Source organism: Hydrogenophaga sp. GW101-3F08 (assembly GCF_059424585.1).
Genome location: NZ_JBWKZP010000007.1, coordinates 168,642 through 226,184, shown reverse-complemented (window position 1 = coordinate 226,184; position 57,543 = coordinate 168,642). Strand labels below are relative to the sequence as shown.

The window sequence follows — 57,543 nt, the reverse complement described above, 5'->3', positions numbered from 1 at the left end:
CGCCTGGTCACCAGCCGGCGCGAGGGCAAGTTCATCCACTACCGCCTGAGCGGGCCGGACGTGGCGGGCCTGGGCGTGAAACTGCGCGAGGTGGCCGAAGAACACCTGCTGGAGCTGCGCATGGCACTGAACCAGATGGTGGCGCAGCCGGACCAGCTCGCCTCGGTGGACCGCCAGGCGCTGATGGCGCAGGCGCAGCGCGGCGAGGTGGTGGTGATCGACGTGCGGCCGCAGGACGAGTTCGATGCGGCCCACCTGCCGTATGCGCGCTCCATGCCGCTGGCCGAGATCGAAAAGCGGCTGGCCGCGCTGCCGCGCGACAAGGAGATCGTCGCCTACTGCCGCGGGCCGTTCTGCCTGCTGTCGGACGAAGCCGTGGCGCTGCTGCTCGCGCGCGGCTACCGCGCGCGCAAGGTGTCCGACGGCGTGAGCGAGTGGCAGGCCGCGGGTCTGCCACTGGTGCTGCCGTCGGCCGGGTGACCCCCTCTTCAGGAACCCTCCATGCGTTCGGTGCTTTTCATCCTCAACGACGCGCCCTATGGCAACGAGCGCGCCTACAACGGCCTGCGGCTGGCCGGTGCCATGACCGCCAAGGAAGGCGTGCAGGTGCGGGTGTTCCTCATGGCCGATGCCGTGGGCTGCGCCAAGGCGGGCCAGAAGGTGCCCGAGGGCTACTACAACCTGCAGCTCATGCTGGGCAAGGTCTTGCGCAAGGGCGAGGTGGCGCTGTGCGGCACCTGCATGGACGCGCGGGGCCTGGGCGCGGCGGAACTGGTGGAGGGCGCGCAGCGCTCCACCCTCGCGCAGCTCGCCGACTGGACCACCGAGGCCGACCAGGTCCTGGTCTTCTGAATCCCACGAAAGCCCACCATGTTTGCAGGTCGCCGCAACGTGCTTCTGCTGGCCAGCAGCCAGGCCCTGATGCTCTCGGCCATCGTGCTGTCGATGAGCCTGGCCGCCATCCTGGGCGCCCTGCTGGCGCCCGACAAAAGCCTCGCCACGCTGCCGGTGGCGGCGATGGTGGTCGGCACGGCCATCGCTTCGCTGCCCGCGGCCCTGCTGATGCGCCGCTGGGGCCGCCGCTCGGGTTTCCTGATCGGCGCCAGCCTGGGGGTGGTGGGCAGCGCACTGGCCGGGCTGGGCCTCTGGCAGGGCTCGTTCGGGCTATTCACCCTGGGGCACCTGCTGCTGGGCAGTTACCAGGGTTTTGCCAACTACTACCGCTTCGCCGCCGCGGAGGCGGTGGACACGGCGCACACCACCCGCGCGATTTCCTGGGTGGTGGCCGGCGGGGTGGTGGCCGCGTTTGTAGGGCCGCAACTGGGGCAATGGGGGCGCGACTGGTTCATCGCCGGGCCGTTCGTGGGCTCGTACCTGGCGCAGGCCGCGCTCAGCGTGGTGGCGCTGGGCCTGCTGTCGCAGGTGCGGCTCAAGCCGGTGGCGACGGCCGCCACGGGCACGGCCCGTTCCGTGCGGGAGCTCCTGTCCCAGCCCTTGCTGCTCACGTCGATCCTGGGCGCGGCGGTGGGCTACTCCGTGATGATCATGGTGATGACGGCCACGCCGCTGGCCATGCTGGGCTGCGGCCTGCCGGGGCAGAGCGTCACGCCGGTGATCCAGTGGCATGTGGTGGGCATGTTCGCGCCGTCGTTCTTCACCGGCCACCTCGTCAAGCGCTTTGGCGCGCCACGCATCATGCAGACCGGCTTCGTGCTGCTGCTGGCGCATGTGGCCGTGGCGCTCTCGGGGCTGGAGTTCCTGCATTTCGTCTCGGCGCTGGTCCTGCTCGGCGTGGGCTGGAATTTCGCCTTCGTGGGCGGCACCGCCCTGCTCACGCAGACCTACCGCCCGGCCGAACAGCTCAAGGTGCAGGCGATCAACGAGTTCCTGGTGTTCGGGCTCGTGGCCACCGCCAGCCTGTCCGCGGGCTGGCTGTACGACCGCGCCGGCTGGGCCGCGCTGAACCTGGCCGTGGTGCCGTTTCTGCTGCTGGCCTTGCTGGCGTCCGTCGGCACCGAGCTGAAAACCGCCCGGCTGCGGGAGGCCCTGTGAGCTTTGAGCAGTTCGTCATCGGCAACGAGCCCCTCATCCGGGTGGGCTTCTTCGTCGGCGCGTTCGCCCTGGTGGCCCTGTGGGAGCTGGCGTCGCCACGCCGGGTGCTCCAGTTGCCGCGCGCGCAACGCTGGGCCAGCAACCTCGGCATCGTGCTGCTCAACACCGTGATCGTGCGCCTGCTGTTCCCCACGGCGGCGGTGGGCATGGCGGCCCTAGGCGTCGAGAGGGGCTGGGGGCTGCTGAACCATTTCGCCGTGCCGTTCTGGCTCGCGGTGCCGCTGGCCGTGGTGGCGATGGACTTCGTGATCTGGCTGCAGCACGTGATGGTGCACGCCGTGCCCACGCTGTGGCGGCTGCACCGCGTGCACCACGCCGACCTGGACTACGACCTCACCACCGGAGCGCGCTTCCACCCGCTGGAGATCGTGCTCTCCATGGGCATCAAGTTCGCCACCATCGCGCTGCTGGGTGCGCCGGTGCTGGCGGTGGTGGTCTTTGAGGTGCTGCTGAGCGCCTGCGCGCTGTTCAACCACGGCAACATCCGCCTGCCCGACGGCGTGGACCGCGTGCTGCGCTGGTTCCTCGTCACGCCCGACATGCACCGCGTGCACCACTCGGTGGAAGACGACGAGAGCAATTCCAACTTCGGTTTCAACCTGACCTGGTGGGACCGCCTCTTCGGCACCTACCGCGAACAACCGCGCGGGGGCCAGCTCGGCATGGTCATCGGCATCCACGGCCACGCCGACCCGCACGAAGTGGCGCGCCTGCCGGGCATGCTGATGCTGCCTTTCAAGGGTCGGGGCACCGACGGTGCGATCAAGCGCCGCCCCTTCACCGAACACGACGCCGGAGCGAACCACTGAGCGTTTTTCCTGCGCGGGTGAGGGGAAACACCGGTCCGTACCACCCCGCCATTCTGAGAAAATATCAGTTAATGCTGATAAACAACTTGATTCAAAACCCTTTCACTGGAAACCCCATGAAACCACAACACCTGGCGCTCGCCGCCCTCACCGCCGCCAGCCTGTGGCTGGCCCCCGCCGCCCACGCCGACAACCAGGCCATCGCCGTGGACGAGATGGCGGCGTATCTCGAATTCGTGGACTACGGCGGCGGCGTGATCTTTGCCGAGCAGATCCCCAAGGACGAATGGCCGAAGATGGTCGTCATCGACGCGCGCGACGCCGGCCAGTTCGCCAAAGGCCACATCCCCGGCGCCATCAACATGGACTGGCGCCAGGTGCTGGCCCAGCGCAACACCATCCCCAAAGACAAACCCGTGCTGATCTACTGCAACAGCGGTTCGCTCTCGGCCCAGGCCGGTTTCGCCCTGCGCGTGGCGGGCTGGGACAACCTGCGCATCCTGCAGGGCGGCATGGAAGAATGGAAGGCCAAGGGCGGCTTCGACGCCGCGACCCGGGCCACCGCGCCGGCCAGACACTGACACCCCGGGCCACGCGCCTCAGGAGGCTCACATGACGACATCCACCCGCTCGCATCTGCGCCGGCTTGCGCGGCCATGGCTCGGGGGCCTGCTCGGCCTGTGTGCCGCCTGCGCCAGCACCTGGGCGCAGGCGCAGGCCGTGCCCGAGATGGCGCTGAAGCAGGTCGGCGCCCACACCTACTACGTGGAAGGCCTCGCGGCACTGGGCTCGCCGGCCAACCAGAACTTCATCAGCAACGCCGGCTTCGTGGTGGCGCGCGACGGCGTGGTGGTGATCGACACACTGGGCTCGCCCGCGCTGGCCCGGCGGCTCGTGAAGAAGATCGCCGCGGTCACACCCAAGCCCGTCACGCATGTGATCCTGACGCACTACCACGCCGACCACATCTACGGCCTGCAGGTGTTCAAGCAGTTGGGCGCCCAGATCATCGCCCATCAAAACGGGCGGGAGTACCTGCATTCCGAAACCGCCGAGCAGCGGCTGGTGGCCTCGCGCACCGACCTGGCACCCTGGGTGGACGGAAGCGTCCAGCTGGTGCCGGCCGACCGCTGGCTGGACGGATCGACCACGCTCGAACTGGCCGGCACCCGCTTCGTGGTGGAACAGGTGGGCCCTTCGCACACGCCCGAAGACCTGGCCATCTACGTGCCCAGCGAGCGCGTGCTGTTCGCGGGCGACCTCATCTTCAGCGGTCGGCTGCCTTTCGTGGGCAAGGCCAACAGCGACCAGTGGATCACCGCACTGAACCGCCTGCTGGGCTTTGATGCCCAGGTCGTGGTGCCCGGGCACGGTGGCGCGTCCACCGACCCGCGCAAGGACATCGGCTTCATCCGCGACTACCTGGGCCACCTGCGCAGGACCATGGGCCAGGCCAGCAGCGACATGCAGCCCTTCGACGAGGCCTACGCCCAGACCGACTGGAGCGCCTACGAGCACATGCCGATGTTCCCGTTCGCCAACCGCATGAACGCCTACAACACCTACTTGCTGATGGAGCAAGAAGGCATGCGAGGCAAGTAGCCCGCGCACCGCGGTGTCGGTGGCGAAAGAGCAGCCACCGGCATGACCGGCCAGCGCTTCATCCGACACCATCACGCCGGGCGCCGCCGCATCAGCCGGTACACCGCCGGGATCACCAGCATCGACAGCAGCGGCGCGCTGAGCATGCCGCCCACCATGGGCGCGGCGATGCGCTGCATCACCTCGCTGCCAGCGCCATCGCCCCAGAACAGGGGCAGCAAGCCGGCCACGATCACGGCCACCGTCATGGCCTTGGGCCGCACCCGCAACACCGCGCCCTCGCGGATCGCCTCCAGCAGATCGGCATCGGTTGCCTGCCCGGCGTCCAGCCGCGTGACCCAGGCCTGCTTCAGGTACAGCAGCATGATCACGCCGAACTCGGCCGCCACACCAGCCAGCGCGATGAAGCCCACCGCGCTGGCCACCGATAGGTTGTGCCCCAGCGCCCACAGCAGCCAGACGCCCCCCACCAGCGCGAACGGCAGCGTGCTCATGATCAGCAGTGCCTCGTCAAAGCGGCGGAAGGTCAGGTACAGCAGCACGAAGATGATCAGCAGCGTGAACGGCACCACCAGCTTGAGCTGGGCGCTGGCCCGTTCCAGAAACTCGAACTGACCGGACCACGACACCGAGTAGCCCGCCGGCAGCACCACCCGCTCGGCCACCACGCGCTGCATCTCCAGCACCGCGCCACGCAGGTCGCGCCCGCGGATGTCCACGTAGACGAAGCCCGCCAGGCGCGCGTTTTCGCTGCGCAGCATGGGCGGACCGTCGGCGACCGCGATGCGCGCCACGTCCGACAACACCAGGCGCTGGCCGCTCGGGCTGACGATGGGCAGCGCGCGCAGCGCCGCCAGCGAGTCCCGCAGCTCGCGCGGGTAGCGCAGGTTGATGGGGTAGCGCTGCAGGCCTTCGACGGTCTGTCCGATCTCCATGCCGCCCACCGCGCCGGCGACGACGTCCTGCACGTCGGCGATGTTCAGGCCATAGCGCGCCGCGTCGTCACGCCGGATGTCCACGTCGATGTAGCGCCCGCCGGTCAGGCGCTCGGCCAGCGCGCTGCTCACGCCGGGCACGGTCTTGACCGCGGCCTCGATCTGGCCCGTGAGACGGTCGATGGTGGCCAGGTCGGCCCCGGCCACCTTCACGCCCACCGGGCTTTTGATGCCGGTGGCCAGCATGTCGATGCGGTTGCGGATCGGTGGCACCCAGATGTTGGACAGGCCGGGCACGCGCACGGTGCGGTCCAGCTCTTCCACCAGCTTGTCCGGCGTCATGCCCGCACGCCACGCGCTGCGTGGCTTGAACTGGATCGTGGTCTCGAACATCTCCAGCGGGGCGGGGTCGGTGGCGCTGTCCGAACGACCGGCCTTGCCGTAGACACGGTGCACCTCGGGCACGGTCTTGATCAGGCGGTCGGTCTGCTGCAGCAGCTCGGCGGCCTTGCCGGCCGACAACCCGGGCAGCGCGGTCGGCATGTACAGCAGATCGCCCTCGTCCAGCCGCGGCATGAACTCGGCGCCGATGTGCCGCAGGGGCCACAGGCTCGCCAGCAGCAGCAGGGCCGCCACCACGAGCGTCAGCCTGGGCGCCCGCAGCACGGCGTCGAGGCAGGGGCGGTACCCTGCGATCAGCAGCCGGTTCAGGGGGTTGGCGGTCTCCTCGGGAATGCGCCCGCGGATCAGGTAACCCATCAGCACCGGAATCAGCGTCACGGCCAGCCCGGCCGCGGCCGCCATGGCATAGGTCTTGGTGTAGGCCAGGGGCGCGAACAACCGGCCTTCCTGCGCCTGCAACGTGAACACCGGGATGAAGCTCAGCGTGATGATGAGCAGCGAAAAGAACAGCGCGGGCCCCACCTCGGCGGCGGCCTCGCCGATGACGCGCCAGCGCGGCTCGCCGTCCAGCGTGTGACCGGGGTGTTCATGGGCCCAGCGTTCCAGGTGCTTGTGCGCGTTCTCGATCATCACCACCGCGGCGTCGACCATCGCACCGATGGCGATCGCGATCCCGCCCAGCGACATGATGTTGGCGTTCACGCCCTGCTGCTGCATCACGATGAACGCCGCCAGGATGCCCAGCGGCAGCGAGACGATGGCCACCAGGGCGCTGCGCAGGTGAAACAGAAACAGCGCGCACACCAGCGCCACCACCAGGAACTCCTCCAGCAGCTTGAAGCCAAGGTTGTCCACCGCGCGCTCGATCAGCCCCGAGCGGTCGTACACCGGCACGATCTCCACGCCTTCGGGCAGACCCCGCTGCAACTCGGCGAGCCTGGCCTTGACGGCGCGGATGGTCTGCAGCGCGTTCTTGCCCGAGCGCATCACGATCAGGCCGCCCGCGGCTTCGCCCTCGCCATCGAGTTCACCGATGCCCCGGCGCATCTCGGGACCGAGCTGGACCCGGGCCACGTCGCCCAGACGCACCGAAATGCCCGCGTCGGTGGTCGTCAGCGGGATGGCACGGAAATCGTCGAGGGTCTTCAGGTAACCGTTGGCGCGCACCGCGTATTCGGCCTCGCCGAGTTCGAGCACCGAACCGCCCGCCTCCTGGTTGGCGCGGCCCACCGCCTGGCTCACCATCGCCTGCGTGATGCGGTAGGCGGCCAGCTTGTCGGGGTCGAGCACGATCTGGTACTGGCGCACCATGCCACCGAGGCTGGCGACCTCGGCCACGTCGGGCACGGTCTTGAGCTCGAAGCGCAGAAACCAGTCCTGCAACGCGCGGAGCTGGTCCAGGCTCTGCCGGCCGCTGCGGTCCACCAGTGCGTACTGGTAGATCCAGCCCACGCCGGTGGCGTCGGGCCCCAGCGACGACCTGGCCGCGGACGGCAGCCGCGACTGCACCTGGTCCAGGTACTCCAGCACCCGCGAGCGCGCCCAGTAGAGGTCCACGCCGTCGTCGAACAGCACATAGACGAAGCTGTCGCCGAACATCGAATAGCCACGCACCGCCCTGGCGCCGGGCACCGACAGCATGGTGGTGGTCAGCGGGTAGGTGACCTGGTTCTCGACGATCTGCGGCGCCTGGCCGGGCCAGCTGGTGCGGATGATGACCTGGGTGTCCGACAGGTCGGGCAGCGCGTCCAGCGGCGTGCGCAGCATGGACACCACACCCCAGGCGGTGATCAACACGGCGGCCAGCAGCACCAGGAAGCGGTTGGCGATGCTCCAGTGGATGAGGCGCGCGATCATCGGGCCGCTCCCGCGGCCGCCGGCGCCACACGCTCGATCGCGGTGATCTGCGGTTCGGCGCCCTCCTGCATGCGAAATTCGATCCGCACCTTGTCGCCGCTGGCCAGCGCGCGTGGCCGCTGCCCGGGCGGCGGCAGGCGGAACGCCATCGTCATCCCGGGCCATTTCAACGCCGGGATCGCGGGGTGGGTGAGCCTGGCGGTGTCGCCCTCGATGGCATCGATCACCGCGTCGGTGCGGTGCAGGTCGGCCGCCGGCATCGGCATCGGCGTCTGGTTCAGCCGCGCCTCCAGCCCGCGCAGGCTGGCCTCGGAGTCGATCAGGAACTGGCCCGACAGCACCACCCGCTGGCCAGCCTGCAGGCCCTGCACGATCTCGGTCTGCGCTCCCGCTTCGCGGCCCACGCCGACCTCCACGGGCCGGAAGTGCCCGCCCTCCTCGGCCAGCATCACCACGCTGCGGCGCCCGGTGTGGATCACGGCGTCGCTCGGAACCAGCAGGACGGGCCGGCCCACCGGATCGGCAAAACGCATCTGCACGAACATGCCCGGCACCAGCCGGCCACCCGGATTGGCCAGCTCCAGCCGCGCCTTGAGCGTGCGCGTGGCGGGGTCCACTTGCGGCAGCACGGCCTGCACGCGCCCGTCAAAGCGCTGCCCCGGCACCGCCGGGCTGGTGGCGCTGACCCGGGCGCCGGGCTGGAGCTGCGCCACCTGGCTCTCGGGCACCTGGCCCTCGGCCCAGACCGTGTCCGTGCCCTGCAGGCGCAGCAGCGCCATGCCGGGCATCACGGTCGCGCCCTCGCGCACCATCAACTCAGTCATGGTCCCGCTGATCGGCGCCCGCAGGGTGAAGCGTGGCTGCAGCGTGCCGGTGCGCACCACGCGGTCGATCTGTGCCGCGTCCATGCCGGCCTGGCGCATGCGCTGGGACGCGGCTTCGCGCAACGGCCCCAGGTCGGAACCGGCCATGCGGGCCACCGCCAGGTACTCCTCTTGCGCGGCCACCCAGTCGGGCACGTAGATCTCGGCCAGGGGCGCGCCGGCCACCACCCGGTCGAGCGTGGCGCGCACATGCAGCCGCTCCACAAAACCCATGGACCGGGCGCTGACCACCACCTGGTCGCGTTCGTTCCAGGCCACGTTGCCCGCCACCGTGACGGCACCATCGAGCGGGCCTTCCACCACGGCCACGCTGCGCAGCCCCAGGTTTTGCTGGATGCGCGGGCTCACCGACACGCCGCCGGCGTCCACGCTGTCGCCACCGGCGTAGCGCGGCACCAGCATCATGTCCATGAAGGGCGATTTGCCCGGTGCGTCGAAGTTCTTGCCCGGCACCATGGGGTCGTGGTAGTTCAGGATCGCGCGGCCGGTGACCGGATCCACGTCGCCCGCACGGAGTCCGTCGCGGAGATGGCGGGCGGTGGCGTCCCCACCTTGCGCCACGGTCCAGGTGCCCGGGTCCTGGGGCGTGCCGGGCGCGCTCTGCACGGCCGCGCCACCGCCCATGTCCATGCCTGCGCGCATGCCGGCGATCCATGCGCCATAACCCACGGCGCCCAGGGCCACCGCGGCCACGATGCCGATCCCGATCGTTGTCTGGTATTTCATGGTGTCATTCCTGTTCCGGCCGCGCCGTGGCGGCCACTGTGTTTTCGGTCGGGATGAGATACGCCAGCCGGGCCCACAGACGGGCGGTGGACAACCGCAGGTCGATGCGCTCCATCCGCAGGTCCAGCGCCATGCGCCGCGCGGCCAGTACCTCCCGCAGCGGGGCCCGGCCACCCCGGTAGGCGGCCAGGGTGGCCTGTATGCGCTGCTCGGCCAGCGGCAGCCGGCCGGTGTCGATCAGGGCCAGCTGGGCGAGGCCGGCACGCCAGGCCACCAGCCAGCGCTCGGTCTCGGCCTGGTGTTCGCGCGCGCGCTCCTCGCGTTCGTCGCGCAACTCGTCGACCCGCGCCAGCCGGGCCGCGAGTTCCCGGTCCTGCCGCTGGGGACGGTCCCACTGCCAGGGCACCGAGACGGCCAGAGAGACCATGTTCGCGTAGCCCGGGCCGCGCAGACCGAACATCAGCTCGGTGCTCCAGTCGGGATCGCGCTCGCGGCGCGCCACCTCGGCTTCGGCCGCCGCCGCGGCCTCCCGCGCGGCGAGCTGCACGAGCTCGGGGTGGTGCGCCAGACGCCCGCTCACGCCCGTCGCCGCGGGCGGGAGTTCGGCGAGTTCGGGTGGCGCGGCCAGTGGTTGCTCGGGAGGCCCTCCGGCCCAGCGGGCCAGGGCATGGCGGGCGTTGGTGCGCTCGGCCTCGACGGCCAACAGGGTCTGCTGCAACTGCGCCACCGCGTCGCGCGCCGCGATCCAGTCGGCCAACGCCCCTCCACCACCGCGGGCCGCGGCTTCGGAGGCCTGCACCAGCAGGCGAGCCTCGTCGAGCTGCACCTGCAGCAGCGCCACCCGCTGCTCCAGCGCGTGGCGCTCCAGCCAGGCCATGGCGGTCTCGCGCTGGATGGCGGCGGACCGCACGCCACGCTCGGCCCGGGCCGCGTCGGCCTCGCGCTCGAAACGGGCCGTTCGCGCCCGGCGTTTTTCTTCGCTGGGGAACGTCTGCATCAGCGAGACCGCCTTCGAGGTCATGAAATCGCGTGTGGTGCTGAAACGCTCCGGCCCTTCGACGGGCAGGTTCTCCAGCGACAGACGCAGCACGGGGTCGGGGCGCTGGCCAGCGGCCACGGCCATCTCGCGCGCCGAGCGGGCGGCGGCATCCTGGGCGCTCAGGGTCGGCGAACGCGCCAGTGCCGCCTCAACGGCCTGGGGCAATGTCAGCGGTTCGGCGGCGCGCACCAGTGGCGCTGCCGCCAGGCCGATCAGGAGCGCGAGGCGCGCGGGGACGATCAAGGCGTGCCAGCGGCTGACGGCATGGCCACGGGGGCGAAGGCGCCCGCCGGACGCCGGGGAAAGGGGTTCCATATTTCTGCTCCGAAGGAATGCACACGGGCTGGGCGCGCACGGGGACGCGCGACAGCCGCTGCTGACCCAGGGCCGGCCTCAAAGGCCGTGCGCGGTCAGGGTGAAAGCTTCAGAGCAGGGAGGGGGGTCGCCAGATGCTGGCGGAAGCACCGCGCGGCGGCACCAGCGGCACGGGCGCGAGCAGATCGCTCAATGGCAGCGCCTGCGCCATGGCAATGGCCGGGGGCGCCACCCAGCCGGTGGGGGCCGGGCATTCCTGACCGGCCTTGCACAGCTGGCCGGTCAGCCGGGCGGTGTCCACATCGTTGCAGCAATCGCCCTGGGGCATGTCGCTGTCGATGCCGGCCAGGCCGTCAGGCAAGGCCATGGCGGCCTCCATGGGACAAGGCGTCTGCACGCTCGCGCCGGCGGCCCATCCCTGCATGGGGATCGCCAGGCACAGCAGCAGGGCAAGGAACAGACGCATGCGTGGATTTTAGGACAGGGTGGCCAGGTTCCGCGCTGGAATCCGCATCCCGCCTCGCCACTCAGGGCAGGAACGCAGCGCCCATGGTGCCGCGGTACCACGCGTGGAAATGCTGCATGCCATCCTCCAGCGGCGACTGGTAGGGCCCGGCGTCGGACGCGCCCCGCGCCAGCAGCGCGCGTCGGCCCGCGTCCATGCGCTCGCCGATCTCGTCGTCTTCCCTGGCCGTCTCCATGTAGGCGGCGCGGTGTGCCTCGATGAAGTCCCGCTCGAAGGCCACGATCTCCTCGGGGTAATAGAACTCCACCACGTTGACGGTGTCCTGCGGCCCCTTGGGGTAGAGCGTGGACAGGACCAGCACATGCGGGTACAGCTCGATCATGTGGGTGGGGAAATAGGTGACCCACACCGCGCCGAAGTCGGGCGGGGTGCCGGTGCGGTAGCTCAGCAGCCGATCGTGCCAGGTGCTGTAGACATCCGACCCCGGCGAGTTCAACGACGCATGCACGCCAACACGCTGCATGCTGTACCAGTCGGCGAGTTCCCAGCTCAGGTCGTCGCAGGTGACAAAGCTGCCCAGGCCGGGATGAAATGGGGCGACGTGGTAGTCCTCCAGATAGACCTCGATGAAGGTCTTCCAGTTGTAGTTGCACTGGTGGACCTCCACGTGGTCGAGCACGTAGTCCGAGAAATCGAACTCCGGCCGTCTGAACAGCGGCGCCATGTCCTGCGCCGGGTCGCGCGCGCCTTCGAACAGTTGGCCATGGCAGTTGCGCAGCGCAAACCGCTGCAGGTTTCTGCAAGGTTTGGATTCGAACTGCGGCGCGCCCAGCAACTCGCCGGCGCTGTTGTACGTCCACCGATGCAGCGGGCAGACGATGTGCCCGCCCGCCGTCGCCAGGTTGCCCCGGGTGTTGGTCGACCCGGCCACGTCGCCGGCCTCTCCGCCCAGCATCAGTGCCTGGCGATGCCGGCAGACATTGGAGATCAGCTCCACACCCTGCGGGTTGCGCACCAGGACGCGGCCGCCGTCCTCCTGCACGAGCCGGTGCCAGTCCCCCACCTGCGGGACGGCCTTTTCATGGCCCACATACCGGGCGGACCGGTTGAAGATCAACGCCTGCTCGCGGGCAAACAGGGCTTCGTCAAAGTAGGCACCGACAGGCAACTGCGGGAACGCCGGCAGGACATGCACCAGGCGGGCAATATCGTTCATGGAAATCTCCAGGGCGTGGCGAAGCACACCGGCCTGGACGGCACGGCGGCATCGCGGAATCAAGGGCCCCGACTACGCAGCGTCGGCCAGCAGGCGGGCGATGCGCTTGTCGAGCGGGAGCTTGGGGCAGGTGCTGCATGGCTCACCGTCGTGGCGGCGATAGTGGTGACAGCACACCTTGCGGTCCAGGGCGAGCGCGGGCGTCCCGTCGCGGGCCCGGTAGGCAAAAAACCCGCAACCGCCGGCAATGCCGAGCTGCGCCAGCCAGAGCTCCCCCCACGCGGCAACGTCGTCCGCGTCGCCCAGGTCAGGCCTGCTGCGCCGCACCAGCAGCAGCGCGCCCAACACACACTCCGCCTGCAATCGGTCGGCGGCGCGGGCGTGCAGGGCCACCAGCGGCATCAGCGCCGCGCGCATGGACTGGCACAGGGCCCCCAGCTCGTCCGCCGCCAGGCGGATGCGCGACGACAGCGCGGCGGCCTGCGCGGGGGCATGCACCGGCAACTGGAAGCCATTGGGAAACCCGTTCTCCACGGGCTGCGCCAGGCCGGCCAGCCTGGGCACATGCGTGTCGAGATGCGCGGCAATCACGCTGAGATAGACCGGTTGCCAGATCGCCAGCCCCCAGCAGCGCAGCGCCACATAGTGCGCGCCGGCTTCCGGGTACGACCGGGCCCAGTGGCGGCACAGCGCCGCCAGCGCGCCCGGCCCGGCCGACGCCTCATCGCCATGGCGCAACGCACCGGGCAGCGGTGCACCGCCCTGTTCGCCGCGCAGCGCCGGTGCGATGCGCCGGGCCAGCTGCAACACGCGGGCGAGGTCGGCGTCGGGCAACGAACCCCCGGCCCGCGCGCCCAGGTTCACTCGACGCTTTCCGCGACCGCTGGCACCGCGGCCCGGGCCGTGGCATGGCGGCGCAAGCCGGCGATCGGATTCACGAGGTGGCCGGCCATCTTCAGGCTGGAGGCCGGGTCGGCCAGGTTGACCATCTGCACGTTGTTGCCGAGCTGCAGGCGGTTCAGACAGGAGTGCAGGAACTCGGGCACGAACATGTCGTGGTGCGCGAACTTGGCGGCCAGCTCGGGGTGGGCGTCCTGGTAGTCGCACACGCAGTCGGCCACCGCGCGCCAGAAGTCGTCCTCGCGGCAGCAGCCGTTCTCCACCAGCACCTGGTTGATGTGGCGCAGCACGCCATCGAACACATCGATGAAGATGCCCAGCAGCTTGAAGTGGTCGGGCACGTCCACCGCCAGGCGCTGGACGCGTTCCGGCAGCCACGCCTTGGCCCCGATGTCGAGGATGGCGCATTCCTCGGCGATGTCCTTCATGATGGCGCGCACCGGCACGTGTTTGTCGAGCACCAGGATCAGGTTCTCGCCGTGCGGCATGAAGGTCAGGTCGTGCTTGTAGAAGCAATGCAGCAGCGGCGTCAGGTAAGACGCGAGATAGCGCTGCAGCCACGCCACCGTTCCCAGCCCGGACCGGCGGATCAGTTCGGGCAGCAGGGCGTGGCCGTCCTTGTCCACATGCAGCAGCGCGGCCATGGTCATCAGGCGCTCGCCCGGCCGCAGCAGCGGCAGCGGGCTTTCGCGCCACAGCGCGGAGAACATCTTCTTGTACGGTGTGTCGACCGGTATCGCGGCCTCGTAATAGTGGTTGCGAAACCCGATGGAGGCCACCTCCTGAAGGATGGTGAAACCGTTGGCGCGCAGGAAGGCGTCGCCGCTCACCAGTTCCTTGATGAACTCGTTGATGGCCGGCGTGCCCGACATGTAGTACGGCGACAGGCCACGCATGAAGCCCATGTTCAGGATGGACAGCGAGGTCTTGACGTAGCGCTTGCTGCGGTCGCTGGTGTTGAAGAAGGTGCGGATCGACTGCTGGGCGATGTAGTGGTCGCGACCGTAGGCCAGGCAGATGATCTTGCGCTGGGCCACATAACCGGCGAACGCAATCGACAGCTTGTTGAACCACTGCCAGGGGTGGGCCGGCATGAAGTGGTAGTCGGCCGGGTCCAGGCCGAGCGCGGCCACCTCGCGGCTGAAGCCGTCCACCGTGTCCTGCCCGAGCTCTTCGGCCAGCAACTGCTCGTAGCTCAGCGTGGAGATGCTGGAGAAAGCGGCGTGGTCCTTGTGCACGGCCAGCCAGATCACGCGGATGGCCGAGCCGGCTTCCGGCGCATAGGCGCGGTAGTCGGCCGCGGTGAAACCCAGCCGCCCGTTGTTGGCGACGAAACCCGGGTGGCCTTCGGTCATGGCGACTTCAATGGTCTGGAAGTCGGTGGCCTCGGCCAGCTGGGCGCTGCTGGGCGCGTCGGCCTTCATGCGCTTGTAGGCGCTGCCGAACAAGGTGCTGCTGATCTCGTCGAGGTAGATGGGCAGCAGGTCCTCGCGAATCCCCAGGCGCTGGCGGCACTCGATGATGAACTGCAGCGCGTCCAGCGGCTGCTCGGCGCCGTTGACCCGCTTGCGGATGGACTCGGGCTTGACGTGCCAATGGCGCAGCGCCAGGCATTGCGCCTCGAACCGGTAGCAGGCGGCGCCGTCGTCCGAGAACAGCTGGTACTGCGCAAAGCCGCCCTGCCCCGGGCCCAGCAGCTCGGGCTCGACGATGAGTTCGTGGGCGTATTCGGCGATGGCCTTGCGCAGCAGCAGGCGGTTGGCCTGGGCCCAGACCTCCGGCGTCAGGTGGTCGGCGAAATGGGCCGGGTCGTGCGCGAGCTGGTGGGCGATGGTGACGTTCATGAATGGGCTTCCTCTGGTGTGGTGGCCGTGGCCTGTTGAAAATCCCGCCGGGTGCAAAAGGCGAGGCTGGCGATCTTCTCGGGGAAGACCACATCACGGTCGTAGACAAAACCCGCCGAGCGGTTCAGGGCATGGACCTTGTGATTGGTGGCGTCGGGCTCCACGACGATGCGCCGCGCACCCAGGTGCGTGAACATGAAGCGCATCAAGGCATGGAACGCGGCGCGCGAGAAGCCGGCGATGCGCCGTTCGGGCGGCCCGATGAAGATATGCATGCCCAGGTCGCCGGGCTGCACCGGGTAGAAGGCCCGGATGCGGTCCTGCGCGGGGTCGTAGCACTCGGCCAGGAAGGCCGGCCGGCTCCCCTGCCACCCGATGTAGGCCGTGGCGGTGCCGGAATCCATCATGCGCTGGTAGGCCTCGCGCACCTGCGCCTCGGTCTTGTCCTGCATCAGCCAGAAGGCGGCGCGCGGCTGGGTGAACCAGTGGTGCAGCGTCGGGATGTCGTTCGGGATCCGCAGCGGGCGGAAAACGAAGCCGGTCTCATCGCGGTAGGGCCGGTGGTCGGCGTCGGCGCGGCGGTGCAGGGTGTCAGTTGGCATGGGCGGGCACCTCCAGGGGCGTGGGGTTGGCGGCGCCGTCGGCCCCGTCGACGTGGCCGGCGCTGGGCACTCTGAGGATCAGGCGGTCCAGCAGCGCGGTGAGCACAAAACCGCCGGCCGCCAGCAAAAAGGGCACATGCAGCCCGTGGTGCTTGACGATGGCGCCCGCGGCGAACGAGGACAGCAGCACCCCCATGTTCTGGAAGAAGTTGGTGATGCTGTAGTCCTGCGCGTAGCGCTGGGGCGTGGACAGGCGAAACAGGTTGACTTCGAGCTTGACGATGATCTGGAAGAAGGCCCAGCCATACAGCACGCGCCCCAGCACGACCAGCATCGGATCGGGCGCGGCATGCAGCAGCAGGCCGGCCGCGCCCAGCAGCAGGTTGCCCACCGTGTGGTCGGGCAGGTGGCCGCCACGCGCCCGTATCCAGGCATGCAGGCGCAGCGCGACGATGGCCACCACCCCCGGAATGGCGAAGGCCATGCCGGACACCAGCTCGCTGTCGTTGCCGGTCAACGTCTGCCAGTACAGGGCGAAGAAGGGGCGGATCAGGTAGGCGCTGAAGTCGAACATCAGCATCACCAGCGCCAGCTTCAGGACCGGCAGTCGGGCCAGCAGCCCGAGGCGGCGCGCCTCGGCGGCCTCGGCCCGGGCCTGCTCGCCGGTGTTGACGCGCACGATCTTTCCGCTGCGGATCAGATAGGCGCAGACCACCATCTGGAAGTAGTCACCCGCGGCCATGGCCAGGATGCTGGCGCGCGGCCCCCAGGTCTCGAGCACGAAGCCGCCCACCACCGCCCCGAAGATGGCGCCGAAGTGCACCACCACCGACAGAATCCCGATGGTGGCCGCGTGCTGCTCCTTGGGCGTCAGGCGCATCAGGTACGGGTACATCAGCAGGTAGCTGCTTTTGCACATGAACATCAGCATCGACAGCACCCAGTAGCTCTGCACGGTGGGCGCCCAGTCGCTCAGCAGGCTGAAGGTGCCGGCGGCAAACTGCGTGTAGACCAGCAGGTGCAGCGGCTCCACGCGGCGCGCCACGCGCGCCCAGAGCGGCAGCGTGCACATCACGGCGATGGAGATGGCCGCCACGTAGGCGCCCACGTGCACAGGGCTGTCCATCCCGTATCGCGCGCTGAAGAACTGCGGGTAGAAGGGGATCAGGATCGCGTCGCTGATGACGGCCAGCACCGTCATCGTGATGATGTGGAATCGCAGGTTCATGCGTGCGCCTCAGAGCAGGACGAAGTCCGCGGTGGCCGGGATGGAGAAGTCCTGGATCGCCACGCGCCGCTCGATCTTGTAGTGCTCGACCCCGGTGAGCTCGCGCAGGATGTAGGAGTTGCGGTAGCAGCTCATGCCCAGGTCCTGGTTGGTCATGCCGTGGGTGTGCTGGCCAGCGTTCTGCACGAAGATTTCGTTGCCGTTGAAGTCGGCGGCGTAGTTGCGTGCCAGCCGGTAGCGCCCCTGCTCGTCCCAGCGCAGGCGGTGGCGGATGCCGTTGACGAAAGGCGGGATGTTCTCGCGGTAGCCGGTGGCGAAGACCAGCCCCTCGCTGCGGTGCGCGTAGCGCGCCTCGCAATCGAGCTGGCGGAACTCGATCTCGTAGCGGCCCTGTTCCGCGTCGTAGCGGCAACCCTGCAGTTCGCAGTTGGTGATGAGGTGGGTGCGCAGCGACCCCTGCTTTCGCCGGTCGTCCAGCAGGTCGTAGATCTGGTTGATGAGGCTGGCGTTGACGCCCTTGTACAGGCTGTCCTGCGCGCGGATGACGCGCTCCTTCTTGCCATCGTCCAGCTTGTAGAAGTAGTCGATGTAGTCCGGGGAAAACATCTCCAGCGTGAGCTTGGTGGTCTCCATCTGGAAGAAGCGCGAGGAGCGGGTGATCCAGGTGAGGCTGTAGCCGTGCACGTCGGCTTCCTTGAGCAGGTCGTGGTAGACCTCGGCCGCGCTCTGGCCGCTGCCGACGATGGTGATGGAACGCTTTTGCTGCAGCTGCTCCTTGCTCGTGATGTAGTCGGCGGTGTGCAGGTAGCGGTGGCCGTCGGACGCGCAGCACTGGGGAAACAACGGCCTGGACCCCACGCCCAGCACGAGCTTTCGGCCGCGCATGATGAAGGGCTCGCGCTGCGGCCCCTGCACCCCGGTCACCACATAGCAGCCGCTCTCGGCGTCGTGGACGATCTCCTGCACCTCGTGCTCGAAGCGGGCGTTGGACAGCCGCGCCGCCGCCCAGCGGCAGTAGGCGTTGTATTCGGCGCGCGTGAGGTAGAAACTCTCGCGGAAGTAGTACGAATAGATCTTGCCCTCTTCCTTGCAGTAGTTGAGGAAGCTGAAGCCGCTCTTGGGGTCCGCCAGGCTGACCAGGTCGGCCAGGAAGGGGTTCTGCAGCGTGGTGTTGTCGATCAGCATCCCGGGGTGCCAGTTGAACTCGGCAGCGCGCTCCAGGAAGACCGCGTTCACCCCGGTGATCGGCTCGGTCAGACAGGCCAGGCTCAGATTGAAGGGCCCAAGCCCGATCCCGACGAAGTCATAGATGTTCGTGTTCATTGCACTCAACTCCCTGATGGACTGGCACGCCGGACGGCGGCACATGGTGATCAAAAGAACGCGCGCGGCGGGCCGCCGCGCCGGGGCGCGCCGTTACCAGCGATACGCCACGGTCGCGGTCACGCTGCGCGCGTCGCCCCAGTAGCAGTACTGCTGGCTCAGGCACGAGGCCACATAGGTCTTGTCGAACAGGTTGTTGACGCTCAGACGGAGGTTGGCGCCCCTGAGCGACGGGCTCAGCTGGGCCAGGTCGATGCGCAGCATCAGGTCCACCAGCGTGTAGGGGGCCACCTTGAGGCTGTTGGCGTTGTCGACCCAGCTGGAGCCCACGTAGCGCGCGCCCGCGCCCATGGTGTAGCCCGGCAGGAAGTTCCAGTCGCCCCAGATCGAGGCCATGTGGCGCGGCGCCTGGTACGGCGTGTTGCCGGTGAAGCCGTCGGAGGACTCGACGAACTTCATGTCGGTGAAGGTGTAGCTCGTCAGCACCGACACCTTGCTGCTGAGCTGCGAACGGGCCTCCAGCTCCAGGCCGCGCGAGCGCACCTTGCCGGTCGGTTCAAAGTACGAGGCCCCCACCGGGCGCGTGGCGACATTCTTTTGCGACAGGTCGTACACCGCCGCCGACAGCAAGGTGTTCGAGCCCTTGGGCTGGTAACGGATGCCGGCCTCCACCTGGTCGGTCTCGGCGGGTTGCAGGTTGTTGCCCTGCTGGTCGTTGCGCAGGCTCGGGTTGAAGCCGTCCGAATAGCCCACATAGGGAGCCACCCCGTTGTCAAACAGATAGACAACGCCGGCCCGCTTGGTGAACCGGGAGCCACTCCACCGCGCCGGGTCGCCGGTGCCCATCCGGTTGGAGGCCTTGGCCCAGTCCATGCGCCCGCCCAGCGTGAGGCGCCAGCGGTCCAGCGCCGTCTGGTTCTGCAGGTACAGACCGGTCTGCTCCAGCTGGCGATCGATGGGGTCGCTGGTCACGCCGCTCAGGCCCGGAGCACCGTAGCTCGGGGCCAGCACGTTGATCGGCAGCGCGCTGCCCGATTGCCAGCTCCCTGTCACGTGGCGCTTCTGGTGGTCCAGCCCGGTCAGCAGGGTGTGTTTGAGCGCGCCCGTCTGGAACCGACCTTCCAGCTGGTTGTCGACCGTGTTGCCGCTGGTCGACTCATCGGCGCCCGCGTAGTAGCGCGTCAGCTCATCGGCGCTGGCCCAGCCGTAGCCATAGATCTGTCTCAGCGTGGTGTCCGCCGAGACATGGCGGAAGTTCTGCCGGAATTTCCACGCGTCGTTGAACGCGTGTTCGAACTGGTAGCCCAGGAAGCGCTGCTTGCGCTGGTATTTCTCGACGCTGGGGTCCCCGTCGAAGAAATGGCGCGAGATCAGGCGGCCGTTGTGGTCCGCATGGAGGCTGGCGTCCGCCGGCACGCCGCTGTGGTAGCTGCCCTCGGGGTCGTCCTGCAGGTAGGCCTGCAGCAGCAGGCGCGTGTCGCTGGACGGGTGGATGGCCAGCGAGGACGCGATGGCCTGGCGCTCTTCCTTGACCGTGTTGAACTGCGAGTCCAGCGAGCGCGCCAGCGCCGTCAGGCGAAAGGCCGCCACCCCGTTGTTGTCGATGGGCCCCGACAGATCGACGGCCGCCTCCCGGCGGTCGCGGTTGCCGGCGGTGAGCTGCACTTCCCGGTAGGGCTGGAACTGCGGCGTCATGCTGGTCAGCGCCACCAGGCCGCCGGGCGATGCGCGACCGTACAACACGGACGCCGGCCCTCGCACCACGTCGATGCGCTCCAGGAAATACGGATCGACCTGCATCGAGGTGTAGCTGCCCTGGTCGCTGAGCATGCGCAGGCCATCGAGCAGGGTGCTGTCCACGCTGCTGTCCTTGAAGCCGCGCAGGGCCACGTAGTCGTAGCGGTTGGAGGAACCCACGAGGCCGGTGAAGACACCGGGCGCGTAGTTGAGCGCCTCCGGGATGCTGCGCGGCTTCTGGTCTTCGAGCTGCTGCTTGGTCACCACCGAGATGGACTGCGGCGTCTCGATGATGGGGGTATCGGTTTTGGAGCCCGAGGCGCTGCGCCTGGCGACGTAGCCGTTCCCTCCGCTGGTGGCCGTTTCCTGGTCCGCGACGGCCCTCACGGTCACCGTGGGCAGGCTCACCGTCTCCGATGCCGCCGGAGCCGCGGTGACGACAAAGACGTTGCCGTCAACGGTCGCCGCCAGGCCGCTGCCGGCCAGCAACCGGTCCAGCGCCTGCCGTGGCGTCAGCCGGCCGGAAACGGCCGGCGCCGTCTTGCCCGCCACCAGCGCGGGCCGGACCATGAGCTCAAGCCGGGCCTGCCGCGCCAGGTCATTGAGCGCCTGCGCCAGGGGCTGCTCCCCGATGCGGATCTGCACCGGGGTGGAGCCCCCCGCGCTGGCGGAACCCTGGGCATGGGCCAACGGGCTTCCGAGGGCCAAGGCCAGTGCCAGCGGGGGCAGGTTGAAGCGGGAACGGGGCATGCGAGCGATCTCCGGAAAGATATTGAATAAGAATCCTTCTCATGTAGACGCATCAGCCTGGCGAAACCCTAGGTCGGGCGAAAAGTTTTTTTTGGCGCGGAAAAATGGGCCGGCCCGGATCGCCGGCAGCGGCCGGCTAGTGGCCAGCGGAGACGATCTCGACCTCACCGCCACGCTCGCGCAAGCGCACGGGCAAGACCTGCGGCAGGAGGCGGGAGAAGTTGTCGAGCCGGCGCGGGTCGAAGGTGCCGGTCACGCGCAACGCGGCGACGGCCGGCTCCCGCACCGTCAGAGGCACCGGACCGTAGCGCCCGAACTCGGCCAGCGCCTGGTCCAGCGGCGTGTCGTCGAAACTGACTCGGCTTTCGCGCCAGGGTGCGATGCCCGCGGCGGGGACGGCCGACACGGTGCCGAGCAGGCCCGCCATGTCGCTGGTGATCTGTTGGCCGGCGACCAGTTCGACGGCCGCATCGCCCGCGGCCGACCGCTCGGCGCGCGCCACGCGCACGTGCCCTTCTTCCACGGCGACGTGAACACCCGCGCGGCCCGGCACGCCGGGCGTGTAGCGCACCGCGAAACGGGTGCCGACGACCGTGATGCGCAGAGGACCGGCCAGCACATCGAAGGGACGCGCCGGATCACCCTGGACCTGGAACGCCGCCTGTCCCTGCGGCAGGCGAACCTCGCGGCGGTCCAGGTACATCGTCACGTCGGCCTGGCTGAAGGTGTCCAGCCTCAGGCGACTGCCTTCCGGCAACACCACGTCCAGCTGCTGCCCGCGCTCGGTGGCGAAACGCTGCGTATACACCGGTTGCTGCTGCCCATGTTCCCAGGCCAGGTAGCCCCCTGCGCAGGACACCATAAGCGCCACAGCGGCCAGCGCTCCCTGTGGCACCCAGGAAGACCCGTCACGCCACCAGGCGCGCTGGCGCGGCGCGGCCCGGGCAGCCGCCGCCTTGTCGTCGGCGAGGTTCTGCTTCAGCATGCGCACACCCTCCGCCGGCAAGGCATCGAGCAGGCGCCAGTTGTCCCGATGGCGCGCGAAAGCCGCAGCATGGGCTGCGTCCGCGGCCAGCCAGGACTGGAACGCGGCTTCGTCCGCCGACCCGAGCGGCCCGCCGGCACGCCGCACGAACCAGTCCAGCGCCGCGTCGTCGGGCTCGGTGGACCGTGCGGCTGGCGTTCGGGCTGGCTGCGGGGTACTCATGGCGTGGGTATCGGCTCTTGGATGTAGACGCACCAGCCAGCCCAAACCCTATGCCAGGCCAGGCGGCGTGCGGGCAAATTCATTCGCGGGCAGGTTTTCTGCGCCGCAATGGCGGAACCGGCGCCGCGGCAGGCGCCCCGTCAAGGGTGTCTTTGCAGCGCCGGCAAGCGTCCATGGCCAGCTTCACGTGTTGCTCGACCATCTTGCGCGAGATGCCCATGCGCTGAGCCACCTCCGAATGCGGCAGGCCGTCGAACTTGTGCAGGATGAAGGCCTCGCGGCAACGCAACGGCAGGGCATCGATGGTGGCCAGAAGGGCGTTCACCCCCTGGGCGGAAGACGTGGCCACTTCGGGCTCGCAGGCCCTGGGCGCCGCGAGGTTGTCAAGCTCGGCGGCCGAGGCCTCGGCATCGGGGAGCAAGGCATCGCCACGCACTTCGCTGCGGCGGTGCTGGTCGATCTGCAGGTTGCGCGCGGTCCGGTAGAGCAGCGCGCGCGGCTCGGGCACCGGCTGGCCGGAATGCTGCACCGCCAGGACGCGGGCATAGCTCTCCTGCACGACATCGGCCGCGGCATCGCGGTTGCGCACCGTACGGGAACAGAAGTTCAGCAGTTCTTGGTAATAGTGCTCAAGCACAGGTCGATCCATGCCAGGGAGGTGACGAATCCCGTCAACAGGCTGACGTCGAGATGTGGCGGCGCCGGGTCAGGCACGCAGATTTTAAATGAGAATTATTCTCATAATAACCCACCCAAGCCGCTGGGTCATCACCACACTGGCGATGCTGCGCTGAGACGGGCAACGTTCGCGCCAGGCGTAGAACCCGTTGGCGCAAACACCGAGGACGTGGCACAGGTTTGCCGTCGTGGATGGCGGCCTGGCCGACCCAGTGGGTGATGGACTGCGCGGTGACGACGAACTCACACGAGAGCTGCGCAGGTGAGCGCCCCCGCTCGAACGAGCTCGACCACTTGCTGGCGAAATTCCGTCGGGTACGGCGATCGCACTTTGGACACTTTCGACGCCTTGGACACAAAGATTGATGTGTCCAGGGAACCGGGTCAACGCCAACTCCACCTTACCTTTCGAGTCAGCGCAGCACCACCGTGCGCAAGCCGTTGATGAACACCCGGTGCTCCAGCACGTAGCGCAAGGCGCGTCCCAGGGCCAGGCACTCGACGTTGCGCCCGGTGCTGAGCAACTGTTCGGGGCTGTAGGCGTGGTCCACCCGTTCCAGGGCCTGTTCGATGATGGGGCCCTCGTCCAGGTCGCTGGTGGCGAAGTGGGCCGTGGCACCGATCAGCTTGACGCCGCGCGCGTGCGCCTGTTCGTAAGGGCGCGCACCCTTGAAGCCGGGCAGGAAGGAATGGTGGATGTTGATGACGCGGCCGGCCAGCTTCTCGCACATGTCTTCCGACAGCACCTGCATGTAGCGCGCCAGCACCACCAGCTCGGCCTCGTGTAGCGCGATGCACTGGAGCAACTGCGCCTCCTGCTGCGGCTTGGTGCCGGCCGTGATGGGCAGGTGATGGAACGGAATGCCTTCGGCCACGGCCAACGGCCCCAGGTCGGCGTGGTTGGACACCACCGCCACGATGTCCATGTTCAGTTCCTTGCGGCGCCACTGCGCCAGCAGGTCGCGCAGGCAGTGGTCGGCCTTGGACACCATGATCAGCACCCGTGTCGGGCGGCTGAGGTCATGGATGGCGCCTTCCGCGCCGTCAAAGCCATCCATCAGTTGGGCATAGTCCTCGCGAAGCACGCCGATCCCGAAAACCTTCTGGCCCTCCAGCCGGAACACGATGCGCACATAGAAACGCGACACCAACGCGTCGTCAAACACCGCGAATTCTTCGATGTAGGCACCGTGCCGCTCCAGCAGGGCCACCATGGCCGCCACCTGGCCCCGCGCGCTGGCCACCGCCAGGGTCAGCACGTAGCGGGACGATTCATTGGGCGTGGCTTGCATAGGTTTCAAGGTCTTGTGTGAGGGATTGAAGAAGGGCACTCGTTTCGGCCGCCTGCAAGTGCAGGGTCTCGAACTCGGTCCGGGTCGATGCGCGCTCCATGCCGACCGCCAGCGCGCCCAGGCTCACGCGCTGCTTGTACAGGCCGACCCAGACCTCGTCGATGCGCGGGTCGAGCCCGAACACGAAGCCGATCACCTGGTTGACGCGGGTCTCCAGCAGCGGGGTGTGAGGCGTGTTGGGCCACACCTGCGTCAACCAGCGCCACAGGGGTTCGTAGTCCAGGCAGCCGTCCAGCGCGTCCGGCGCGGCAGGCGCCAGCCCGCTGGCCGTGAGGCTGATCCAGATCGGCTGCTGGTCCCGTTCTTCGGCATAGATCCCCACCGGCAGGCGGGTCTCCAGCCGTTCGATCCGGACCGTCCAACGCGTGTTCATGTGAAGCGGCGCGTCACCAGGCCACATTCCTGTGTGCAGCGTTCCAGCATCAGCCAGACGTAGCCCCGGAAGCTGCTGCGCACCAGCACCTCGTAGACCGGTGCGTCGTCGGCCTGCCACAGCCAGACCGAGGCCTTGAAGAACACCGAGCCGGCGCTGGCCCCCGGGCCGAACACGCGCGGGTGCAGGTCCAGCGGGCAGCCCTGCGCGAGCACGTCGCGCACCGGGGTGCCGCTCAGGTGCAGCACGGTGTAGCCGCCACTGACGTCGGTGACCGCCATGTGCTGGCCCGCCAGGGCTTCGCGCAGCGCCGCTTCGATGGCGCCCGCCTGGCCCTTTGGCCCGATGACGAACCAGTCGTCCGGCCCGACCCAGACCAGGCGATGGGTATCGTTGGCGACTGTGGTGCAGGCCTGTGTGGGCAGGTCCAGACCGAGGGCCTGCGACACGCCCTCGCGGAAGGCCGTGTCGTCCGGGTTGCCGCGAAGATTGAGCACGGACTGTCCATGGCGCCAGCCGGCCAGCAGGGACTGCCCGGTCGAGGCACGGGTGGTGGGCACACGGTCCATGGGCGCCACAGGACGCTGTGAGGTATCAAGCATTTTGGCGCTCCGCTTTGGGATCGAAGAAGACCGGGCTGGCGATGGTGGCGGTGTGAACGACCGGGCCGTTGGGGCCACCCTGAGAGATGAAGACCTTCTCGCCCATGCGGCTCAGGCCACCCTTGACCAGGGCCATGGCGATGGAGTGACCCAGCGTCGGGCTCATGTAGCTGGAGGTCACATGACCGACCATGGGCGCGGTGGGGCCGGTGGGCGCCTGGTTGAGGATCTGCGCGCCCTCGGTCAGCACGAACTGCGGGTCGTCCGGCAGCAGGCCGACGAGCTGCTTGCGGTTGCTGCGCGCCGTGTCTTCGCGGGTGAGCGAACGCTTGCCCAGGCAGTCCTTGGTCTTGGTGACCAGGCCGCCCATGCCGAGGTCCATCGGGGTGACGGAACCGTCCGTGTCCTGGCCGATGATGATGTAGCCCTTCTCGGCACGCAGCACGTGCATGGTCTCGGTGCCGTACGGGGTGATGTTGAATTCGGCGCCCGCGGCGTGGATCGCCTCCCAGACCTTCAGGCCATCGTTGGCGGCCACGTTGACTTCGTAGCAGCGCTCGCCCGAGAAGCTGATGCGCATGATGCGGGCCCTGACGCCGGCCACCGTGCCTTCGCGGTACGACATGAAGGGAAAGGCCGTGTCGTCGAAGTCCACATCGCTGCAGATCTTCTGCAACACCGCGCGGCTCTTGGGGCCGGCCACGATGGAAGTGGACCAGTGGTCGGTCGCGCTGGTCAGGTAGACCCTGAGGTGCGGCCACTCGGTCTGCAGCCAGCGCTCCATCCAGGCCAGCACGCGCGCCGCGCCGCCGGAGGTGGTGTGCATCAGGTAGTGGTTTTCGGCCAGGCGCACGGTCACGCCGTCGTCGAACACCATGCCGTTTTCGTCGAGCATCAGGCCATAGCGGCACTTGCCGATCTCCAGCTTGGACCAGGCGTTGCTGTAGATCCAGTTGAGCAGCACGCTCGCGTCCGGGCCCTGGATGTCGATCTTGCCCAGCGTGGAGCCGTCCAGCGTGCCCACACCGTTGCGCACGGCCAGGGTTTCACGGGCCACGGCGGCGTGCAGGTCTTCGCCGGGCTTCGGGTAGTACCAGGGGCGCTTCCACTGTCCCACGTCTTCAAACAGCGCGCCCTGCTTCACGTGCCAGTCGTGCATGGCCGTGGTGCGGATCGGGTCGAAGGCATCGCCCAGCTCCAGCCCGGCCAGCGCGCCAAAAGTCACCGGCGTGTAGTTCGGGCGGAAGGTGGTGGTGCCGACCTGGGGAATGGACTTGCCCAGCGCCTGGGCCACGATGCCCATGCCGTTGATGTTGCCGGTCTTGCCCTGGTCGGTGCCAAAGCCCATGGCCGTGTAGCGCTTGACGTGCTCGATCGACTCGAAACCCTCGCGCACCGCGAGGTGGATGTCGGAAGCCGCGACGTCGTTCTGCAGGTCGACGAACTGTTTGGGCGCGCGGCTCACGCCACGCGCATGCGGCACCAGCCACAGCGGGCGAAGCTCGCCCGGCTCGACGGCCGCCACCGCGGGGGCCCCGGCGTCGGCCACCTGAAGGCCCAGCGCGCGCACCGCCGCCTCGCCGGCGGCGGCGCCGCCCAGCGCCCCGTCGCGCAGCGACAGCGCACCGGCGCAGGCACCGGCCGAGCTTTCGGACTGCGCCGACGGGCCCGGCAGGAAGGCCGCCCGGGCGTCGTTCCAGACCGCCTTGCTGCCGGCCTGGCAGTGCAGGTGGATGACCGGGCTGAAGCCGCCCGACAAGGCCACCAGATCGCAGGCAATGCCTCGCGCGGCACCGGCGAGTCGGTCCTGCGCGTCGATGGCCTGCACCTGCACGCTGCTGACGCGCTTGCCGCCGCGCGCTTCGGTGACCACGTGGCCGGCCAGGATGGGGATGCCGGCGGCTTTGGCGCGCTGGCTCAGGGTGCCGCTGGGATGGATACGCGCATCGACCACCTGCACGCTGGCGCCCGCGGCCTTCAAGGCCAGGGCCGCGTCGTAGCCCGTGTCGTTGTTGGTGAAGACCACGGCGTTGCGCCCGGGCAGCACGGCGTAGCGCCGCACATAGGTGGACACCGCGCCGGCCAGCATGATGCCGGGCAGGTCGTTGTTGCCGAACACCAGCGGGCGTTCGTGCGCGCCGGTGGCCAGCACCACCTGTTGTGCCCGCACGCGCCACAGGCGTTCGCGGAACACCGGCGCCTGCTCGGCACTCAGGTGGTCGCCGCGGCGCTCGACCAGGGTCACGAGGTCGTGGTCCTGGTAACCGAAAGCGGTGGTGCGCGGCAGCACCATCACCTCGGGCAGGGTCGCGAGTTCGGCCAGCGCCTGTGCCACCCACTGTGCTGCGGGCATGCCGTCGATGGCCTCGTCGCTGGAGAGCAGCCAGCCGCCCGGCTCGGACTGTTCGTCACACAGCACCACGCGGGCACCGGCACGGGCCGCGGTCAGCGCGGCCGTCAGGCCGGCGATGCCGGCGCCGACCACCAGCACGTCGCAGTGGGCGTAGCGCTTGTCGTAGCGGTCGGGGTCGTGTTCGGTGGGCGAGACGCCCAGGCCGCTGGCGGCGCGGATGTGCTTCTCGAAGAAGTGCCAGGCGGCCTGCGAGGCCATGAAGGTCTTGTAATAGAAACCGGCCGGGATCAGGCGCGAGAACCAGCCGTTGACGGCGCCGGTGTCGAACTCGATGCTGGGCTTGGCGTGGATCGAGCGAGCGCTCAGGCCCTCAACCAGCGACACCTCGGTCATGCGCGCGTTGGGCACGGTGCGGGCACCGTCGAACAGCTGCACCAGCGCGTTGGGCTCTTCCACACCGGCCGACAGGATGCCGCGCGGGCGGTGGTACTTCCAGCTGCGCGCCACCATGCTCACGTCATTGGCGAGCAAGGCCGAGGCCAGCGTGTCGCCTTCCAGGCCCTGGTAGGCGCGGCCGTTGAAAGAGAAGCTCAGGGTGCGGCGGCGGTCGACGCGGCCGCCGGTGGACAGGCGGGTGGTCATACCGCGGCTCCTTCGTTGACGACAGCCGCGGACTCGGCCGCGAACTCGGCAGCGAATTGAGCAGGGATGGGCTCACCGATCTTCCAGGTCGCTTCGAACCGGTAGCTCACCGTGTGGCGCAGCGCGTTGAACCAGCGACCGCAGCCGCTGGAATGGCGCCACTGCTCGTGCTGCAGACCCTTGGGGTTCTTGCGCATGAACACGTAGTCGCCCCACTCGGTGTCGCTCATGGCCTCCGAGTTCAGCGGGCGAACGATGCCGCCCTCGCCTCCGCAGGTGAATTCGATCTCGGCGCGCGTGCCGCAGAAGGGACAGTTGATTTGCAACATGGTTTTCTTTCTCAAAGAACGGAAGCTGCGATGTATTGCCAAGGGCACCGCCGGGCCGGCTTTGCCGGACGGCCAGTGCTGCCCCCCTGGGGGGGTGACGCGAAGCGGCGCGGGGGGGGTCATCTCAGTGAGCGACGCCTGCGGCGCCGTGTTCGTCGATCAGGTGGCCGTTGTAGAAGCGGTTCAGCGACAACGCTTCGTTGAGCGCGTGCGGTCGGTCTTGCGCCACCGTGTGGGCCATGGCCCAACCCGAACCGGGCGTGGCCTTGAAGCCACCGGTGCCCCAGCCGCAGTTGATGTAGAGGCCCTTGACCGGCGTGAGGCCGATGATCGGGCAGGCGTCGGGCGAGACATCGACGATGCCGCCCCACTGCCGGTTCATGCGCACGCGCGAGAACAGCGGGAACATCTCCACGATGGCCTGCAGCGTGTGCTCGATGGTGTGGTAGCTGCCGCGCTGGCCGTAGCCGTTGTACTGATCCACGCCCGCGCCGATCACCAGGTCGCCCTTGTCGGACTGGCTGATGTAGGCGTGGATGGCGTTGCTCATCAGCACGCAGGGGAAGATGGGTTTCAGCGGCTCGGACACCAGCGCCTGCAGTGGCTTGCTCTCGATGGGCAAGCGGATGTCGGCCATGCTGGCCATCACGCTGGAGTGCCCGGCCGCGACGATGGCGACCTTCTTGGCCTTGATGAAGCCCTTGACCGTGTCCACCCCGACCACGGCACCGCCCTCGCGGCGGATGCCAGTGACCTCGCAGTTCTGGATCAGGTCCACACCGCGCGCATCGGCGGCGCGGGCAAAGCCCCAGGCCACCGCGTCGTGGCGGGCCACACCGCCGCGCCGCTGCAGCGAAGCACCCAGCACCGGATAGCGCGTGTTCAGGTTGATGTACGGGATCATTTCCTTGATCTGCGCGGGCGTGACCACCTCGCCGTCCACCCCGTTCAAACGGTTGGCGTTGACGCGGCGCTCGATGTCGCGCATCTCCTGCAGCGTGTGGCCGAGGTTGAGCACGCCGCGCTGGCTGAACATGACGTTGTAGTTCAGGTCCTGCGACAGGCCTTCCCACAGCTGCATGGATTTTTCATACAGCGCCGTGGACTCGTCCCACAGGTAGTTGGAGCGAACGATGGTGGTGTTGCGCGCCGTGTTGCCGCCGCCCAGGTAGCCCTTTTCGACCACCGCGATGTTGCGGATGCCGTGTTCCTTGGCCAGGTAGTAGGCGGTGGCCAGGCCGTGGCCACCCCCACCCACCACCACCACGTCGTATTCGCGCTGGGGTTCGGGCGAGCGCCACTGCTTCTGCCAGCCCTCGTGGTAGGACATGCTGTTGCGCAGCAGGGACCAGATGGAAAAATGTTGCATGGGGGTTCTTTCTCTCGTTCTTTTCAGCATTCAACGATGTTCACGGCCAGGCCTCCGCGCGAGGTCTCTTTGTATTTCGTCATCATGTCGGCGCCGGTCTGGCGCATGGTGCGGATGACCTTGTCCAGGCTCACGAAATGCGTGCCGTCACCGCGCAGCGCCATGCGCGCGGCGTTGATGGCCTTGACCGAGGCGATCGCGTTGCGCTCGATGCAGGGGATCTGCACCAGCCCGCCAATGGGGTCACAGGTCAGGCCCAGGTGGTGCTCCATGCCGATCTCGGCCGCGTTCTCCACCTGCTCGGGTGTGCCGCCCATGACCTGTGCCAGCGCGCCAGCGGCCATCGAGCAGGCCACACCGACCTCGCCCTGGCAGCCGACCTCGGCGCCCGAGATCGAGGCGTTTTCCTTGTAGAGGATGCCGATGGCGGCGGCGGTGAGCAGAAAGTCGATCACGCCCTGCTCGTTCGCGCCGGGCACGAAGCGCGTGTAGTAGTGCAGCACCGCGGGCACGATGCCGGCCGCGCCGTTCGTGGGCGCCGTGACCACACGGCCACCGGCCGCGTTCTCTTCGTTGACCGCCAGCGCGTACAGGTTGATCCAGTCCATCACCTGCAGAGGGTCTTTCAGCGCGGCCTCGGGGTGGGCGGTGAGCGAGCGGTACAGCTCTGCCGCGCGCCGCTTGACCTGGAAGCCACCGGGCAGCACGCCCTCAGTGGCCACGCCGCGCCGCACGCAGGCCTGCATCACGGCCCAGATGCGCAGCAGATCGGCGCGCACCGTGTCGGCATCGCGCCAGGCCAGCTCGTTGTGCCACATCACCTGAGCGATGTTCAGGCCGCTGTCCTTGCAGCGCTGCAGCAGCTCGTCCCCGGTGGTGAAGGGATGGGGCAACACCTTGCGGTCGGGCACCAGCGCCGGTTGTCCTTCGGCATCCTGGTTGATGACGAAACCGCCGCCGATGGAGTAGTAGGTTTTCTCCAGCAAGGGCTCGCCATCCACCGCGAAGGCGAACAGGCGCATGCCATTGGGGTGGAAAGGCAAGGCCTTGCGCAGGAACTTCAGGCCCTCGCGCTCGTTGAAGGCGATGCGATGGATGCCCAGCAGGTTCAGCGTCTGCGACGCGCGCAGGGCCAGCAGGCGCGGCGCGATCGCATCGGGATCGATCCGGTCGGGCGCTTCGCCTTCCAGACCCAGCAGCACGGCCTTGTCGCTGCCGTGGCCTTTGCCCGTGGCGCCGAGCGAGCCGTACAGCTCGCAACGCACCGATTGCACGGCAGGCAGCAGGCCGCCGTCGCGCAGGGCCTGCGCAAACAGCAGCGCCGCGCGCATGGGCCCGACCGTGTGCGAGCTGCTCGGCCCGATGCCGATCTTGAACAGGTCGAAGGTGCTGAGGGACATGTGGTGCTGCCCAGGTTCAGCCGTAGACCGGGAAGGCCGCGGTCAGCGCGGCCACGTCGGCGCGCACGCGGGCGACCACGGTTTCGTCTTCCGGGTGGTCGAGCAGATCGGCGATCAGGTGGCCCACTTGGATGGCCTCGGCTTCCTTGAAGCCGCGGGTCGTCATGGCCGGCGAGCCCAGGCGCACGCCGCTGGTCACCATCGGCTTCTCGGGATCGTTGGGGATGGCGTTTTTGTTGACGGTGATGTGGGCCTGGCCCAGCAGCGCTTCGGCGGCCTTGCCGGTCATGCCCTTGGCGCGCAGATCGACCAGCATCACGTGGCTCTCGGTGCGGCCGGAGACGATGCGCAGGCCACGCGCCACCAGCGTGTCGGCCAGCGCCGCAGCGTTCTTCACCACCTGCTGCTGGTAGGTCTTGAACCCGGGCGACAGCGCCTCGTTGAAGGCCACCGCCTTGGCCGCGATCACGTGCATCAGCGGCCCGCCCTGCAGGCCGGGGAAGATGGCGCTGTTGATCGCCTTCTCGTGCTCGGGGCGCATCAGGATGATGCCGCCGCGCGGCCCGCGCAGGCTCTTGTGGGTGGTGCTGGTGACGATGTCGGCGTGGGGAATCGGGTTCGGGTACTCGCCGGCGGCGATCAGGCCGGCGTAATGCGCCATGTCCACCATCAGCAGGGCACCGACGTCTTTGGCCACCTTGGCGAAGCGCTCGAAGTCGATGCGCAGTGCGTAGGCCGAAGCCCCGGCGATGATGATCTTGGGCTTCGATTCGTGGGCCTTGCGCTCCATCGCGTCGTAGTCGATCTCTTCCTTCTCGTTCAGGCCGTAGGACACGACGTTGAACCACTTGCCCGACATGTTCAGCGCCATGCCGTGCGAGAGGTGGCCGCCTTCGGCCAGGTTCATGCCCATGAAGGTGTCGCCGGGTTTCATGAAGGCCATGAACACGGCCTCGTTGGCCTGCGCGCCCGAGTGCGCCTGCACGTTGGCGGCCCAGCCGTGCTGGTCGGCGCCGAACAGTTGCTTGACGCGGTCGATGGCCAGTTGCTCGGCCTGGTCGACGAACTCGCAGCCGCCGTAGTAGCGGCGGCCCGGGTAGCCCTCGGCGTACTTGTTGGTGAGCTGGCTGCCTTGCGCCTGCATCACGGCTGGCGAGGTGTAGTTCTCGCTGGCGATCAGCTCGATGTGCTGTTCCTGGCGCTGGTGCTCCTGCTGGACGATGGACCACAGGGCCGGATCGGAGGCCTGCAAGGACTGTTTCTGGTAGCTGAACATGGGGTGTTTCCTCGGGTCTTGTGGGTGTGGCGAACTGGAGTGAATCTTCGGTTTCAACCCTTGTCGGTGCTGCGCTGATCACGCCAATTTCTGTCTTGATTCCGACATGTGCAGGCGTCGGATTCCGACACGGCCGCGGGCAGTGACACAGGGAGAACACACAGAATCCAGCCGGAGCGCGTGTCCGAGCCCAGGGCACCCGTGGAACCGGCTCTGCCGGGCCACAGGGTGCGTCCCCCTCGAAGCGCCGCAGGCACGCAACAGAGGGGGAAGCCGCGTCAGCGGCGCAGGGGGTGCTTCACTTCAACGCTGTTGCGTCTGCCAGTGCGGGTGCACCCAGGCGGGCGCGTCCGACGGCGGCAGCGCCCGGCCCTTGATCGCGTCAGCGATCTTCTCGGCCATCATGATGGTCGGCACATTCAGGTTGCCGCTCACGATGAGCGGCATGATGGACGCGTCCACCACGCGCAGGCCCTGCACGCCGTGCACCCGGCCCTGCCCGTCCACCACCGCTAGGTCGTCGTGGCCCATGCGGCAGGAGCAGCTGGGGTGATAGGCCGTCTCGGCCTGGTGGCGGATGTGTTCGTCGATCTGTGCGTCGCTCTGCACCTGCGCGGTGGGCGAGAGCTCTTCGGCGCGGTAGCGGTTGAAGGCCTTCTGCTCGAACACCTCGCGCGTGAGGCGGATGGCGGCGCGGAATTCCTTGCGGTCCTGCTCGGTGCTCATGTAGTTGAAGCGGATCAGGGGTGCGTCTCGGTGGCTGGCGCTGCGGATGCGCACATGGCCTCGGCTGGTCGATCGCATGGGCCCCACATGGGCCTGGAAGCCATGGCCCTCCACCGTCGCACTGCCGTCGTAGCGCACCGCCATCGGCAGGAAGTGGTACTGCAGGTCGGGGTGCTTGACGCCCGCATCGCTGCGGATGAAGCCGCCGGACTCGAAGTGGTTGGTCGCCCCCAGGCCCGTGCGCGTGAGCAGCCACCGCGCGCCGATCGCGCCCATGGCGAGCGGCTTCGTGGCCGAATACAGCGTGATCGGCTCCTTGCAGGCGTACTGCACGTAGGTTTCCAGGTGGTCCTGCAGGTTTTCGCCGACGCCCGCGCGCGCGGCCACCACCGGGATGCCCAGCGGCCGCAGCAGCTCCGGGTTGCCCACGCCGGAGAGCTGCAGCAGCTGCGGCGACTGGATCGCCCCGGCGCTGAGGATGACCTCGCGCCGCGCCCGGTAGACCACCTGCTGCCCGCCCTGCTCCACCGCCACCCCCACCGCACGCGGCGGGTCGCGACCCTCGAACAGGATGCGCGAGGCGCTGGTGCCGGTGTGCAGCGTGACGTTGCCGCGCCTGAGCGCCGGGCGCAGGTAGGCCATCGCCGTGCTCCAGCGCCGGCCCTTGTGCACCGTCATGTCCATGGGGCCGAAGCCTTCCTGGCGGTGGCCGTTCATGTCGGAGGTGTAGCCGTAGCCGGCCTGCTGGCCGGCCTCGATGAAGGCGTTGTAGAGCGGGTTACGGCAGGCGCCGGTGCTGACCTTGAGAGGCCCGTCCGAGCCCCGGTAGTCGTCTCCACCCTGCTCCCGGGTTTCGGACTTGCGGAAATACGGGAGGCAGTTGGCGTAACGCCATTCGGGCAGATCAAACTGTTCGGCCCAGCCGTTGTAGTCCTCGGCGTGGCCGCGGATGTAGACCATGCCGTTGATGCTGCTGGAACCGCCGATGGTCTTGCCGCGCGGGCAGTGGATGCGGCGGTTGTTCATGCCGGGGTCGGCCTCGGCCTCGAACTGCCAGCTGTAGCGCGGATTGGCCATGGGGTAGGCAAACGCGCTGGGCATGTGGATGAACAGGTTGTGGTCCATCGGTCCGGCCTCGATCACCAGGATCTTCACGTCCAGGTCTTCGCCCAGGCGGTAGGCCAGGGTGCTGCCGGCCGAACCGGCGCCGATGATGATGTAGTCGAAGGAGGCGGCGGGCTGGGTCATGCGGATCGGCGCGTGCGGCGGTGGCAGAAGGACAAGACGGTGGGGATTCAGCGGTAGCTGGTCGCGACCTCGCCCAGCTCGACGTACACCGTCTTGAGCTGGGTGTAGTGGTCCAGCGCGGCCATGCTGTTCTCGCTGCCGATGCCGGACTCGCCCACGCCGCCGAATGGCATCTCGATGGGCGTGATGTTGTAGTTGTTGATCCAGCAGATGCCGGCCCTGAGTTGCGCGGCCACGCGGTGACCGCGCTGCAGGTCGGTGGTGAACACGCCCGCCGCCAGGCCGAAGCGCGAGCGGTTGGCGCGCGCCACGGCCTCGGCCTCGGTGTCGAAGGTCAGCATGGACAACACCGGCCCGAAGATTTCCTCGCGCACGATGCGCATGTCGTCGCGGCAGTCGGCAAAGATGGTGGGCGCCACGAAGTTGCGGCCCAGGCCATCCACGGCGACCCGCTCGCCGCCGCAGACCAGCGTCGCGCCCTCGTCCTGCCCGCTGGCGATGTACTCCATCACCTTGTTGGCATGGGCTTCGGAAATGAGCGCGCCGATCTCGGTCTGCGGGTCCATCGGGTCGCCCACGCGCAGCTGCAGCGTGCGCTCCTTCAGCCGCGCCAGGAAGCGCGGCGCGATGCCGCGCTGCACGAACACGCGGGTGCAGTTGGTGCAGACCTCGCCCTGGGTGTAGAAGTTGCCCATCATCGCGGCGGCCACCGCCTGCTCCAGGTCGGCGTCGTCGAACACCAGCAGCGGCGACTTGCCACCCAGTTCCATGGTCACGCGCTTGAGCGTGCCGGCCGCCGTTTCCATGACCCGTTTGCCCGTGGGCACCGAGCCGGTGACGGACACCTTGGCCACGTCCGGGTGGGCCGCCAGCATCGCGCCCACCGCCCCGCGCCCCTGCACCACGCTGAACACGCCTGGCGGCACGCCGGCTTCCAGGTACACCTCGGCCAGCTTCACCGCCGTGGCCGGTGTCAGCTCCGAGGGCTTGAAGATCATGGCGTTGCCCGCCGCCAGCGCGGGGGCGGACTTCCAGCAGGCAATCTGGATCGGGTAGTTCCAGGCGCCGATGCCCACGCACACGCCCAGCGGCTCCTTGCGGCTGTAGGCGAAGGCGTTCTTCAGCGGGTACTGCTGGCCGGTCAGCGTGGCGGCCGCGCCCGCGAAGTACTCGATGCAGTCCGCGCCACTCATCACGTCCACCACCAGGGCTTCCTGAATGGGCTTGCCGCAGTCCTGCACCTCCAGCGCGGCCAGCTCGTCGTTGCGCTGGCGCAGGATGTCGGCCGCCCGGCGCAGGACGCGTCCGCGCTCGGTGCCGCTCATGGCCGACCACAGCGCAAAGCCTGCCTGCGCGGCCTGCACCGCCCGGTTCACGTCGTCCTGCGTGGCTTCGTGCACGACGGCCCAGGCCTGCCCTGTTGCGGGGTTGACCGACTCAAAGGCCGCCCCTCCGCCGTGGACGTGTTGTCCGTTGATGAAACTGAACAGGGTTGTGGGATTCATGACCATCCTTGCGGGGGCCTGGCCCATGCAGGCCGGGCGCCCATGGCCGCACGCCGGCCGCCCTCACACCGGTGAAGGCTCGGCTGTGCGGTCGGGTTTATTTCGCCAGTGCGGTCTTGACCGCTTCCAGGCCGGGCTTGCCGTCGAACGTGGTCACACCGGCCAGCCATTTGTCCACGGTGCCCGGGTTCTTCTTGAGGAAGGCGCGCGCCGCCGTGTTGGGTTTGACCTTGTTGAGGATCGGCTCCATCACCTGGTTTTCGATGGTGGTGCTGAACTGCAGGTTCTTGAGGAAGGCGTAGACGTTGGGGCAGCGCTTCTCATACGACGGCGGAACCGCGGTATAGACCTTGGCTTCCCCCAGGTTCGGCCCGAACACATCGTCGCCGCCCGCGAGGTAGCTCATCTTGATCTGCACGTTCATCGGGTGCGGCTCCCAGCCCAGGAACACGATGGCTTTCTGCGCCTTGCCCGCACGCTGGGCCTCGACCAGCATGCCCGCCTCGCTGGACTCCACCAGCTTGAACGCCTTCAGTCCGAACTTGTTGTCCTTGATCATTCCGGCGATCAGGGCGTTGCCGTCGTTGCCGGGCTCGATCCCATGGATCTTTCCCCCCAGTTCCTTCTCGAATTTCGAGATGTCACCGAAGGTCTTGAGGCCCTTGTCGTACAGATAGGTCGGCACCGCCAGCGTGTACTTGGCGCCCACCAGATTCGGCGTCTCCAGCACCTTGATGTCGCCCGCCTTCACGAAAGGCTCGATGACCGGTGTCATGGACGGATTCCAGTAGCCCAGGAAGGCGTCGATCTGTTTTTTCTTCATGCCGGCGAAGACGATGGGCACGGACGCGATGGTGACCCTGGGCTGGTAGCCGAGGCCTTCAAGCACCACCGAGGCCAGTCCGGTGGTGGCCGCGATGTCGCTCCAGCCCACGTCGGCAAAGTTGACGGTCTTGCAACTGGCGTCTTCGGCGAAAGCCTGCTGCCCCGTCAACAAGCCCGCCACGGCGAGTATTCCTGCTACCTTCATCTGCATGTTTGCTCCAGCTGAATAAGACGACACAGGCCCGAGCAACCGTTGACCAGGAAGTGGCCGCGCCTGTTGGGAAACACCCCCGTCAAGGGGTGCGCGGGTAGCGCCCGCCACCACCATGAACGGCTTTGGAACGCCAGTGCATGGTGCGGCGCATCGGGGCCTGGCGGTTAGCTGAACACGCCAGTTTCTGGCCTGATTCCGACACGCAACCGGCTCACAGCGGCGCGCTGGCCGCCGGCGCCACCGGGCGTGAGGCCAGGAAGACGCCGGGCAAGAGCAGCGCCGCGCCCCAGAAGTGGTACCAACCCAGGGATTCCCCAAGCAGCCACCAGGCTGCCAGGGCGCCGTAGAGCGGCCCCAGGTACAGGGTGGCGGCCACCTTGCTGGCGCCCAGGATCTGCTGCGACCATCCGTACAGACCAAAGGCCATCAGACCGGGAACCAGGGCCGCGACCAGCCCCATCAGGAGCGCATCGGCGCCTATCGCCGGGGTCGATGGCTGGGACATCTCCCAGGCCGCTCCCGCGGCCAGCAAAGGCAGGGCGCCCCAGGCAGCGGCCGCCAGCCGGGCGGCGGCGCCCAACGGACTGGGCCAGGCCTCCAGCAGGAGCGCGTAGAGCGCCCAGCAGACCACGCTGGTCAGAATCCAGAGATCACCTTCGACAAACCGGAAGTCGGCAAGGCCCAACCAGTGGCCCTGCACGATGACATGCAACACGCCGGCCAATGCCAGTGCCAGACCCGCCCACTGCAGGCCACCCATGCGTTCGCGCAGCCACGCGGCCGAACTCACGGCGATGAGCGCCGGTGCTGCGGAGTAGATCAGGGCGATGTTGGTGGCGCTGGTCGTGCGACCGCCGATGTACACCCAAGCCCCGCAGGCCACCATGCCCAGAAAGCCCAGCACCAGGTACCGGTACCAGTGCCGGACCAGGTGGCGCCATTCCCGCCGCAGCTCGTCGCGCACCAGCCAGCTCAGCAACATGCCCGCCAATCCCCAGCGCATGAAACCCAGCGTGTAGGGTCCGACAACCCCCGGCGCCACGCGGGCCAGCAGGTTGTTGACCGTCCACAGGAGCGGGATCAGCCAGATGGACCACATGGCGAGCCGGATGTTTGCGTTTGACCGCATGGAACGTGCTTTCAGGAAGGGGGAAGAGGTGAAGGGCAGACAAAGGCAACCCGAATTGTCTCAGCAGCGTCCAGCGCGATCAGGGCACTTCGCGCCGAAGCCACGGCCCCCGGCCAGCCGGCCTGGCACCTCGGCAGAAAAAGCGGTTGAAAACCCGCGGCCGGCACCCGTCGGCCGCCATGTCGTTTATGAGCAAGTGCGCGTCTGTCATGCACAAGCTGGCCGGGGACCGCGCCACAACAATGAACGCACTCGACAGCACCCCTAACAGAAAACCAAGTCCCCTTCGCGTAAACCCTTACTCACACCCAAGCCATGAGCAACTTGCACCAGGACGCCATCGTCATCGACGGTCTGATCATCTCGAAGTGGAGCCGCTCGGTCTTCGAGGACATGAAAAAGGGCGGCCTGACCGCCGCCAACTGCACCGTCTCGGTGTGGGACGACTTCAAGAGCACGGTGCACAACATCGCCGAGATGAAGAAGTCCATCCGCGAGAACAGCGACCTGCTGTCCCTGGTGCGCAGCACGGCCGACATCGAACAGGCCAAGAAGGACGGCAAGACCGGAATCATCCTCGGGTTCCAGAACGCGCACGCCTTCGAAGACCATCTGGGTTACGTCGAAGCCTTCGCGGACATGGGCGTTCGCGTGGTCCAGCTTTGCTACAACACGCAGAACCTGATCGGCACCGGCTGTTACGAGCGCGACGGCGGCCTGTCGGGCTACGGGCGCGAGGTGATCGGCGAGATGAACCGCGTCGGGATCATGGTGGACCTGTCCCATGTGGGTGCCAAGACCTCGGAAGAAGCCATCCTCGAATCGAAGAAGCCGGTCACCTACAGCCACTGCCTGCCAGCGGGCCTGAAGGAACACCCGCGCAACAAGAGCGACGAACAGCTCAGGTTCATCGCCGACCGTGGCGGCTTCATCGGCGTGACCATGTTCCCGCCCTTCCTCAGGCGCGGGATCGAGTCCACCGTGGACGACTACGTCGAGGCACTCGACTACGTGATCAACCTCGTGGGCGAAGACTGCGTGGGCGTCGGTACCGACCACACGCAAGGCTACGGACAGGATTTCTTCGACCACATCACCCACGACAAAGGACGGGGTCGCCGCCTGACGAATTTCGGCACCGTCCAGAACCCACTGGGCATTCGCACCATCGGTGAAATGCCCAACCTGACGGCCGCGATGGAGCGCGCCGGCTGGCCGGCCAGCAAGATCACAAAGGTCATGGGGCGCAACTGGCTCCGTGTTTTTGGTGAAGTGTGGAGTGTGTAGTTCAAGTCGCCCCGCCCCCGAGCAGTTCTCGCTTTCTTCTAACCAACGCAGGAGTTCCCCATCATGATCAAGTCGCAGCCCTTCTCCCCTCGTCCCCGCCGCACGTTTCTGGCCCAGTCGCTGGGCCTGACCGCGCTGGCCGCCACCGGCATGGGCGCCCTGGCGCAATCCAAGCCCGCGCTCAAGATCGGTTTCGTGGACGGCTGGTCCGACAGCGTGGCGACCACGCACCTGGCCGCGGCCATCATCCGCAGCAAGCTGGGTCACCAGGTGGACCTGGTGCCGCTGGCCGCCGGCATCATGTGGCAAGGCGTGGCGCGTGGTGACCTGGACATGACCTTGTCCGCCTGGTTGCCCGTGACCCACGAGGCCTACCTGGCCAACTTCAAGGACAAGGTGCAGATCATCGGCGCCAACTACCCGGGCGCCAAGATCGGCCTGATCGTGCCGGAGTACGTCAAGGCCACCAGCCTGGCGGACCTGAACAACTTCCGCGCCGACTTCGACAACCGCATCGTCGGCATTGACGCCGGCGCCGGCGTGATGAAGAAGACCGAAGAGGCCATCAAGGCCTACGGCCTGGAGATGCGCCTGCTGCCGAGCTCGGGCCCCGCCATGGCCGCCGAGCTGGACCGCGCCTACCGCGCCAACAAGGCCATCGCCGTGACCGGCTGGATCCCGCACTGGATGTTCGCGAAGTACAAGCTGCGCTTCCTGGCCGACCCCAAGAACATCTACGGCGCCGAAGAGCATGTGGACAGCGTGATCAACCCCGGCCTGAACGCCAAGGCCCCATCGGTCGTGGCCTTCCTCAAGAAGTTCTCCTGGAAGCCAGAGGAAATCGGCGCGGTGATGCTGGCCGTCGAAGGGGGCAGCAAGCCCGCCGCCGCCGCCGACAAATGGATGGCCGACAACGCGGCGCGCGTCGCCGAGTGGACCTCCTGAGCGTCCGACTGAATCCAACCTTTAAATCGCAAAGGCTGTGTCGCCATGTTGAAGCAAACCATTTCTTTTCAATGGCTGGCGCCTTGGGCGCTCAGTCTGGGCCTGGTGTTTTCCGCTCAGGCCCAGACAGCGTTGAAACATTGGCCACCTGAGGCTGCGACACAGCTGGAGAGCCTGATCCAGGCCAACGCCAACAAGGGTGCGTTTGCGGTGTTTGACGCCGACAACACCACCTACAACAACGACCTTGAAGAATCCTTGCTGCCCTATCTGGAAATGAAGGGCATTCTGAGCCGCGACAAGCTCGACCCGGCGTTGAAGCTGATTCCGTTCAAGGACATCGACGGCCACAAGGAAAGCCTGAACAGCTATTACTACCGCCTGTGCGAGATCGACGACCAGGTCTGCTACCCCTGGGTGGCCCAGGTGTTTTCGGGCTACACCTTGCGTGAGCTCAAGGGCTGGGTCGATGACATGCTGGCCGCAGGCACCAGCATCCCCGCGACCTACTACGAAGGCACGGCGCTCAAGACGATCGCGGTCAAGCCGCCGAAGTTCTACACCGGCATGCAGGAGCTTTACAACAAGCTCATGGAAAACGGCATTGAGGTCTACGTGGTGAGCGCTGCCAGCGAAGAGCTGGTGCGCATGGTGTTGGCCGACCCGAAAAATGGCTACAACATCAAACCGCAGAACGTCATCGGCGTCGGCATGCAGCTGAAAAACCGCAAGACCGGCGAGCTCACCAATGCGCGCAAATTGATTGCCGCCAAGACCTACGACCCCGCAGCCTTGCTGGACCACGAACTGACACCCGCGCTGTGGGCTCCCATGACCTGGTTCGAAGGCAAGCAGGCCGCCATCTACACCTATATCGACGAATGGAAGAAGCCCATTCTGGTGGCCGGTGACACCCCGGTGAGCGACGGCCCCATGCTGTTTCGCGGCACCGACGTGGAGCACGGCGGCTTGCGCGTGTGGGTGAACCGCAAAGACAAATACCTGGTGCAGATCCAGGCCATGCAGAAAAAACATGCTGAAGCCCAAAAGGCCCTGGGCCTGCCTGTCACGGCGGACCGCAACTGGGTGATGGTCAAGTCGGCGCAGATCCAGTAAGGCCGCGCCTGCGCAATTCCTCATTCATCAAAAAAAGTCCCCATGAACCCCCAACTCCCCATTGAAGTCAACGCCAGCACAGGCGTCTGGACCACCGACGGCCTACCGATGATTTATGTGCCGCGGCATTTCTTCGTCAACAACCACGTGGAAACCGAAGCGGTGGTGGGTCGGGAGGTGTATGCCCCCGCGCTCTACAAGGCAGGCCACCGCTCGGCCTACTTCTGGTGCCAGAAAGAAGCCGCCACCCATGGCCTGACCGGCATGGCCGTGTACGAGCACTACCTCAAGCGCCTGTCGCAACGCGGCTGGGGCCTGTTCTCCTTCATCGAGTCCGATGCCACCACGGGCCACGCCCGCGTCCGGCTGGAGCACTCGGTGTTCGTGCTGGCGCAGGGCATCGCCGGTGTGCCGGTGGACCACAGCAAGGTCTGCTACCTGTTCGCCGGCTGGTTCTCGGGCGCGATGGACTGGGTGCTGGAAACCAGCGGCTCGGCGCTGCGCACCACCAGCGTGGAAACGCAATGTGCGGCAGAAGGCCACGGTCACTGCGAGTTCACCGTCAGCCCCCTCTGACACCTTCCGAGAAAAGCCTCCCCCATGCGTTACCCGCACCTGTTTGAACCTCTGCGCCTGAACCAGGTGCTGCTGCGCAACCGCATCGTGAGCACGGCGCACGCCGAGGTGTACGCCGAAGGCGGCCACCCGACCGAGCGCTACATCCGCTACTACGAAGAGAAGGCCAAGGGCGGCGTGGGCCTGGCCATCTGCGGCGGCTCCAGCCCGGTCTCGCGCGACAGCCCCTGGTCGTGGTGGAGCTCGGTCAACCTGGCCACCAACACGGTGATCGAGCCCCTGGCCAACCTGGCCGAGACCATGCACAAACACGGCGCCAAGCTGATGATCCAGGCGACCCACATGGGCCGGCGCAACGCCTGGCACGGCTTCGACTGGCCGCACCTGGTCAGCCCCTCGGGCATCCGCGAGCCGGTGCACCGTGGCAACGCCAAGATGATCGAGATTGAGGAAATCCGCCGCATCGTGGCCGACTACGGCCGCGCCGCCAAGCGCGTCAAGGACGCGGGCCTGGACGGCATCGAGATCTCGGCCGCGCACCAGCAACTGATCGACCAGTTCTGGAGCCCGCGCGTCAACCACCGCACCGACGAGTACGGCGGCAGCCTGGAGAACCGCCTGCGCTTCGGCATGGAGGTGCTGCAGGCCGTGCGCGAACAGGTGGGGGCCGATTTCTGCGTGGGCCTGCGCATGTGCGGCGACGAATTCCATGAAGACGGCATCAGCCACGAGATGGCCAAGGAGATCGCCCAGGCGATGTCCGAGAGCGGTCTGATCGACTTCCTGAGCGTGGTGGGCTCGGGTGCCGACACCCACAACACCCTCGCCAACTGCATGCCGCCCATGGCGCTGCCGCCGGAGCCCTTCGTGCACCTGGCCGCCGGCATCAAGTCGGTGTCCAAGGTCCCGGTCATGCACGCGCAGAGCATCCGCGATGCCTCGCAGGCCGAGCGCATCCTGGCCACCGGCATGGTGGACCTGGTGGGCATGACCCGCGCGCAGATCGCCGACCCGCACATGGTCATCAAGATCCGCGACGGCCGCGAAGACCAGATCAAGCAGTGCGTCGGTGCCAACTACTGCATCGACCGCCAATACAACGGCCTGGACGTGCTGTGCGTGCAGAACGCCGCCACCAGCCGCGAGCAGACCATGCCCCACGTGATCCAGAAGACCACGGGCGCGCGCCGCAAGGTGGTCGTGGTGGGCGCTGGCCCGGCTGGCCTGGAAGCCGCCCGCGTGGCGCGCGAGCGTGGCCACGACGTGGTGCTGTTCGAGAAGAACAGCGCGGTCGGCGGACAGGTGAACCTGGCCGCCAAGCCGCCCAAGCGCGAACAGATGGCCGGCATCATCCGCTGGTTCGACATGGAAACGGTGCGCCTGGGGGTGGACCGCCGCCTCGGCGTGGCGGCCACGGCCGAGATGATCCGCGCCGAAAAACCGGACATCGTGGTGCTGGCCACGGGCGGCACGCCACACACCGGCCAGGTGCCCGCCTGGGGCGCGGCCGACGGCCTGTGCGTCAGCGGCTGGGACATCCTCTCGGGCGCGGTGGCACCGGCCGAGAACGTGCTGGTCTACGACAGCATCAGCACGCACGCCGGCACCGGCGTGGCCGACTTCATCGCGTCCCGCGGCAAGCTGGTGGAGATCGTGACCCCCGACGTGAAGGTGGCCGACGACACGGGGGGCACCACCTTCCCGGTTTTCTACCGCCAGCTGTACGCCAACGGCGTGATCCAGACCCCCAACTTCTGGCTGGAGCGCGTGTACCGCGAGGGCGACAAGCTGATCGCGGTGCTGAAGAACGAGTACACCGAGGCGCTGGAAGAGCGCGCGGTCGATCAGGTGGTGATCGAGAACGGCATCCTGCCCAACGAGGGTCTCTACCACCAGCTCAAGCCCCTGTCGCTGAACAAAGGGCAGACCGACATCGACGCCCTGTACGACGCGCTGCCGCAACCCGGCCTGAGCCTCCAGACCCACGGCGATCACTTCCTGCTCTACCGCGTTGGCGACTGCGTGTCGATGCACAACATCCACGCCGCGATCTACGACTCGCTGCGCCTCTGTAAGGACTTTTGAGATGTCGCTTGCGCACCTTGTGAGCGCTGTGTTCTGGCTCGCCGTTCTGGGCCTGCTCATCGGCCTGGCCCGGCGCACCGCGATCTGGCGCACCGGGCGGTCGGCGGCCTTCGATCTCGGCGGCCTGCTGCAGATTCCCAAACGCTACTTCGTGGACCTGCACGATGTGGTGGCGCGCGAGCCCTTCGTGGCGCGTGCCCACGTCGGCGTCGCCGGGGGCACGCTGCTGGCCCTGTTCATCGTGGCGCTGAACTACGGCCTCGGCCTGTACTGGCGCAGCCTGGACGTGGTGCTGCTCATCGCCGGCCTGCTGGCCATCGTGGGCGCCGGTGCGATGGCCTGGCGCCGGCGCGCGGCACCCGCGCGCCTGTCGCAAGGGGCCTGGAAACGACTGCCCTACTCCCTGCTGGCCTTCGCCGCCGCCGCGACCCTGGTCGGCGCGGTGGCCCTGACCGGCACCGCCCTCGCCCCCTGGCTGGCGGGTCTGATCAGCCTGGCCTTCGCCGCGGGCGTGGCCGAACTGGCGCTGGGCATCGGGCTGGGCGGCCCCATGAAGCACGCCGTCGCCGGCCTGCTGCACCTGGGCCTGCACCCCCGCCCCGAGCGGTTCGGCGACCAACGCTTTGCCACGGCCCTGAAGCCGCTGAAGCTGACCGCCGAGGACATGGGCGTGGGCAAGCCGGCCGATTTCGCCTGGAACAAGCTGCTGTCCTTCGACGCCTGCGTGCAGTGCGGCAAGTGCGAAGCGGCCTGCCCCGCGTTCGCCGCCGGCCAGCCCTTGAATCCCAAGAAGCTGATCCAGGACCTGGTGGTCGGCATGAGCGGCCGCACGGACGCCGCCTACGCCGGCAGCCCCTACCCCGGCCAGCCCGTGGGCCAGCACGGCGGCGCACCCCATCTGCCCATCGTCAATGGCCTGATCAACGCTGACACGCTGTGGTCCTGCACCACCTGCCGGGCCTGTGTGCAGGAATGCCCGATGCTGATCGAGCACGTGGACGCCATCGTGGACATGCGCCGCCACATCACCCTGGTGCGGGGCGAGGTGCCGAACAAGGGCATGGAAGCGCTGGAGCAACTGCGCGAGACCGACACCGTGGGCGGCTTTCCGCTGAGCGCTCGCCACCACTGGGCGGCCGACCTGAATGTGCCGGTGCTGAACCCCGGCGAACAGACCGACTGGCTGGTGCTGGTGGGCGAAGGCGGCTTCGACATGCGCTACCAGCGCACCTTGCGGGCCTTCATCAAGACACTGCAAAAGGCCGGCCTGAAGTTCGCTCTGCTCGGTGCGGCGGAGACCGACTGCGGCGACCTGGCACGCCGGCTGGGCGACGAAGCGGGCTTCCAGCGGCTCTCCCTGCAGCTGATCGACACCCTGAAGACGCGCAGCTTCCAGCACATCGTCACACCCGACCCGCACACCTTCCATTCGCTGAAAAACGAGTACCCCGCCATGGGGGGCCGCTACGACGTCTGGCACCACACCCAGCTGCTGGCCGACCTGCTGGCCAAGGGCGCCATCAAGCCCACCAAGGCGGCCAGCCAGGACGTGGTGACCTACCACGACCCGTGTTACCTCGGTCGTTACGGCCGCGAAGTGGATGCCCCGCGCCAGCTGCTCAAGGGCATCGGCATCCGGGTCGTCGAGATGGAGCGCCACGCCGAGCGCGGCCGCTGTTGCGGCGGCGGTGGTGGTGCGCCATTCACCGACATCCCCGGCGAGACACGCATCCCCGACATCCGCATCGCCGACGCCCGGCGGACCGGCGCCACCGTGGTGGCCGTCGCCTGCCCCAACTGCACCGCCATGCTCGAAGGCGTGGTCGGCCCGCGCCCCGAGGTGCTGGACATCGCCGAGCTGGTGGCTCGTGCACTGGAGGTGGCATGAACCATCCACCCACCGCCCTGCGCCGCGTCGATCCGCGCCGCCCCGCCATCATCACGCCGCAAGGCCTGCGCCGCATCGTGCTGGGCAGCAGCGAAGGCGAACGCCTGGCCACGAGCGCCTCGCATGCGCCGCTGGCCAAGCCGGTTCGCAGCGCCGGCCCCTTCAGCGAGATCACCCTGGTGGTGACCCACTCGGACCGGGGTGCGCTGAGCGACCAGGCCCGTCAGGTGATCGCGGCGGCGGCCATCCTCGCGGCCCCCCACACCGAAGTGGTGCTGGCGGTGCTGGGCCCCTGCCACGACGACGTCGCGGCCCTGGGCGTGGACCGGGTCCTGGTGGCCGACGGGGCGGATGGCAGCGCCTACCTGAGCGCGGCCAGCGTGCAATGGCTGCAAGACCTGCGGCGACAGCTCTCGCCCACGCGCTGGCTGATGGCCGACAACGGGGCCGATGGCCAGCTCGGTCGCCGTTTCGCCACCCGCGCCGGCCTGCGGCTGGCCGCTGGCGTGGCCGAGCTCACGACCGACAACCTGCGCATTCCCGCCGGTGCGGGCCAAGACTGGCAACAGCCCCATACACAGATGATGCTGCTGGCCAAGGGCGTGGCCAGCCCCCAGCTGCCCTTCTTGGGGCTGGGCGTGCATGGCGAGTCCCAGCGCTGGCCGGCGGTGGTCGAAGCGGGCGTGGAAGACCTGGGTGTGCAGACCGGCGACCCGGCCACGATGGCGCTGGAAGAAGCGGACTTCATCCTGGCCGCGGGCAACGGGGTCACCGACCTGCCGCTGTTCCACGCGCTGGCCCAGGCGCTGGGTGCGGCCGTGGGCGCGTCCCGTGTCGCGGTGGACGACGGGCGCTTTGCCCGGGCGCAGCAAGTCGGTGCCACGGGCAAGACGGTGACCGCTTCCGGCTACCTGGCCGTGGGCATCTCGGGTGCCGTGCAGCACCTGCAGGGCATCAAGGACTGCCGCCATGTGATCGCGGTCAACCTGGACACATCCGCCCCCATCACGCGGCGCGCGGACCTGACCGTGGTCGAGGACAGCCGCGCCCTGATGCAGGCCCTGCTCGATCTGGTGCGGCAACACAAGGAGGCCCCATGAACGACATCACGGTCCTGGTCGCAGGCCGCCAACACCCCGTCAGTGGCCGGCCGGTGCGCAGCCGCGCGGACGCCGTGGCGGCCGCACTGGCCCTGAGCGTTTCGGACCAGGTCCGCCTGCTCTCGGCCGGGAACATGTCCGATGCCGTGGCGCGCGACTACCTCGCCCTCGGGGCATCGCACATCGAACTGCTGGAATGCGCTGCCGGCACCGACCTCACCGCCACCCTGGCCGCACAGCTGCAGGACGTGGCCTGGGTGCTCACCGGCACCCGGCAGGGCACGGAACCCGGCGAAGACGTGCTGCCCTATGCCCTGGCCGCCGCACTGCGCCGCCCCGTGATCAGCGACGTGCTGTCCATCCGGCCCGAAGGCAAGGCCTGGATCGTGACCCAGGCCTTGCCCAAAGGCGCGCGACGCCAACTGCGCGTGCACCCGCCGGCGGTGCTGGCCGTGAGCGCGGCGGCCCCGCTGACGCTGCGCCATTCGATGGCCTGTGCGGTCGCCGGTCAGGTGCTGCGCAAGCCCGTCACCACCGCCAACGGCCCGGACGGTGCACCCGCACCGCGCGAGCTCGTTCAGACCCACAAACGCCGCCAGCCGCTGGAAGCCCGCCGCCAGCAAAGTGGCCACGCCCGCATGCTGGGTGCCATCGAGTCGCCATCGACCAGCGGCACGGTGCTGAAAGCCGGCGATGCCCAAAACAAGGCGCAGGCGGTGCTCGACTACCTGCGCGCCCATTCTCTCGTTCACTTCTGAAGGGATCTCTCCATGACCAAAACCATCTCTGCTCAGACGCTGCTCACCCGCGAGTTGCTGGAGCGCCGCCGCCCCGGCCACAGCCTGGAAGCGCCTTTCTACCTGAGCGAAACGGTCCTGCAGGCCGACATGGAACACATCTTCGGCAAGCACTGGATTTTTGTGGCCGTCGAGCCGCAGATCCCGGAGCCGGGCGACTACATCGCCGTGGAGTTCAGCAACAAGTCCATCCTGATCGTGCGCGACGACGACATGGGTGTGCGCGCCTTCCACAACGTCTGCCGTCACCGTGGATCCCGGCTGTGCGAAAGCCACCAGGGCCAGCTGGGCAACATCGTCTGCCCCTACCACCAGTGGACCTACGACCTGAGCGGCAAGCTGATCCACGCCAAGCACATGGGCGCAGACTTCGACCCGTCGGAGATGAGCCTCAAGACGGTGCACGTGCGCACGCTGTGCGGCCTGATCTTCATCTGCCTGGCCGACGAGCCGCCGACGGACTTCGATCAGATGGCCGCCGAGATGACGCCCTACCTGGCACCGCACCGCCTGGACCAGTGCAAGGTGGCCGCGCAGGTGGACATCATCGAAAGCTGCAACTGGAAGCTCACCATGGAGAACAACCGGGAGTGCTACCACTGCGTGGCCAACCACCCCGAACTGACCATCTCCCTCTACGAGTTCGGCTTCGGCTACAAGCCGGACGAACAGAATGCCGCCGAGCAGCAGCGTTTCATCGACATCACCAACGCCGCCCGCGAACGCTGGGAAGGCATGGGCCTGCCGTCCGCCGAGATCGAACGGCTGGACGACCGGATCACCGGTTACCGCACACAGCGCTTGCCGCTGGACCGCACGGGCCACTCCCAGACCCTGAACACCGAGGTGGCGTCCAGGAAGCTGCTCGCCGACTTCACCGACCCGGCCTTGGGCGGTCTGTCCTTCTGGACCCAGCCCAACTCCTGGCACCACTTCATGAGCGACCACATCGTCAGTTTCACCGTGCTGCCCATCTCGGCCGGCAAGACCCTGGTGCGCACCACCTGGTGCGTGCACAAGGACGCGGTGGAGGGCGTGGACTACACGGTCGAGAACCTCACCGCGGTCTGGAACGCCACCAACGCCCAGGACCGCCGCCTGGTCGAGGAGTCGCAGATCGGCATCGCCACCGGCGCCTACGAACCCGGCCCCTACTCGCCCTACACCGAAGGCCTGGTCGAGAAGTTCTGCAACTGGTACGTCAACCGCCTGAACGCACACACCCGGTAACGCCCCCACGACACATCCAGCGCCGGACACACGACCATGGCCACCTCTTTGCACACACCCGACCTCGCCGCGCCGCCCTCGGCGGTGTGGAACGCCGACCGGGATGAGTTCCTGCAATGCGTACAGGTTCGCCAGGAAACCCACGACGTCAGGACCTTCGTCCTCGCAGCGGAAGGGCCCCGGAGCTTTCGCTACCTGCCTGGGCAGTTCATCACGCTGGAACTGGACATCGACGGACACAAGATCAACCGCTGCTACACGCTGTCGAGCACACCCACCCGCCCCGACCTGGTGAGCATCACCGTCAAGCGCGTGCCCGGTGGCCCGGTGTCCAACTGGCTGCACGACCACCTGCGCGCCGGCATGCGCCTGAGCGCCATCGGACCGGCGGGCGATTTCAGCTGTTTCCACCACGCGCCAACGCAACGCTACCTGTTCCTCTCAGGGGGCAGCGGCATCACACCGCTGATGTCGATGACACGTGCGCTGCACGACCTGGGCAGCAGCGCCGACATCGTGTTCACCCATTGCGCCCGCTCGCCGGCCGACCTGCTCTTTCCCGAAGAGCTCACGCTGATGGCGCGCAACATGCCGCAGCTGCGGCTGGCCATGGTGTGCGAGCAGCACACACCGGGCAGCGCGTACGCCGGGCACCTGGGGCGCCTGGACGCGGCACGCCTGGCGCACATCGCGCCCGACTTCCTGCAGCGCGACATCTACACCTGCGGACCGGCGCCTTTCATGGCCGCCATCCGACAGTTGCTGTCGAACGCCGGGTACGACATGGCGCGCTACCGGGAAGAGAGCTTCTCGTTTGCTGCGCCAGCGTTGCCCGAACCGGCGGCGCCAGCCGATGGCGCTTCGGCCGGGCACAGCATCGTGCTGCAGACCAGTGGCCAGACCTTCTCGTGCCGCAGCGACCAGACGATTCTGCAGGCGGCGCAGGCGGCCGGCCTGCGCCTGCCCTCCTCCTGCAGCAACGGTGTGTGCGGCACCTGCAAGACGCGCAAGAAGTCCGGCGAGGTCGACATGAAACACAACGGCGGCATCCGACCGAGGGAGGTCGATCAGGGCTGGATCCTGCCCTGCTGCAGCAAGCCGCTCAGCGATATCGCACTGGAACGGTGAGTGCGGAACAGGCGCGCACCGCTTCAGCCACCTCGAACCGCCATGAAACCGCCAAGTCCGTGCATCGATGCATCACTGGGGCTTGCCCCATGGCAAAAACCCCCGTCTTGACAGACGATCAGTGGTGATGTCGATGGCATGCAGCTTGCTCATAAAAACAGTTACGACGGAAGACAACCAGAGGCCCACGATGCAGAAACCCAAAGTCAGTGTTCGAAGTCTGTACAAGATCTTCGGCAACAACATTTCAGAAGCGCAGAAGCTGTTGGCCCAGGGGCTCAGCAAGGACGAGGTTTTTTCCCGCACCGGCCATGTGGTCGGTGTGAACAACGTCAGCTTTGATGTGGCGCCTGGCGACATCTATGTGCTGATGGGACTGTCGGGCTCCGGCAAGTCCACCCTGATCCGGCTGATCAACCGCCTGGTTGAACCCTCGTCCGGTTCGATCAACATCGACAGCGAAGACATCGCCGCCTTGCCGCAACACGAACTGGTCAAATGGCGGCGCCGGCGCGTTGCCATGGTCTTTCAATCCTTCGCCCTCATGCCGCACCGCAGCGTGCTGGACAACGCGGCCTTCGGTCTTGAAATGGCGGGGGTGGACCGCAAGACGCGCGAATCGCGGGCCATGGAAGTGCTGGAACAGGTGGGCCTGAAAACCTACGCCGCCAAGTACCCGGCGCAACTCTCCGGTGGCATGCAGCAGCGCGTGGGGCTGGCCCGGGCGCTGGCCGTCGATCCGCAGATCCTGCTGATGGACGAGGCCTTCTCCGCCCTCGATCCGCTCAAGCGTGTGGAAATGCAGTCGCTCATGCTGGACCTGCAACTCGAGCACCGGCGCACCGTCATCTTCGTCTCGCACGACCTCGAAGAGGCGCTGCGCATCGGCAGCCGCATCGGCATCATGGAAGGCGGCAACCTGGTGCAGGAGGGCACGGCCCACGAAATCATCACCCGGCCGGCCAACGACTACGTGCGCCGGTTCTTCAAGGGCGTGGACACCTCGCGCTACCTGACGGCCGGGGACCTGCTGGACGCCTCGTTGCAGGGCCAGATATTCAACGGCGGCCACCGCATCTCCGCCCAGACCCCCCTGCCGGAAGCCATGAAGATCGTGCTGGGCATCGAGCAACCGGTGGGCGTCTTCGACGGGGCCAATCGCTTGCTGGGGTCCATCTCCGCCCGCAGTCTGCTGCAGAAAATCGAACAAGAGGCCCGCCATGTCTGATCTGCTTTCACAGGTAACCCAGGCCTCCGAAAACATGTTGCCCCTCGGGCGCTGGGTCAACGCCGGGGTGCAGCTGTTGCTGGAACATGGCGCCGCCGTGTTCAACGGCATCGGCCTGGTGGTCGAACAGTTCGCCCAGTGGGTCGAAACCGCAATGCTGTCCATCCCGTTCTGGCTGGTGATTCTGGTGGCGGTGGGGGTGAGCGTTCGCAGGGTGAGCTGGCGGTTCGGCACGTTCGTGGCGCTGGCGCTGGCGCTGATCGTCGTGACCGGGTTCTGGCTGCAGACCATGGTCACCCTGGCGCTGACGCTCTCGGCGACGTTCATCAGCCTGTTCTACGGCATCCCGCTGGGCATCTGGTGTTCGCGCGCGCGCCGCGTGAACGCGGTCATCCGGCCGATGCTCGACTTCATGCAGACCATGCCGGCCTTCGTCTACTTGATCCCGGCGGCGATGCTGTTCGGTCTCGGTCGCGTGCCTGGCATCCTGGCCACGGTGATCTTCGCCATGCCGCCGGTGGTGCGCCTGACCAGCCTGGGCATCCGGCAGGTGAGTGCCGAGCAGGTGGAGGCCGGCAATGCCTTTGGATGCACGTCGACCCAGTTGCTGTTCAAGGTGCAGTTGCCCATCGCCCTGCCCACCATCATGGCCGGCGTCAACCAGACCATCATGATGGCGCTCTCGATGGTGATCATTGCGTCGATGGTCGGCGCCGGTGGACTGGGCAACGACGTGCTCGCCAGCATCCAGCGGCTGGACATCGGCCTGGGATTCGAGAGTGGGCTGGCCGTGGTGCTGCTCGCCATCATCCTGGACCGCATCACCGAAAGTTTCGGCGCGGCCCGAGAGAACAAGCAGAGCTGAGCAGCCAAGCGAGCGAACGATGACACACCTCCCTGTCGATTCCTCCCTCCCCCGCGAGACGCCTGTCCAGGAAGGCTTCCATGTGGGCTTCGTTCTGCTCCACGACTTCTCGATGATCGCCTTTGCCAACGCGGTCGAGACGCTTCGCATGGCGAACTACATCAGCCGCCGCACGCTGTACCGGTGGACGGTCGTCCAGGCCGAGCCGTCGCAACCGGTCGCCAGCAATGGCTTGACCGTCTCGTCGAACGGCAGCGCCGAGGACCTGGCGTCCTGCAACCTCGTGCTGGTCTGTGGTGGCCTCAACATCCGCCAGGCCACCACCGATCCGGTGCGCCGGCTGCTGCGCCAGTGCGCCGCCCGGGGCGCCGCCATGGGCGCTCTGTGCACCGGGTCGTTTGCCCTGGCCAGCGCGGGATTGCTGGACAACCACCGCTGCGCCATCCACTGGGAGAACCTGGCGGCCATCAGCGAAGAGTTTCCCAAGGTGCGGTTCACGCCCGAGGTCTTCATCTTCGACCGCGACCGCATCACCTGTTCGGGTGGCACGGCACCTCTTCACATGGTGCTGCACCTGATCCGCGGACACCATGGGCCCAAGCTGGTGATGGCCGTGTCCGAACAGTTCATCGTGGAGCGGCTGCGCGCCAGCAGCGACCGCCAGCGCATCCCGCAGCCCGAATGCATCGGCCCCGGCTACCAGCATCTGACCGAGGCTGCCGAGATCATGGCCGCCAACATCGAAGAGCCTCTGTCGCTGATCGAGCTGGCGGGTCTGGTCGGGTTGTCGCTGCGCCAGCTCGAACGCCTGTTCAACCGCTACTTCAGCATGAACCCGGCCCAGTACTACATGAACCTGCGGCTGCGCCGCGCCCAGGAATTGCTGACGCACAGCAGCCAGCCCATCATGCAGGTCACCGTGGCCTGCGGCTTCCAGTCGTCGTCACACTTCTGCAAGGCCTACCGCAGCCTGTTCGGCCACGCCCCCAGCGACGAACGTCGCCAGCAGGCCGACAAGGCGAGTGCCGGCCGCACATCTGCGACGAAGAGCCCGCCCAAGCTGGTCCGCGTGGCCTGACCCGCAGGAAGTCCTGCCGCCGCCACACAACTCGGCGTCGCATCGAGGCAAGTCGCTTCTCCTCAATCTGCAAGAGTGGCAGGGGGGATTCCCCCCCATCCAACAGAGGAGACAACTATGTCAACCAACCGCGGTGTCGTGTACCTGGGCCAGGGCCACGTCGAGGTCCAGTCCATCCCTTTTCCCGAACTCCTGAACCCGATGGGACGCACCGCCCAGCACGGGGTGATCCTGAAGGTGCTCACCACCAACATCTGCGGCTCTGACCAGCACATGGTGCGCGGCCGGACCACCGCCCCGGCCGGTCTGGTGCTGGGCCACGAAATCACGGGTGAGGTGCTCGAAGTCGGGCGCGATGTCGAGACGCTGCAGCGCGGCGACATCGTGTCGGTGCCTTTCAACGTGGCCTGCGGGCGCTGCCGCACCTGCAAGGAACAGCACACCGGCGTCTGCCTGAGCGTCAACCCGTCGCGCGCGGGCGGCGCCTATGGCTATGTCGACATGGGTGGCTGGATCGGCGGCCAGGCCGAATACGTGATGGTGCCCTACGCGGACTTCAACCTGCTGAAGTTCCCCGATCGCGGACAGGCGGTCGAGAAGATCCGCGACCTGACCTGCCTGTCCGACATCCTGCCCACGGGCTACCACGGCGCCGTGACGGCCGGTGTCGGAACCGGCAGCACCGTGTACGTGGCCGGTGCCGGCCCCGTGGGCCTGGCGGCGGCGGCGTCGGCGCGGCTGCTGGGTGCGGCTGTCGTGATCGTCGGGGACGTCAATCCCGCGCGCCTGGTCCATGCGCGCAAGGTCGGGTTCGAGACGGTGGACCTGTCCCTGGATGCCAGCCTGGGGGAGCAGATCGCCCAGATCCTGGGCACACCCGAGGTGGACTGCGCGATCGATGCCGTGGGCTTCGAGGCGCGTGGCCACGGTCATGCCGGGTCGCAGGAAGAGGCCCCTGCCACCGTGCTCAACGCACTGATGGAGGTCACGCGAGCCGCGGGCAAGATCGGCATTCCGGGCCTGTACGTCACGGAAGACCCAGGCGCCACCGACAAGGCAGCGAAACAAGGTTCACTGAGCATCCGCCTGGGCCTGGGCTGGGCCAAGTCGCACAGCTTCTTCACCGGCCAGACACCGGTCATGAAGTACAACCGCGCGCTGATGCAGGCGATTCTGTGGGACCGGATCCACATCGCCGACGTGGTGGGCGTCGAGGTGATTGCCCTCAAGGACGCACCCAGGGGCTATGCGGCCTTCGACGCCGGTGCGCCGAAGAAGTTCGTCATCGACCCCCACGACCAACTGAAGCTGGCCGCTTGACCCACGAACTGACGTGGTCCGCGTCAGGCCGCCCACCGCCGTTGTCCGGCTGCGGTGGGCAGCGCTGCCCTGGCGACGGATGGGAAGGGGACAGCTCCGCGGTGCCCTGACCCGGCACGCCGGACCGGTTGCGCAGGCGCGAGGGCGAGATGCCGAACCCGTCACTCCACCGTCACACTCTTGGCCAGGTTCCTGGGCTTGTCCACATCCGTGCCCTTGGCCAGTGCCGTGTGATACGCCAGCAATTGCAGCGGCACCACGTGCAGGATGGGGGACAGCGCGCCGTAGTGCTCGGGCATGCGGATGACGTGGATGCCTTCGCTGCTGCCGATGCGGGTGTCGGCGTCGGCCAGCACGTAGAGCACGCCGCCGCGCGCGCGCACTTCCTGCATGTTGCTCTTGAGTTTTTCGAGCAGGGTGTCGTTGGGCGCCACGGTGACCACCGGCATCGCGCTGGTGACCAGGGCCAACGGGCCGTGTTTGAGTTCACCGGCGGGGTAGGCCTCGGCGTGGATGTAGCTGATCTCCTTGAGCTTCAAGGCGCCTTCGAGCGCGATCGGGTAGTGCAGCCCACGGCCGAGGAACAGCGCGTTGTCCATGCGCGCGAAATCTTCGGCCCAGCTGATCACCTGCGGCTCCAGTGCCAGCACGGCCTGCAGCGCCACGGGCAGGTGGCGCATGGCCTTGAGGTGCTGGGCCTCCTGCTCGTCGCTCAGGTGGCCGCGCACCTGGGCCAGCGCCAGCGTCAGCAGGAACAGGCCGGCGAGCTGCGTCGTGAACGCCTTGGTGGAGGCCACGCCGATTTCAACCCCGGCGCGCGTGATGTAGGCCAGCTCACATTCGCGCACCATGGCGCTGGTGGCCACGTTGCAGATGGTCAGCGTGTGGCGCATGCCCAGGCCCTGGGCGTGGCGCAGCGCGGCCAGGGTGTCGGCGGTTTCGCCGCTCTGCGTGATGGTGACCGCGAGCGTGCGCGGGTTGGGCACGCTGGTGCGGTAGCGGTATTCGCTGGCCACTTCCACCTGGGTGGGGATGCGCGCGATGTCTTCCAGCCAGTATTTGGCCGCACAGCCGCTGTAGTAGCTGGTGCCGCAGGCGAGGATGAGCACGTTGTCGATGTCCTTGAACACGCGGTAGGCGCCATCACCGAACAGCTCGGGCGTGATGCCCTCGACGCCTTCGAGCGTGTCGCCGATGGCGCGCGGCTGCTCGAAGATCTCCTTTTGCATGTAGTGGCGGTAGGGGCCGAGCTCGGCCGCGCCGCTGTGCGCGTGCACGGTCTTCACCGGGCGCTGGGCCGCGTCGAAACTGCGGCCCTGGGCATCGGTCACCCAGTAGCGGCCGAGCTGCAGGTCCACCAGATCGCCCTCTTCGAGGTAGACGATCTGGTCGGTCACGCCGGCCAGCGCCATGGCGTCGCTGGCCAGGAAATGCTCCTGGCCGCCATCCCCCACGCCCAGCACCAGCGGCGAGCCGGCGCGCGCGCCCACCACGCGGTGCGGTTCGTCCTTGTGGAACACCGCCAGCGCATAGGCGCCGTGCAGTTGCGTCACCGCCGCCTGCAATGCGGCAAACACGTCACCCTCGTAGAGCGAGTCGATCAGGTGGGCAATGACTTCGGTGTCGGTCTGGCTCTCGAACACATAGCCTTTGGCCTGCAGGGCGGCGCGCAGTTCGTCGTGGTTTTCGATGATGCCGTTGTGCACCAGGGCGACGTGGCCGGCCGTGCCGTTGGCGGAGGTGTTGGCCGGCCCGTGGCTGAAGTGCGGGTGGGCGTTGTGCACGACGGGCGCGCCGTGGGTGGCCCAGCGCGTGTGGGCGATGCCGGTGCCGCTGGCGATGCCCTCGGCCTTTACCTGCTCCGCGAGCTCCGCCACACGCGCCGTGCTGCGCGCGCGCCGCAGACCATCGGAATAGACCGCCACACCGCAGGAGTCGTAGCCGCGGTACTCCAGCCGCTGCAGTCCCTGAACCAACACGGGCACGATGTCACGCCCCGAAACCCCAGCCACGATGCCGCACATACCGCGCTCCTTGAAAAATCGATGCTGTGCATGCTATACAGCCAAAGAAGAAATTTCAGGCCATTTTTTTATTTTCAATGACCGATAATTTCATACAAAGATGATTATGGTTTTTTATTCCATAAAATTACTTGAATCAAAGTAAATGAACATAGACGACGCCGATCTTCGCCTGCTCGATCTGCTGCAAACCGACGCCTCCCGCAGCAACCAGGCCCTGGCCGAGCTGGCCCACCTCTCACCGCCCACCAGCCTGCGGCGCATCAAGCGCCTGCGCGACCTGGGCCTGATCGAGCGCCAGGTGGCCCTGCTCAGCGCCGACCGGCTCGCTCCGCTGGTGGGCCATGGTCTGACGGCCCTGCTCGAGATCACACTGGAACGCCAGGGCGCCGAGCAGCTGGACGCCTTCGAAGCACGCGCCGTGGCCGAAGCGGCGGTGCAGCAGTGTTACCGCGTCAGCCCGGGCCCCGACTTCATGCTGGTGGTGCACGTGCCGGACATGCCGGCCTACCTTGCGCTGGCGCAACGCCTGTTCACCAGCGATGCCAACGTGCGCAACGTCAAGAGCTTTTTCAGCATCAAGCGGGCCAAATTCGAGCCGCGCCTGGCGCTGCAGCCCGTCGGCGAGGCCGTCATCGCGCGGTAACAAAGCGTTAGAACGGCCAAAAACCGGTTACAGGCTCCTAGAATCCGACCACAAAAATCAGCAACTGGCTGGAATCAGCAACAAACTGGAGGTTGAATGTTTGCCCTGTGGATCGCTCTCATGGTGGTGCTGGCTCTGGCCGCGCTGGGTGGCTGGCTCTACTACCGCCGCAATACCGAGAAAGGCTCGGGACGCGATGACCGCTACACCCCCGAGCGCGTGCTCACGCCCGAGCAGGTGCAGATGCTGGACTAC

The 57,543-nt window shown here is 67.6% G+C and carries 48 protein-coding genes (2 of these 48 running past the window's edge); 22 read left to right on the top strand and 26 right to left on the bottom strand.

The window, feature by feature from the left end; all coding sequences use genetic code 11:
- The 6 genes from AC07YZ_RS18230 to AC07YZ_RS18205 all read left to right on the top strand — a co-directional run.
- Positions 1-480, top strand: the 3' portion of a protein-coding gene (locus AC07YZ_RS18230; protein WP_494795761.1) for an ArsR/SmtB family transcription factor. Its footprint begins 192 nt before the window's first position; 480 of the gene's 672 nt are visible here — the last part of the coding sequence; the start codon falls outside the window, past its left edge; the stop codon is at positions 478-480.
- A 21-nt stretch (positions 481-501) separates the two neighbouring features.
- A complete protein-coding gene (locus AC07YZ_RS18225) occupies positions 502-852 on the top strand; it encodes a DsrE/DsrF/TusD sulfur relay family protein (RefSeq protein ID WP_494795760.1) in 351 nt (116 codons plus the stop codon).
- An 18-nt stretch (positions 853-870) separates the two neighbouring features.
- Complete coding sequence (locus AC07YZ_RS18220) at positions 871-2,052, top strand: MFS transporter (protein ID WP_494795759.1); 1,182 nt, start codon at positions 871-873, stop codon at positions 2,050-2,052.
- Complete coding sequence (locus AC07YZ_RS18215) at positions 2,049-2,921, top strand: sterol desaturase family protein (protein ID WP_494795758.1); 873 nt, start codon at positions 2,049-2,051, stop codon at positions 2,919-2,921. Before AC07YZ_RS18220 ends, AC07YZ_RS18215 begins: the two co-directional genes overlap by 4 nt.
- Positions 2,922-3,037: 116 nt before the next feature.
- Complete coding sequence (locus tag AC07YZ_RS18210; RefSeq protein WP_494795757.1) at positions 3,038-3,502, top strand: rhodanese-like domain-containing protein; 465 nt, start codon at positions 3,038-3,040, stop codon at positions 3,500-3,502.
- A gap of 31 nt (positions 3,503-3,533) precedes the next feature.
- Positions 3,534-4,523, top strand: coding sequence for an MBL fold metallo-hydrolase (locus AC07YZ_RS18205; RefSeq protein ID WP_494795756.1), 990 nt, complete (start codon positions 3,534-3,536; stop codon positions 4,521-4,523).
- 71 nt (positions 4,524-4,594) lie between these two features.
- Here the strand turns inward: AC07YZ_RS18205 and AC07YZ_RS18200 are convergent, their stop codons facing one another.
- The 25 genes from AC07YZ_RS18200 to AC07YZ_RS18080 all read right to left on the bottom strand — a co-directional run bounded on the left by AC07YZ_RS18200 (position 4,595) and on the right by AC07YZ_RS18080 (position 37,975).
- Positions 4,595-7,717 (bottom strand): efflux RND transporter permease subunit, encoded by a 3,123-nt coding sequence (locus AC07YZ_RS18200; RefSeq protein WP_494795755.1) that lies wholly within the window; start codon positions 7,715-7,717, stop codon positions 4,595-4,597.
- Entirely contained in the window at positions 7,714-9,327 is a 1,614-nt protein-coding gene (locus AC07YZ_RS18195) for an efflux RND transporter periplasmic adaptor subunit (RefSeq protein WP_494795754.1), read from the bottom strand. The genes AC07YZ_RS18200 and AC07YZ_RS18195 overlap by 4 nt, the downstream gene beginning before the upstream one ends.
- Positions 9,328-9,331: 4 nt before the next feature.
- Positions 9,332-10,681 carry a TolC family protein gene (locus AC07YZ_RS18190; RefSeq protein ID WP_494795753.1) on the bottom strand — a complete coding sequence of 450 codons (1,350 nt, stop codon included), beginning with the start codon at positions 10,679-10,681 and terminating at the stop codon, positions 9,332-9,334.
- A gap of 109 nt (positions 10,682-10,790) precedes the next feature.
- On the bottom strand, positions 10,791-11,147 hold the full coding sequence (locus tag AC07YZ_RS18185) for a hypothetical protein (protein WP_494795752.1): 357 nt from the start codon (positions 11,145-11,147) through the stop codon (positions 10,791-10,793).
- Positions 11,148-11,208: 61 nt separating this feature from the next.
- Complete coding sequence (locus tag AC07YZ_RS18180) at positions 11,209-12,363, bottom strand: aromatic ring-hydroxylating oxygenase subunit alpha (RefSeq protein WP_494795751.1); 1,155 nt, start codon at positions 12,361-12,363, stop codon at positions 11,209-11,211.
- A 72-nt stretch (positions 12,364-12,435) separates the two neighbouring features.
- Entirely contained in the window at positions 12,436-13,227 is a 792-nt protein-coding gene (locus AC07YZ_RS18175; protein ID WP_494795750.1) for a siderophore ferric iron reductase, read from the bottom strand.
- On the bottom strand, positions 13,224-15,107 hold the full coding sequence (locus AC07YZ_RS18170) for an IucA/IucC family protein (protein WP_494795749.1): 1,884 nt from the start codon (positions 15,105-15,107) through the stop codon (positions 13,224-13,226). Before AC07YZ_RS18170 ends, AC07YZ_RS18175 begins: the two co-directional genes overlap by 4 nt.
- Positions 15,104-15,709: a GNAT family N-acetyltransferase gene (locus AC07YZ_RS18165; protein ID WP_494795748.1), complete on the bottom strand. Its 606-nt coding sequence runs from the start codon at positions 15,707-15,709 to the stop codon at positions 15,104-15,106. The genes AC07YZ_RS18170 and AC07YZ_RS18165 overlap by 4 nt, the downstream gene beginning before the upstream one ends.
- Complete coding sequence (locus tag AC07YZ_RS18160) at positions 15,699-16,937, bottom strand: MFS transporter (protein WP_494795747.1); 1,239 nt, start codon at positions 16,935-16,937, stop codon at positions 15,699-15,701. The genes AC07YZ_RS18165 and AC07YZ_RS18160 overlap by 11 nt, the downstream gene beginning before the upstream one ends.
- Positions 16,938-16,946: 9 nt before the next feature.
- Complete coding sequence (locus tag AC07YZ_RS18155) at positions 16,947-18,260, bottom strand: lysine N(6)-hydroxylase/L-ornithine N(5)-oxygenase family protein (RefSeq protein WP_494795746.1); 1,314 nt, start codon at positions 18,258-18,260, stop codon at positions 16,947-16,949.
- Positions 18,261-18,353: 93 nt separating this feature from the next.
- Complete coding sequence (locus AC07YZ_RS18150) at positions 18,354-20,747, bottom strand: TonB-dependent siderophore receptor (RefSeq protein WP_494795745.1); 2,394 nt, start codon at positions 20,745-20,747, stop codon at positions 18,354-18,356.
- A gap of 136 nt (positions 20,748-20,883) precedes the next feature.
- Entirely contained in the window at positions 20,884-21,954 is a 1,071-nt protein-coding gene (locus tag AC07YZ_RS18145; RefSeq protein ID WP_494795744.1) for a FecR family protein, read from the bottom strand.
- A 79-nt stretch (positions 21,955-22,033) separates the two neighbouring features.
- Entirely contained in the window at positions 22,034-22,591 is a 558-nt protein-coding gene (locus AC07YZ_RS18140; protein ID WP_226494520.1) for a sigma-70 family RNA polymerase sigma factor, read from the bottom strand.
- A 454-nt stretch (positions 22,592-23,045) separates the two neighbouring features.
- A complete protein-coding gene (locus AC07YZ_RS18135; protein ID WP_494795837.1) occupies positions 23,046-23,924 on the bottom strand; it encodes a formyltetrahydrofolate deformylase in 879 nt (292 codons plus the stop codon).
- Positions 23,905-24,357, bottom strand: a complete 453-nt coding sequence (locus AC07YZ_RS18130; RefSeq protein ID WP_494795743.1) for a dihydroneopterin aldolase — start codon at positions 24,355-24,357, stop codon at positions 23,905-23,907. The genes AC07YZ_RS18135 and AC07YZ_RS18130 overlap by 20 nt, the downstream gene beginning before the upstream one ends.
- Positions 24,354-24,959, bottom strand: coding sequence for a sarcosine oxidase subunit gamma (locus AC07YZ_RS18125; protein WP_494795742.1), 606 nt, complete (start codon positions 24,957-24,959; stop codon positions 24,354-24,356). The genes AC07YZ_RS18130 and AC07YZ_RS18125 overlap by 4 nt, the downstream gene beginning before the upstream one ends.
- On the bottom strand, positions 24,952-27,954 hold the full coding sequence (locus AC07YZ_RS18120; RefSeq protein ID WP_494795741.1) for a sarcosine oxidase subunit alpha family protein: 3,003 nt from the start codon (positions 27,952-27,954) through the stop codon (positions 24,952-24,954). Before AC07YZ_RS18120 ends, AC07YZ_RS18125 begins: the two co-directional genes overlap by 8 nt.
- The gene (locus tag AC07YZ_RS18115) at positions 27,951-28,283 is read right to left on the bottom strand and encodes a sarcosine oxidase subunit delta (protein WP_494795740.1); all 333 of its coding nucleotides are present in this window, start codon (positions 28,281-28,283) and stop codon (positions 27,951-27,953) included. The genes AC07YZ_RS18120 and AC07YZ_RS18115 overlap by 4 nt, the downstream gene beginning before the upstream one ends.
- A gap of 124 nt (positions 28,284-28,407) precedes the next feature.
- Positions 28,408-29,652, bottom strand: a complete 1,245-nt coding sequence (locus tag AC07YZ_RS18110; RefSeq protein WP_494795739.1) for a sarcosine oxidase subunit beta family protein — start codon at positions 29,650-29,652, stop codon at positions 28,408-28,410.
- 23 nt (positions 29,653-29,675) lie between these two features.
- Positions 29,676-31,052, bottom strand: coding sequence for an L-serine ammonia-lyase (locus tag AC07YZ_RS18105; protein ID WP_494795738.1), 1,377 nt, complete (start codon positions 31,050-31,052; stop codon positions 29,676-29,678).
- Between the two features lie 16 nt (positions 31,053-31,068).
- Complete coding sequence (gene glyA, locus AC07YZ_RS18100) at positions 31,069-32,328, bottom strand: serine hydroxymethyltransferase (RefSeq protein ID WP_494795737.1); 1,260 nt, start codon at positions 32,326-32,328, stop codon at positions 31,069-31,071.
- Between the two features lie 303 nt (positions 32,329-32,631).
- Positions 32,632-34,302 (bottom strand): choline dehydrogenase, encoded by a 1,671-nt coding sequence (gene betA, locus AC07YZ_RS18095; RefSeq protein WP_494795736.1) that lies wholly within the window; start codon positions 34,300-34,302, stop codon positions 32,632-32,634.
- Positions 34,303-34,349: 47 nt separating this feature from the next.
- On the bottom strand, positions 34,350-35,807 hold the full coding sequence (gene betB, locus AC07YZ_RS18090; RefSeq protein WP_494795735.1) for a betaine-aldehyde dehydrogenase: 1,458 nt from the start codon (positions 35,805-35,807) through the stop codon (positions 34,350-34,352).
- A 97-nt stretch (positions 35,808-35,904) separates the two neighbouring features.
- Entirely contained in the window at positions 35,905-36,837 is a 933-nt protein-coding gene (locus AC07YZ_RS18085; RefSeq protein WP_494795836.1) for a choline ABC transporter substrate-binding protein, read from the bottom strand.
- A gap of 220 nt (positions 36,838-37,057) precedes the next feature.
- Positions 37,058-37,975 carry a DMT family transporter gene (locus AC07YZ_RS18080; protein ID WP_494795734.1) on the bottom strand — a complete coding sequence of 306 codons (918 nt, stop codon included), beginning with the start codon at positions 37,973-37,975 and terminating at the stop codon, positions 37,058-37,060.
- 315 nt (positions 37,976-38,290) lie between these two features.
- Between AC07YZ_RS18080 and AC07YZ_RS18075 the strand changes: the two genes are divergently transcribed.
- The 14 genes from AC07YZ_RS18075 (at position 38,291) to fdhA (ending at position 54,618) form a co-directional block, all read left to right on the top strand.
- The gene (locus AC07YZ_RS18075) at positions 38,291-39,262 is read left to right on the top strand and encodes a dipeptidase (RefSeq protein WP_226494532.1); all 972 of its coding nucleotides are present in this window, start codon (positions 38,291-38,293) and stop codon (positions 39,260-39,262) included.
- Positions 39,263-39,325: 63 nt separating this feature from the next.
- A complete protein-coding gene (locus tag AC07YZ_RS18070; protein ID WP_494795733.1) occupies positions 39,326-40,207 on the top strand; it encodes a glycine betaine ABC transporter substrate-binding protein in 882 nt (293 codons plus the stop codon).
- Positions 40,208-40,252: 45 nt separating this feature from the next.
- Positions 40,253-41,323: an HAD family hydrolase gene (locus tag AC07YZ_RS18065; RefSeq protein WP_494795732.1), complete on the top strand. Its 1,071-nt coding sequence runs from the start codon at positions 40,253-40,255 to the stop codon at positions 41,321-41,323.
- Between the two features lie 42 nt (positions 41,324-41,365).
- Positions 41,366-41,899: a DUF5943 domain-containing protein gene (locus tag AC07YZ_RS18060; protein ID WP_226494534.1), complete on the top strand. Its 534-nt coding sequence runs from the start codon at positions 41,366-41,368 to the stop codon at positions 41,897-41,899.
- A 24-nt stretch (positions 41,900-41,923) separates the two neighbouring features.
- Positions 41,924-43,984: an oxidoreductase gene (locus tag AC07YZ_RS18055; RefSeq protein ID WP_494795731.1), complete on the top strand. Its 2,061-nt coding sequence runs from the start codon at positions 41,924-41,926 to the stop codon at positions 43,982-43,984.
- A gap of 1 nt (position 43,985) precedes the next feature.
- Positions 43,986-45,872, top strand: a complete 1,887-nt coding sequence (locus AC07YZ_RS18050; protein WP_494795730.1) for a (Fe-S)-binding protein — start codon at positions 43,986-43,988, stop codon at positions 45,870-45,872.
- Complete coding sequence (locus AC07YZ_RS18045; protein WP_494795729.1) at positions 45,869-46,972, top strand: electron transfer flavoprotein subunit alpha/FixB family protein; 1,104 nt, start codon at positions 45,869-45,871, stop codon at positions 46,970-46,972. Before AC07YZ_RS18050 ends, AC07YZ_RS18045 begins: the two co-directional genes overlap by 4 nt.
- Complete coding sequence (locus AC07YZ_RS18040) at positions 46,969-47,730, top strand: hypothetical protein (RefSeq protein WP_494795728.1); 762 nt, start codon at positions 46,969-46,971, stop codon at positions 47,728-47,730. Before AC07YZ_RS18045 ends, AC07YZ_RS18040 begins: the two co-directional genes overlap by 4 nt.
- A 12-nt stretch (positions 47,731-47,742) precedes the next feature.
- Positions 47,743-48,999: an aromatic ring-hydroxylating oxygenase subunit alpha gene (locus tag AC07YZ_RS18035; RefSeq protein WP_226494539.1), complete on the top strand. Its 1,257-nt coding sequence runs from the start codon at positions 47,743-47,745 to the stop codon at positions 48,997-48,999.
- A gap of 36 nt (positions 49,000-49,035) precedes the next feature.
- The gene (locus AC07YZ_RS18030) at positions 49,036-50,127 is read left to right on the top strand and encodes an FAD-binding oxidoreductase (RefSeq protein WP_494795727.1); all 1,092 of its coding nucleotides are present in this window, start codon (positions 49,036-49,038) and stop codon (positions 50,125-50,127) included.
- Positions 50,128-50,317: 190 nt separating this feature from the next.
- Positions 50,318-51,355, top strand: a complete 1,038-nt coding sequence (locus AC07YZ_RS18025) for a quaternary amine ABC transporter ATP-binding protein (RefSeq protein WP_494795726.1) — start codon at positions 50,318-50,320, stop codon at positions 51,353-51,355.
- Positions 51,348-52,220 carry an ABC transporter permease gene (locus AC07YZ_RS18020; RefSeq protein WP_226494542.1) on the top strand — a complete coding sequence of 291 codons (873 nt, stop codon included), beginning with the start codon at positions 51,348-51,350 and terminating at the stop codon, positions 52,218-52,220. Before AC07YZ_RS18025 ends, AC07YZ_RS18020 begins: the two co-directional genes overlap by 8 nt.
- Before the next feature lie 19 nt (positions 52,221-52,239).
- On the top strand, positions 52,240-53,298 hold the full coding sequence (locus AC07YZ_RS18015; protein ID WP_226494543.1) for a GlxA family transcriptional regulator: 1,059 nt from the start codon (positions 52,240-52,242) through the stop codon (positions 53,296-53,298).
- A gap of 117 nt (positions 53,299-53,415) precedes the next feature.
- Complete coding sequence (gene fdhA / locus AC07YZ_RS18010) at positions 53,416-54,618, top strand: formaldehyde dehydrogenase, glutathione-independent (protein WP_494795725.1); 1,203 nt, start codon at positions 53,416-53,418, stop codon at positions 54,616-54,618.
- 161 nt (positions 54,619-54,779) lie between these two features.
- Here the strand turns inward: fdhA and glmS are convergent, their stop codons facing one another.
- Complete coding sequence (gene glmS / locus AC07YZ_RS18005; protein ID WP_494795724.1) at positions 54,780-56,642, bottom strand: glutamine--fructose-6-phosphate transaminase (isomerizing); 1,863 nt, start codon at positions 56,640-56,642, stop codon at positions 54,780-54,782.
- Between the two features lie 145 nt (positions 56,643-56,787).
- On the opposite strand from glmS, the gene AC07YZ_RS18000 reads away from it, so the two are divergent.
- Together AC07YZ_RS18000 and AC07YZ_RS17995 are read left to right on the top strand one after the other, a co-directional pair.
- The gene (locus tag AC07YZ_RS18000; protein WP_226494546.1) at positions 56,788-57,288 is read left to right on the top strand and encodes an Lrp/AsnC family transcriptional regulator; all 501 of its coding nucleotides are present in this window, start codon (positions 56,788-56,790) and stop codon (positions 57,286-57,288) included.
- A gap of 96 nt (positions 57,289-57,384) precedes the next feature.
- Positions 57,385-57,543, top strand: the 5' end (the start) of a protein-coding gene (locus AC07YZ_RS17995) for a DUF2726 domain-containing protein (protein WP_494795723.1). It continues 537 nt past the right edge of the window; only the first 159 of its 696 coding nucleotides appear in the window; the start codon lies at positions 57,385-57,387; its stop codon lies beyond the right edge, outside the window.

What these genes read in the sequence shown, in the direction of transcription:
- AC07YZ_RS18225 (WP_494795760.1), top strand. Translation starts at nt 502, where the DNA reads ATGCGTTCGGTGCTTTTCATCCTCAACGACGCGCCCTATGGCAACGAG.
- AC07YZ_RS18220 (WP_494795759.1), top strand. Translation starts at nt 871, where the DNA reads ATGTTTGCAGGTCGCCGCAACGTGCTTCTGCTGGCCAGCAGCCAGGCC.
- AC07YZ_RS18210 (WP_494795757.1), top strand. Translation starts at nt 3,038, where the DNA reads ATGAAACCACAACACCTGGCGCTCGCCGCCCTCACCGCCGCCAGCCTG.
- AC07YZ_RS18205 (WP_494795756.1), top strand. Translation starts at nt 3,534, where the DNA reads ATGACGACATCCACCCGCTCGCATCTGCGCCGGCTTGCGCGGCCATGG.
- AC07YZ_RS18200 (WP_494795755.1), bottom strand. Translation starts at nt 7,717, where the DNA reads ATGATCGCGCGCCTCATCCACTGGAGCATCGCCAACCGCTTCCTGGTG.
- AC07YZ_RS18195 (WP_494795754.1), bottom strand. Translation starts at nt 9,327, where the DNA reads ATGAAATACCAGACAACGATCGGGATCGGCATCGTGGCCGCGGTGGCC.
- AC07YZ_RS18190 (WP_494795753.1), bottom strand. Translation starts at nt 10,681, where the DNA reads ATGGAACCCCTTTCCCCGGCGTCCGGCGGGCGCCTTCGCCCCCGTGGC.
- AC07YZ_RS18185 (WP_494795752.1), bottom strand. Translation starts at nt 11,147, where the DNA reads ATGCGTCTGTTCCTTGCCCTGCTGCTGTGCCTGGCGATCCCCATGCAG.
- AC07YZ_RS18180 (WP_494795751.1), bottom strand. Translation starts at nt 12,363, where the DNA reads ATGAACGATATTGCCCGCCTGGTGCATGTCCTGCCGGCGTTCCCGCAG.
- AC07YZ_RS18170 (WP_494795749.1), bottom strand. Translation starts at nt 15,107, where the DNA reads ATGAACGTCACCATCGCCCACCAGCTCGCGCACGACCCGGCCCATTTC.
- AC07YZ_RS18165 (WP_494795748.1), bottom strand. Translation starts at nt 15,709, where the DNA reads ATGCCAACTGACACCCTGCACCGCCGCGCCGACGCCGACCACCGGCCC.
- AC07YZ_RS18160 (WP_494795747.1), bottom strand. Translation starts at nt 16,937, where the DNA reads ATGAACCTGCGATTCCACATCATCACGATGACGGTGCTGGCCGTCATC.
- AC07YZ_RS18155 (WP_494795746.1), bottom strand. Translation starts at nt 18,260, where the DNA reads ATGAACACGAACATCTATGACTTCGTCGGGATCGGGCTTGGGCCCTTC.
- AC07YZ_RS18150 (WP_494795745.1), bottom strand. Translation starts at nt 20,747, where the DNA reads ATGCCCCGTTCCCGCTTCAACCTGCCCCCGCTGGCACTGGCCTTGGCC.
- AC07YZ_RS18145 (WP_494795744.1), bottom strand. Translation starts at nt 21,954, where the DNA reads ATGAGTACCCCGCAGCCAGCCCGAACGCCAGCCGCACGGTCCACCGAG.
- AC07YZ_RS18135 (WP_494795837.1), bottom strand. Translation starts at nt 23,924, where the DNA reads ATGCAAGCCACGCCCAATGAATCGTCCCGCTACGTGCTGACCCTGGCG.
- AC07YZ_RS18130 (WP_494795743.1), bottom strand. Translation starts at nt 24,357, where the DNA reads ATGAACACGCGTTGGACGGTCCGGATCGAACGGCTGGAGACCCGCCTG.
- AC07YZ_RS18125 (WP_494795742.1), bottom strand. Translation starts at nt 24,959, where the DNA reads ATGCTTGATACCTCACAGCGTCCTGTGGCGCCCATGGACCGTGTGCCC.
- AC07YZ_RS18120 (WP_494795741.1), bottom strand. Translation starts at nt 27,954, where the DNA reads ATGACCACCCGCCTGTCCACCGGCGGCCGCGTCGACCGCCGCCGCACC.
- AC07YZ_RS18115 (WP_494795740.1), bottom strand. Translation starts at nt 28,283, where the DNA reads ATGTTGCAAATCAACTGTCCCTTCTGCGGCACGCGCGCCGAGATCGAA.
- AC07YZ_RS18110 (WP_494795739.1), bottom strand. Translation starts at nt 29,652, where the DNA reads ATGCAACATTTTTCCATCTGGTCCCTGCTGCGCAACAGCATGTCCTAC.
- AC07YZ_RS18105 (WP_494795738.1), bottom strand. Translation starts at nt 31,052, where the DNA reads ATGTCCCTCAGCACCTTCGACCTGTTCAAGATCGGCATCGGGCCGAGC.
- glyA (WP_494795737.1), bottom strand. Translation starts at nt 32,328, where the DNA reads ATGTTCAGCTACCAGAAACAGTCCTTGCAGGCCTCCGATCCGGCCCTG.
- betA (WP_494795736.1), bottom strand. Translation starts at nt 34,302, where the DNA reads ATGACCCAGCCCGCCGCCTCCTTCGACTACATCATCATCGGCGCCGGT.
- betB (WP_494795735.1), bottom strand. Translation starts at nt 35,807, where the DNA reads ATGAATCCCACAACCCTGTTCAGTTTCATCAACGGACAACACGTCCAC.
- AC07YZ_RS18085 (WP_494795836.1), bottom strand. Translation starts at nt 36,837, where the DNA reads ATGAAGGTAGCAGGAATACTCGCCGTGGCGGGCTTGTTGACGGGGCAG.
- AC07YZ_RS18080 (WP_494795734.1), bottom strand. Translation starts at nt 37,975, where the DNA reads ATGCGGTCAAACGCAAACATCCGGCTCGCCATGTGGTCCATCTGGCTG.
- AC07YZ_RS18075 (WP_226494532.1), top strand. Translation starts at nt 38,291, where the DNA reads ATGAGCAACTTGCACCAGGACGCCATCGTCATCGACGGTCTGATCATC.
- AC07YZ_RS18070 (WP_494795733.1), top strand. Translation starts at nt 39,326, where the DNA reads ATGATCAAGTCGCAGCCCTTCTCCCCTCGTCCCCGCCGCACGTTTCTG.
- AC07YZ_RS18065 (WP_494795732.1), top strand. Translation starts at nt 40,253, where the DNA reads ATGTTGAAGCAAACCATTTCTTTTCAATGGCTGGCGCCTTGGGCGCTC.
- AC07YZ_RS18060 (WP_226494534.1), top strand. Translation starts at nt 41,366, where the DNA reads ATGAACCCCCAACTCCCCATTGAAGTCAACGCCAGCACAGGCGTCTGG.
- AC07YZ_RS18055 (WP_494795731.1), top strand. Translation starts at nt 41,924, where the DNA reads ATGCGTTACCCGCACCTGTTTGAACCTCTGCGCCTGAACCAGGTGCTG.
- AC07YZ_RS18050 (WP_494795730.1), top strand. Translation starts at nt 43,986, where the DNA reads ATGTCGCTTGCGCACCTTGTGAGCGCTGTGTTCTGGCTCGCCGTTCTG.
- AC07YZ_RS18045 (WP_494795729.1), top strand. Translation starts at nt 45,869, where the DNA reads ATGAACCATCCACCCACCGCCCTGCGCCGCGTCGATCCGCGCCGCCCC.
- AC07YZ_RS18040 (WP_494795728.1), top strand. Translation starts at nt 46,969, where the DNA reads ATGAACGACATCACGGTCCTGGTCGCAGGCCGCCAACACCCCGTCAGT.
- AC07YZ_RS18035 (WP_226494539.1), top strand. Translation starts at nt 47,743, where the DNA reads ATGACCAAAACCATCTCTGCTCAGACGCTGCTCACCCGCGAGTTGCTG.
- AC07YZ_RS18030 (WP_494795727.1), top strand. Translation starts at nt 49,036, where the DNA reads ATGGCCACCTCTTTGCACACACCCGACCTCGCCGCGCCGCCCTCGGCG.
- AC07YZ_RS18025 (WP_494795726.1), top strand. Translation starts at nt 50,318, where the DNA reads ATGCAGAAACCCAAAGTCAGTGTTCGAAGTCTGTACAAGATCTTCGGC.
- AC07YZ_RS18020 (WP_226494542.1), top strand. Translation starts at nt 51,348, where the DNA reads ATGTCTGATCTGCTTTCACAGGTAACCCAGGCCTCCGAAAACATGTTG.
- AC07YZ_RS18015 (WP_226494543.1), top strand. Translation starts at nt 52,240, where the DNA reads ATGACACACCTCCCTGTCGATTCCTCCCTCCCCCGCGAGACGCCTGTC.
- fdhA (WP_494795725.1), top strand. Translation starts at nt 53,416, where the DNA reads ATGTCAACCAACCGCGGTGTCGTGTACCTGGGCCAGGGCCACGTCGAG.
- glmS (WP_494795724.1), bottom strand. Translation starts at nt 56,642, where the DNA reads ATGTGCGGCATCGTGGCTGGGGTTTCGGGGCGTGACATCGTGCCCGTG.
- AC07YZ_RS18000 (WP_226494546.1), top strand. Translation starts at nt 56,788, where the DNA reads ATGAACATAGACGACGCCGATCTTCGCCTGCTCGATCTGCTGCAAACC.